The sequence below is a fragment of the Paenibacillus sp. cl123 genome, assembly GCF_900101595.1.
Classification (GTDB): Bacteria; Bacillota; Bacilli; order Paenibacillales; family NBRC-103111; genus Paenibacillus_G.
In genome coordinates, this window is the sequence record NZ_FMYY01000008.1 from 59,539 (window position 1) to 117,209 (window position 57,671).

Below are 57,671 nucleotides of genomic sequence, written 5' to 3' on the forward strand. Positions count from 1 at the left end.
TCGGTCCGCAAGGCCCGGCAGGTCCGGCAGGAGCGGATGGAGCAGTCGGTCCGCAAGGTCCGGCAGGAGCAAATGGAGCAGTTGGCCCCGCAGGTCCGCAAGGTCCGGCAGGCCCAGCAGGAGCCGACGGTGCAGTCGGTCCGCAAGGTTTGCCAGGTCCCGCAGGTCCGCAAGGCCCGGCAGGAGCCGATGGAGCGGCAGGACCGCAAGGTTTGCCAGGTCCTGCAGGCCCACAAGGCCCGGCAGGTCCACAAGGTCTGCAAGGTCCTCCAGGACCTGCAGGAGGCGGAAGCTCGTTGTCTGATGTTGGATTCTCGGCTAAGCTGCCTATGACGAACTTAACTACAGGAGCAACTCTCAGTGGCTGGAACGTTTCTAGTCCTTTTTATAGTGGAACAGGCTTTAACAATACAACCGGAAAATATACGGTTCCTGCAACAGGCCGCTACTCGATCAAAGCAACCGTGAATTACAGTACAACCGCTGCTATTACAATATCGCAAGGTGCTGGAGTAGATCCTGCTTTTGTTATTCGAAGCACCAATAACGGTGATATGATCACGGGCCAGCTTCCTGTCTTAAACGTGAATGTCGCACTCGTACTGACGTTGAGAACCATACTGGGCAGCGCTACCGTTACGTTGGACGGTGAGGTTGACCTGATGCAGGGCGACGTCATCGAATTGGTTTACGTTCCGGACGGCTTGACGATTCCGATCAATGTCGGCGGTAATTCAAACCAGGGAGTTGTTTGGTCCATACATCAAATGACAGAAGCACAAGGGAATAACATCCCATAAATCGCAGCCGAGCGAAGCCCGAGTGACAGCTTCGGACTTCGCTCGGCCGTATGGGATTTGCAACGCAACTCTAAGGGATAAAATCCAGGATTGGCGGAGGATGCTGTGATTAATAAACGTAAGATAATATGGGGGAGCGTTCTAGCCACGGGGCTCCTGCCCCTAAGCATCGCTCAATCAGCGTTATCCAATAACGAGCCGGGTGCCGTGATGGATTCCCGGCAAGCGATCGTGGTTCAGGCAGCACTTGTCAATGAGAATGTCTCCGATGTAGCGTCGGCTGTTTATGGAGAGGCGGATCCTCGCGAAGACGCGCTTCAAAATGAGCAGCCAGCAAATGTATCGGGTGTCGTCTATGGCACAGCCACACAAGTGTCGGCCGCTGTCTACAAACCGGCGTCCGTGACTCCGATGCTGCAAGCAGGAACTGCTCACAGCTTCGCTGTAGACTCTGCAGGCGGGCTATGGCAGTGGGGTCAGGGAGAAGCAAGCGATGCTTCCTATGCACTTGTCCGGATTGAAGGATTGGACCGCGTCATAGCAGTAGCCTCAAGAAACCATCAGCTGGCACTGCAAGAGGACGGAACTCTTTGGGCCTGGGGAAATAATGAGTTTGGCCAATTGGGTGACGGTTCGACCATTAATGCCGATTCTCCTGTACAGGTATCTTCCATATCGGATGTCGGTCAGGTAGCAGTGGGCTTTACTCACAGCGCAGCTCTGACAAACGATGGCACGGTGTGGACCTGGGGAAGCAGCTCCTCGGGCGAATTGGGAGACGGGACCTATCAAAGCCGGAGCGTACCGGTCCAAGTAGCTGGTATCACATCCGTTGTGAACATCGCAGCAGGAGCGGCCCATACGTTGGCTTTGAAGGAAGACGGGACGGTCTGGGCATGGGGGAGCAATGAGTTCGGACAGCTCGGCGACGGATCAGAAGTGAGTCGTTTGCAGCCGATACAGGTAGCCGGACTTCAGGATGTGGCTGCCATTTCCACGGGCATGTACCACAATCTGGCCGTAACCAAGGATGGAAAAGTATGGTCCTGGGGTCAGAACTTATATGGAGAGCTGGGGCATGGAGATAAAGCCAGCTTGGCAGTACCTCAACCGGTAGCCTCGCTATCCGATGTGATCGAAATCTCAGCTGGAGCGATGACAAGCATGGCGCTGCAGGCGGATGGAACGGTTTGGTCCTGGGGCGCTAACAGCTTCGGACAGCTGGGAATCGATTCTCAGCAGTCTTCAGCTGTGCCTGTACGCGTGAATCTTCCGGTAAAAGCCAGTCAAATAGCCGCCGGGTATTTCATTGGCGGCGCTATTGGAGCGGACGGTCTTTTCTATGGCTGGGGGTATAACCAATATGGCCAGCTTGACACGGAGAAGTCCAAAATCGCAATATCTCCTCTAATGTTGAAAGGGCTGCGCGCCTATTCAGAGAAAGCTGGCGAAGAAACCGACAACTAAAAATAAAGGGCATTTCCACCGGGTTCTACCCGATTGCGAAAATGCCCTTTTTAATGCCATGAAGCAAATAAGCAGATTCAGGTTATAAATATGAAAAATGAACGAACAAAGGCGGCCAAGCATGGCCGCCTTTGCTCGTTATTCGCTTCGGGCGGTTGTTTCCAGCCTATATCATTCCGGCACGGTGTAATTTCAGAAACGACGTTTAATATGATCGCGGTTAGGGCAACAATGCTAAGAGACAAACCGAGGTGATCCCAGCATATGAACGTTTTATCCCAGCTCTTCGGCAAAAAGCCCAAACGCGCTTCCAGCGTCCCTCCTCCGGGCGAGAAGAAGGAGCCCTTGGAGGCCCGCCTGCGCGACCTGCTTCATAAGGTACGGGCTACGACCGGTAACAGCCCCGACATCATAATTCGCGAGTTTGCCTTAACACAGGACAAGCCGGTGCAGGCGGCTATCATTTATACGGATGGCCTGGCCAATGTCTCCGATGTTATGGAAGCGCTCCTCATCGACATGAAGGAGGCTTGGGCTTGCACGCAGCAGGATACGAGCCGCTTGCCGGAGCTGCTGATCCAGTCGATCTTGAAAATAGGCGAGGCAGTGGAAATCTATGATTACTCCGAGCTATTTCAGGCTGTGCTGTCTGGAGATACCGTCGTCGTCGTCGACGGCTACGCGCAGGCCATTGCCGCAAGTACAAGGGAGTGGAAGGAACGGGGGATTTCGGAGCCATCCTCGCAGACGGTTATCCGGGGACCGCGCGATGGCTTTACCGAAACGCTGCGGACGAATACGGCGCTTGTTCGCAGAAAGATTAAAGACCCTTATCTATGGCTGGATATGTTTCAAATCGGGCGCGTGACGAAAACGGATGTGGCTTTGATGTATATCAAAGGCATTGCGAATGAGAAGGTTGTGAATGAAGCGCGGGAGAGGCTCCAGCGGATTTGCATCGATGCTATTCTGGAAAGCGGATATATCGAGGAGTTCATCCAGGATGAAACCTTCTCACCCTTTCCGACTGTGTACAATACGGAACGTCCGGATGTGGTAGCGGCCGGCCTGGTAGAAGGGCGCGTAGCCATTTTGGTAGACGGCACGCCCTTTGTGCTGCTTGCCCCGGCATTATTCACTCATTTTATTCAATCGGCCGAGGACTACTACCAGCGGGCGGACATCAGCACATTAATCCGCATACTCCGCTATATCGCTCTGTTTATTTCGATGCTCGCCCCTGCCGCTTATATCGCGGTTACGACGTTCCATCAGGAGATGATTCCAACATCCCTGCTGATCGGGCTTATGGCGCAGCGGGAAGGCATTCCGTTTCCGGCTTTTATTGAGGCGGTGCTGATGGAGCTTACCTTCGAAATATTAAGGGAGGCTGGCGTTCGAATGCCTAGGGCGATCGGTCAGGCGGTTTCGATCGTCGGGGCGCTGGTCATCGGGCAAGCGGCCGTCGATGCTGGGCTGGTTGGTCCCGCGATGGTCATCATCGTATCCATCACGGCGATTTCGAACTTTGTCATCCCTTCCTTCAGTATGGGAATTTCCTTACGAATGATCCGTTTCGCGCTGATGCTGCTTGCCGCCTCATTCGGACTGTTCGGCATTCTTGTGGGATTGATCGCTATGGTGCTGCACCTGTGCAGTCTGCGTTCCTTCGGCATTCCCTATATGGCGCCGTTCGCGCCGCACATCCAGGAGGACCAGAAGGATAATATATTCCGTCTTCCGCATTGGGCGCTCTTGACAAGACCAAGGCTGACGGGCCAGACCAATATCGTCCGGGGGCAAAGCGGCGCGGCGCCGAAGTCGGACGACCGAACGACTAACTAACTAACTTAAGGGTTGAGTCCCATGAGAAACACATTGATGAAGCTCGGTATACTTGTGCTTGCCATCTTGACTTTGACAGGCTGCTGGAACCGCAGAGAGCTTAACGAGCTTATGGTGGCTTCCGCTTTGGGGATTGATAAGCACGATAACGGCTATGAAGTTACCGTCCAGTTAATAAATCCTGCAGAGATCGCAGCGAAGCAGGGCGGAGGCGTCCGTGCGCCGGTCATCGCGCTTAAAGCCTCGGAGGGGAAGACGGTGTTTGAATCGATGCGCGAGCTTACGGCTACCGCTCCCCGTAAAATTTACTTGTCCCATATACGGATTCTTGTCGTCGGAGAAGAATTAGCCCGTCAAGGTATTGCTGAAATACTGGATATTCTTTCCAGGGACCATGAATTCAGAACCGATTTCTATATGATGGTCGCCAAGGACACGACGGCTCGGGAGGTGCTCAAGATATTAACGCCGTTAGACAAGATTCCGTCCAATAAACTGTTTACCTCACTGGAGACGACGGAGCAAAGCTGGGGAGCTACGGCCAGGGTTGACCTGCACGGGGTTATTTTTGATTTGGTCAGCAAAGGAAAGGATCCGGCCTTGTCGGCCATTCGAGTGATTGGCAATGCGGATACAGGAGAGTCGATGGCCAATCTGAATTTCGTTCAGCCTCCGGCTATCCAGCAATATAACGGGGTTGCCGTTTTCCGGGAGGATGCGCTTGCCGGCTGGTTCAATACCGCTGAAAGCAAAGGTTACAATTATATTCTCGGGAATATTCGAAGCACCATTGAAAGCGTCGCATGCCCGAATGGCGGATATGCAGGCATGGAAGTGATCCGAACCCAGCATAAGGTCAAGGGAGCGGTAGAGAATGGCCGTCCGGCCATTCATGTCAGCCTGCGGGTGGAGGGGAATATTTCGGAAATTGCCTGCGGTATCGATCTGGGCAATCCCCGCACCGTAACTTGGCTGGAGACGAAGGTTTCCGGACAAATCAAGGATAAGATGGAGTCCGCTGTGAAGAAAGCCAAGACATACCGGGCAGATGTATTCGGGTTCGGCAATGCGCTGCATCGTGCGAATCCGGATTTTTGGAGAAGCATCGAGCAGAACTGGATGGACTATTTTGTCGATCTTCCCGTTCAGCTTGAGGTCAAAGCTGAACTTCGCCGCACCGGTTCGGTGGTCGAGTCGTTTATTGAGAAGTGGAAGGAGTAGAAACAGGTGTGGAATATAGCCATCGTTCTCGTTGCGGCTCTGATTATCGCGGTGGAATGGCCTGTTTTACGCCAAGCGCGCACGAAAAGGGAGATAGCGGTCTTTATCGTGCTGCTTGGCTGCGGCACGGGGGGCAGCATCGCCCAGGCGATGCAAATAGAAATTCTGAATCCGCTTGACGTGATAGCCGTTATCTACAAGCCGATGAATGAGGCAATCTTTGCATTACTAAAATAAAGGCCGAAGGGAGGGGAGGATATGGTTGAACAGGGTAAAATCAGCATTCGCCAGTTTAAAATCCTGGTCATGCTGTTTAGTTTGGGCAGCGCCATCTTGATCGTTCCCTCGTCGCTTACCTCCGCCTCAAGGCAGGATGCCTGGATTTCCGCTATCTTGGGCGGAGGAATGGGGCTCCTGCTGCTGCTTATGTACAATCATTTGGCCAAGCGCCATCCGGAGAAATCTCTGGTGGAATACAGCGAGGCGATTCTTGGCAAGTGGCTCGGCAAAGCCGTCGGTCTTTTATTTGTCTCCTTTTTCTTTCTGCTTTCGTCGCTTGTCCTGAGAAATATCGGCGACTTCATTACGACGATCGTGATGCCTGAAACGCCGATTCAAGCTATCCATATTATGTTTACGCTTATCGTCATTGCGGGGGTACGGCTCGGTCTGGAAGTTATTGCAAGAGCATCTGAAGTTTTTACTCCTTGGGTTCTTTTCCTCATTTTTGTGCTGGTGGCCGTCATTGCGCCGGAGATGAAGCTGGATCGAATCGAACCGGTGCTGGAAGCGGGCTTCAAACCGCTTATTCGTGGAGGACTCAGCATATTGGGGATTCCTTACCTGGAGCTGGTTGTGTTTCTGATGGTACTCCCCTATGTCAATAAGAAGGAGAAAGCCGGCAAAGCCTTCATTGCCGGCGCTATGTTTGGAGGCGCTATCCTAGTGGCACTTACGGCCTTGTGCGTGCTCGTGCTTGGCTGGGATTTTACGTCCAGACATGCATTTCCAAGCTATACGCTGGCGAAAAAAATTCACATCGGCGAATTTCTTCAGCGCATCGAGGTACTGATGGCCGTCATTTGGTTCCTGACGATCTTTTTCAAGCTGGTGATCTGCTTCTATGCTTCTGCGCTGGGGCTAGCTCAAATTCTTAAAATTCAAAGCGCCCGTATTTTACTGCTGCCGCTCGGCATGAGCATGACCGTGCTTTCGTTAGTGGCTTACCCGAATATTGTGTACTTCCGGGCCTTTGCTTCGGAAGTTTGGTTTTCATATGCACTGACCTTCGGTCTGCTGCTGCCGCTGCTTCTGATCGGAGCAGACATGATCCGGCGGGCGATATCGAAGTGACAAGAGCTTGTAAAGAGCGGAGCTCCCGTTCAGCATATCGCTATCATGCCATGCGAAAAGCCCGGATCGCCGTTGCAGCGAGTCCGGGCTGTCAGCCGTCTCATCCGTTTTCTTTGACTTCGGAAGCCGATCCCTTCAGCAGCAGCTCCAGCGACTTCCGCACGAAGCCGCCTGTGGCATTCAGAGCCTCCTGGGCTTCCTGAGCGGTAGCCTCGCCGAGAATCATGACGATCGCCGTTTTGACATGGCCGCCTGACTCTTGATACGCCTGCTCGATCTGGCTGTCGGAGGCTTCGGTAGCCAGACGGATAATCCGCTTGGCCCGGTGAACCAGCTTCACGTTGGAGGGAAGCACATCGACCATGAGGTTGCCGTATACTTTACCCATCCGGATCATGGAGCTCGTGGTCAGCATGTTAAGTATCAGCTTCTGCGCCGTACCGGCTTTCATACGGGTGGAGCCCATCACGACCTCGGGACCGACAACTGCCTCCAGCAAGATGTCCGACAAAGGCGCCATGGGCGTCCCGGCATTGTTGCATAGCCCGATGACGCCGGCGCCTACAGCGCGGGCGCGCTTCATGGCTCCGAGCACATAGGGCGTTCGGCCACTGGCGGCGATGCCGACGATGACATCATCCGGACCGATCCGGTTAGCGTCAATATCGGCCATCCCGAGCTCCTCGCTGTCTTCCGCGCCTTCTACCGCATCCTTCACGGCCTGAAAGCCGCCGGCGATCAGCCCTTGAACCATCTCGGGCGGCGTGCCGTACGTGGGAGGGCATTCGGAAGCATCCAGAATCCCGATGCGCCCGCTCGAGCCCGCGCCGATGTAAAACAATCTGCCGCCCCGCTTGAAGGAAGCGACGATCAGATCGACCGCTTTGGCCAGCTCCGGGATCATCCCTTGGAGAATGTCGGCAACGAGCCGGTCCTCATTGTTGATTAATGCGAGAATCTGCTCGGTGGGCAGTTCGTCAATATGCTGCGTGCGCGGGTTTACTTGCTCTGTTGTCAATTCGCTTAACTGATGTATCTGCATGATGTTGCTCCTTTATGAAAAGTATTGGCCCGGATGGGGAGTATCATTCTGCCGGGCGGCGGGTTACAATTGCGGTATGCCCTATCCCCGGCTCAGCAGTCAGACGAGAGTCGGGCCGCCGCCAGCCTGGCTGCTCCATAAGCCGGTGGCTTGTCGGATAGCTGAAGCCGGAGATCCGGCAACGCTTCGGCCAGCCGGCTGCGAAAGATGGATTCAAACAAGGCGCTGTGCTTGAATATAGAGCCGCCAAGCCCTAAGCTGTCTTGTGCGAACCAGCGGTTTTTAAGCGCCAGCGCCTCTGCCTGCGCAGCAAGCTCCAGCGCGTTGCGCTTGACGATCCGCATAGCGGCGGGGTCTTCCTCACTGGCCGCCCCAATGGCGACGCGTGCAAACTCGGCGATATGCTGTTTATGAATCTGCGGTCCGTAGATATAGGCCTTCAGTTCAAGAAGCTCCGTCCAGCCACGGCTCTCGAGGACGGCCTTCGTCATGGACGTGGGAGGATCGATGCCGTCATAACTGCGCATAATGGCTTGCAGCGCGTCAAGTCCGATCCGGTAGCCGCTGCCGCCGTCTCCAAGCAGATGCCCCCAACCCCCGACACGATAGCGAGCGCCATCCGGCGTGCGGCCGAAAACAATAGAGCCTGTGCCCGCAATAGCCAGCATGCCGTATTCCCGGCCCAGTGCCGCCATCAAAGCGCTTTCCGCGTCATTTGTAACGCAAAGTTCGGTACAGATGCCTGCCTGCTCTAATATGGCCGTTATGGCCCGTGACACCTTCTCACGCTCTTCCGGTGTATCCACCCCGGACAATGCCAGGCACACCCCGAGCTGTCCGGAATAACGTGCGGCAGGGACGGCTGCGGTCTGAACGGAAGCGTCAGCTTCACGATCATGGCTGTTCTCCGGCATGCCTGCGCGAACGCTTGCGAGTGCTTCTATCAGATAGGAGCCTAACCGGGAGGAGGCAACCTCAAAGCCGACGGAGTGGGGATTGGTGGAGCCGCCGATGTACCGGCCGAGCTCATTCCCATCGGCATCTGCGACGTAGACGTCTGTTTTCGTTCCCCCGCCGTCCACGCCAATGAATAGCTTCACCTGAATTCACCTTCCTGCCATCGAATGTTAACTGTAATAGGATAGCTTGAGTATAAACGAAAAGGGTCGTCCATGTAAAACAAAATTTTATGTTAAAAAAATATATTGAAATTTAGTTTCAGTCATTTTATAATGAGACTCATCTGGAAGCGAATTCAAAAGGTCAGGGGCTGAGAGAAGTGAATGGCGGTCTTGTCCGCTTAAGAGAAGCGCTTAATGAACTGACACCATCCGAGAAGAAAGTCGGGGAGTATATCCTGGGCAATCCGAAGAAGGTTGTCGAGTTATCCGTCGCCCAGTTAGCCGATTACAGCGGAGCGAGCCAGGCAGCGATCGTCAGATTGTGCAAGTCGCTTGGCTTAAAGGGATTCCCGGATCTGAAGCTGAAAATCGCGGGCGATCTTCAGGAATCGGCCCAAGTCCCGGGCAAGCAAGGTTATCAAGAGATCAGCCAGCATGATTCGATTGCCACCCTGATCCAAAACGTATCTGCGAACAATATTCAGTCGATTCGCGACACGGTGAAAATTTTGGACGTCGAATCCGTCGAGCGTGCTGTTGACGCACTGAACCGGGCCGAGCGCATCTTTTTCTTCGGTCTTGGCGCATCGGGGTTGATCGCTCAGGATGCCCAGCAGAAATTTCTGCGCATCAACCGCATGTCCTTCACCTTTGCCGACCCTCATATGCAGCTTACGACTGCGGTGACGATGACGAGCAAGGACGTGGCGGTAGGCATCTCCTATTCGGGCGAAACCCGCGAGGTGATCGCCGTGCTGAAGGCGGCTTCCGAACGCGGAGCGACGACGATCAGCATCACGAAATACGGCAATACCGCTTTGCACGCCTATTCCCAGATTCCGCTGTGCATTTCCTCCACGGAGAACGAAATCCGCAGTGGCGCGACCGCTTCCCGCATTACGCAGCTGAATGTGATCGATATTTTGTATCTGGGGGTCGCAAGCCGCAATTACGAGCAGTCCGTCGAGTACCTGGAACGGAGCCGCGCGGCGATTCGCGAATTAGGCCATTAACGCTCGGTTTCTACTATTATATGATATAACTTAGGGGGATTTCGAATGAATCGTACGAAATGGTTATCCTTGATGGTTATTAGTGCACTGGCTCTCAGCGCTTGTTCGAACGGAGGCAGCAAGCCTGCCGAGAACGGCACAGCCGCTCCTGCGGGAGATGACAAGAAGCCGGATACTGTCAAAGTATGGACGTACCCGGTACACGGCACCTATGAAGACGACTTGAAGCTGCTGATCGCCGACTTTAACAAGACGAACCCGCATATCAAGATTGAATACGAAATGCTCTCCTGGGCGGAAGGCCCCAAAAAATTCGACGTTGCGCTGAACGCGGGCGACCCGCCGGATCTGTATTTCCACTCGGTAGCCGGACAATATGTCAATACGGGCCTGGCGCTTCAGCTGGACCAGTACCTGACTCCGGAAATAAAAAATGACTATGTGCCGGGCACGCTGGAGCTCGGACAAATCCAAGGCAAGCAATACGGTCTGCCGATTTACCAGTTCCAATGGGCATGGGGCGGCAACAAGCGTATTCTCGAGGAAGCCGGCATCGACTGGAAGAAGATTCAGGCGAACGGCTGGACCTGGTCCGAATTCAACGAAGCGGCTAAGAAAATGACGAAGAAGCTGGCCGATGGAACTCCGCAATACGGCCTTGTAACGGACGGAACAAGCCTGGACTTCATCCAAATGCTGTCCCGCAACGCCGGCATGCCGGATGTGCTGGACAAGGACGGCAAGTTCCAGTGGAATGACGACCGTATCCTCGATACGCTGAAGTTTATGCAAGCTCTGGTCAAAGACGGCATTATGCCGAAGGAAAGCGCGGCATTGGCGCCGGCCAAGCGGACGGAAATGTTCTACGCGGGCCAAGCCGGTATCATCAGCAAAGCGATCCCTTATTATGACGTTATGATTCAGAACCGCAATAAGGATATCGATGCCGGCAAGATCAAGGGCGAGAAAATCGAGTTTATTTTGCTGCCGGTGCCTCACCATGACAAACATCCGGCCAAAACGACGATGGGCGGAGAAGGTTATGTCGCCTTCAAGCAGAAGGCGGATAAAGGCGAGCAGCACGCCAAAAACACGTTCCTCGTCATGGAAGCGCTCAGCGGCGCGAAAGCAGGCAATTCGGCCAACGAGCTGTCCCTGCCATTCGTGAGAAAGTCGCAAGCGAAGGAATTCGAAGGCAAAGGCAAGGCGAATCCGGTGAACATTACGGCTGCCCAAACGATGGCGAAAAACATCGCGATGCCGGTCGAATTGAACCTGGATGTCGATAAAGCCGCGAAGATGAAGCAATTCAACGAGCAAGTCGTCAAGCCGAACTTCCAGGCCGTATTGGCCGGCGAGAAAACCGCCGAGCAGGCTGCGGAGGAATTCAAGAACAAAGGCAAGCAAATGTTTGGACAATAAGGAGCAGGCTTAACGGCCGGGCTTCAAAAAGCTTGTAGCGATGAAAGATGGAGAGTACAAACGGGAAGCCGTCCGATTGCGGCAGCGCAGCGATGGACAGCCCGAGAAGGGCGCGGGCTTCCCGGATGTACTTTCTTTGTATCCGCACGCACCTGCCACCACCACACGAATGCAGTTGGCCTTCAGGAAAGGAGAAACTCATGCAACAAACTTCAGCGGTCAAGCGCACGGGGGGAAGCGAACGGACGCCGCGCAGCGGGTTTTGGCGCGATTATGGCTGGGCATACCTGTTTATTGCCGTACCTGTGCTGCTGTTTCTGATTTTTACGTTATATCCCGTGATCTCGGCCTTCATCATGAGCTTCCAGGAATATGGCGTTTTGAGCTCCAAGTGGATCGGTACAGCCAACTATACGCGGCTGATGCAGGACGAGGTGTTCTGGAAAGCGATGAAGAACACGGCCGTCTTCACGATCGGCACCGTTCCGGTTAATATTATTATTACTTTCGTGCTTGCCTATCTGATCTTTCAGATGAAAAATAAATGGCAGACCTTCTTCAAAGCCGCGCTTTATTTGCCGTCCGTTGCATCGGGCGTTACGCTCTCGCTGGTTTGGCTGGCCATGTTCGACCCGACCTCCGGAGGGCTGTTCAACAAGGTGCTGGGCCTGATGGGGCTGGAGCCGGTCGTGTGGCTTGGACAATCGAGCACAGCGCTTTTCTCCCTGATGCTGATGACATACTTAAGCTCTCACGGCAGCGGAATTATTTTGTACCTCGCCGCGATGGGCGGCATTCCCAAGTCGCTCTACGAAGCCGCGGATATCGACCATGCCAGCGCGTGGAGACAGTTTACGAAGATTACTTGGCCGCTTCTGAAGCCGACAACCTTGTATTTGCTCGTGACCGGCGTCATCATGTCGTTCCAGGTGTTTATCAGCGTTTATCTGATGACACAGGGCGGACCTAACTTTGCGACAACAACGATCGCTTATTTGATCTACGATACCGCATTCGTGTACTACGAGTTCGGCCTGGCTTCAGCGCAATCCTTCGTATTGGCGGCGATGATCGTCATCATCTCCATCGTGCAATTCAAATACTTCTCGACGGATATCGAGTACTAGGGGGCGATGACAGATGACTAAAACAACCAAATCGTTCCTTATCGCTCTGGCCGTCATCGTGCTGTCGTTCTGGACATTTATGACCATCATTCCGCTGTATTGGATGTTTATCGGATCCTTCCAGGACTCCTCGGCTTCGGCTACCTTCCAGCCGCAGATGATCCCCGAGATCTGGTCCGTGGCTCCGTATGAGCGGTTTTTCGGCAAAACGATGGCTTGGCGGTGGCTGTTCAACTCGCTGTTCGTATCGGCCATTCTGACGGTTACGAACGTCTTCTTCGCTTCGCTCGCAGGTTACGCGTTCGCCAAGCTGAAATTCCCGGGCAGCAAGTCGATCTTCTGGATCTTGCTGGCGACGATGATGATCCCGGCGCAAGTGACTTTGATTCCGCTGTACATTCTTGTCATCAACACCTTTAATCTCGGCGACACGTACACGGCTATCATCCTGCCGTCCTTGGTAGGGGTGGGGAACATCTTCCTCATGAAGCAGTATATGTCCACATTGCCGACTTCACTCATTCACGCGGCCCGCATCGATGCATGCAGCGAGTTCGGGATCTTCTATAAGGTCATCCTGCCGATGGCCAAGCCAGGTTTGGCGGTGCTTGCCATCTTCACGTTCGTTGCGCATTGGAACGATTTCTTCTGGCCGCTGCTCGTGACCCGCAGCAATGAGATGAGAACGATACAAGTAGGTCTGGCCAGCTTCAAATTCGCCGAGTCGACGGACTTCGGAGCCATTATGGCCGGAGCCACGATCGGGGCGCTGCCTATGATCGTGCTGTTTTTCTCCTTGCAAAAGTACTTCCTGCAAGGTATCACCATTGGAGCCGTTAAGGGCTAGGAGGAGAAACGTATGGCTCGCGTAGTATTTGACAATGTCCGCAAGGAATATGAAGACAGTAAAAGAGGCAGCTTCACGGCGGTAGCCGGTTCGAGCTTTACGATAGAAGACAAGGAATTTGTCGTGTTCGTTGGCCCGTCCGGCTGCGGCAAAACAACCTCCTTGCGGATGATCGCAGGTCTTGAGAAGCAGACGAGCGGCGATATCTTCATCGGCGACCGTATCGTCAACAATCTGCATCCGAAGGACCGGGACATCGCCATGGTGTTCCAGGATTATGCGTTGTACCCGCATATGACGATTCGCGAGAATCTGTCGTTCGGGCTGAAAAACCTGAAGAAGCCTGCCGCGGAGATTGAGCAGAAGGTAAGGGCGGCTTCGGCCATTCTCGGGTTCGACGATATGCTCGATCGCAAGCCCCGCGAGCTGTCCGGCGGTCAGCGGCAGCGGGTGGCCGTCGGCCGCGCGATCGTGCGCGATCCGCAGGTGTTTCTGTTCGACGAGCCGCTGTCCAACCTGGACGCGAAGCTTCGCATTCAGATGCGCGTAGAGCTGTCGGAGCTGCACAAGCGGCTGGGCGCTACCATCGTATATGTGACGCATGATCAGGTGGAGGCGATGACGCTCGGCGAGCGGATTGTCGTGATGAATAAAGGCGTCATCCAGCAGATTGCTCCGCCTACCGAGCTGTACAACAAGCCGAGCAATATGTTCGTGGCGGGATTTATCGGATCTCCGGCTATGAACTTTATGGATGCGGTCGTGGACGGAGGCAAAATTACCATTGACGGCGGCCGGTCCTTCGTGCTGTCGGACCAAACAGCCAAAGCGCTGCGAGGCTATCAAGGCAAGCCGATCATACTGGGCATTCGTCCCGAGCATATTTTCGGAGAAGACTTCGCCCTTCACGTAGCGCATGATCACAAGATGATGGCCCCGGTGCAGGTGGTGGAAAACCTCGGCTCCGAAAATCTTGTGTACTTCCGCGTAGGCGAACGTACGGTAACGGCCAAGGTGCATCCGGAGACGACGGCGGCTGTCGGTCAGCTGAAGTCGTTCGTGCTTGATCTGAGCAAGGCGCATTATTTCGATCCGGCGACCGAGCAGCGCATCGTGTCCGAATAGCAGCCCGCACATCATCCATGAAAGAGAGGGATCGGGAAATGAAGAGTCTTGGCGCAATTCTGGTGCAGTCCGGCGGCCATGTTTACCGCGAGATGACGAAGGTGTTTATGTTCAGCGCCGTCTCGTCGCTGGTGCTGGCTCCGCTGCTCCTGTTTCTGCCGGCGGGTCTGGCGCTCGTGCTGCTTCCTTTGCTGTACGCGCCTCTCGTAGCCGGGGTATTCCACGCGATGCACCGTATGCTGGAGGGGGAGAGGGTGAAGCTGAAGGATATGCTGGCGGGTGCGGTGCGTTACTTTATCCCGTCGGTCTTGTTCGGCCTGCTTTGCTCGCTTTTCCTGATTATCCTTGTGTCGACCTGGTGGTATTACGGCCGATCGAACGGCATGTGGGGCTGGGCGCTTGCGATTTTCCAGACCTATTTTGTTCTCATGGTATTTGTCTCCCAGCTCTACACGCTCCCGCTGATCGTCCAAAAGCAGGAATCCTTTTTCCGCGCCGTCGGACGCAGTGTCAAGATGACTGTGCTGCGCCCGGGTTATTCGATCGGCGCCGCCTTCCAGCTCGTCTGCGTCACGATCGTTTTGGCTGCGACCGTGGTCGGATTTGCGGTGCTGTACGCCGGGATTGCAGCGATCTATGCGAATATGGTAACAAGAAACGTGCTTGCAGATGAGGAGGAAGAAGCTGCGCCAGCAGACGGGCGACAAGCATGGGGAGGTACGATGGGATGAGTGGGATGATGAGAAATCGGATCAAAGCAGGAGCTGATCGTGTGCAATCGCTGGAGGCGCAGCTCCGGGGTCGCCGGGTTGGTCTGCTGACTAACCCGACCGGCGTCGGAGGGAGCTTCCGCACGACGGTGGAGCTATGCGCGGAACTGCCGTCTGTACGGCTCTCCGCGCTTTTTGCATGCGAGCACGGCTTGCGGGGAGAGCGGCAGGCAGGCGTACGATTCGAGGATGAGCGCCATCCGGTGCTCGATATCCCGGTGTACAGCCTGTACGGCACGAGGAAGAAACCCGATGCCGGGATGCTGGCCGATGTGGACGCGGTGCTGTTCGACATTCAGGACACCGGCGTCCGGTTCTATACTTACTTATCTACGTTAACTTATATGATAGAAGCCTGTGCGGAGGCCGGCAGGCCGTTATTCGTGCTGGATCGTCCGCATCCGCTCGGCGGCGTCAAGGCTGAGGGTGGCTTGCTCCAGCCGGGATATGAATCGATGGTCGGCGCGGCCGCGGGCACGCCTTATGCGACGGGAATGACCATCGGGGAGTACGCCCTCTGGTTTAACGACCGTCTGCCTCGTCCCTGCGAGCTGACCGTGGTGCTGATGGACGGCTGGCAGCGCGGCATGACGTATGCGGATACCGGACTTCCGTGGATTTTGCCTTCGCCCAATGTGCCTACGATCGATACGGTTCGCGTATACGCCGGCACATGCCTGTTTGAGGGAACGAACCTTTCGGAAGGCCGGGGAACGACTCGTCCTTTTGAGCTGATAGGGGCTCCATGGATCGACGGAGAGCGGCTTGCGCGCCGTTTCGCCTCCTACGGACTTCCGGGCGCGCATGCGCATCCGATGTATTTCTCGCCATCGTTCTCGAAGCATCAGGGAGAGCTGTGCGGAGGCATTCAGCTGTTCGTGACCGATCCGGACTCGTTCGAGGCGGTACGGACCGGGCTTACGCTCGTCCGCTGCGTGCAGGAGCTGTACCCGAATGAATTCCAGTTTCTTCCGCCTGTACGCGAAGGCGGCCGGCAGTTTATCGAGCTGCTGACCGGAGACAGTCTTGTGCTGCGGACGCTGGGCGACGATGACGGTCTGGAGCGGATCATGGAACGGTACGACGAGGAAGCGCAGACGTGGATGCAGGAGCGGGAAGCTTATATCTTATACAAGTGAGGAGGAGGATTGGAGTGAACACGGAACCGCAAGTCTATGAGCAGGGCGGTGAGATGGCCGGCCGGTACGGAGAGGCTGCTGACCCGGCCGTTATTCTGCGAGGCATGAGCCTGGAGGAAAAGGTCGGCCAGCTGCTGCTCTGCGGCTTCGATGGCACGGAGCCTTCCGCCGATATCGAGCGGCTGATCCGCGAGCAGGCGATCGGCGGCGTTATTCTGTTCGCCCGCAACGTCACCGGCACAAAGCAGGCAGCGGCGTTGAACCGATCGCTGCAGGCGGCAGCGGCGGACGGCGGCAGGCTGCCACTGTGGATAGCCGTCGATCAGGAGGGCGGCATGGTCGCACGCTTCACCGATGGCCTAGCGCTGATGCCTGGCGCGATGGCCATCGCCGCCGGAGGAGATGCGTATTCGGCCTACGAGGCCGGTTATGTATGCGGCTGCGAGCTGGGGGCGCTGGGCGTCAATATGAATTTTGCCCCGGTGCTGGACGTAAACAACAATCCGTCCAATCCGGTCATCGGCGTCCGGTCCTTCGGGGAGGACCCGGAGCGAGTCGCCGAGTTTGGGGTCCGGCTTGTTCAGGGGCTGCAGGATGCCGGCATGGTCGCGACAGCCAAGCATTTCCCGGGTCACGGGGATACGGATACGGATTCGCATCTTGACTTGCCTGTCGTCCGGCATGCCAGAGAGCGGATCGAGCAGGTGGAGCTGGTCCCGTTCCGGAAGGTGATCGAGGCCGGCATCGACTCGGTGATGTCTGCCCATATCGTATTCCCGGCCTATGAACAGGAGAAGCTGCCGGCAACTTTGTCCCATGCGGTGCTGACGGGGCTGCTGCGCGAAGAACTCGGCTTCGAAGGCGTGATTATGACCGACTGCATGGAGATGAACGCGATCGCGGATCATTTCGGAACGGCGGAAGCGGCTGTGATGGCCGTAGAAGCCGGAGCCGATCTCGTGCTGATCAGCCATCGTCACGATCGTCAGCTGAGAGCGTGGGAGCTGCTGCTGCAGGCGGTGCGGGAAGGGAGGATAACGGAAGAGAGGATCGATGAATCCGTGCTTCGGCTGCTCCGGCTGAAAGCCAGACGGGGCGTGTTGATGGCCGTGGAGACCGGGGAAGAGAGCCGGGTGGCCGGCGAGGTTGGCAGCGAGAAGCATCTGGCCGCCGCCAAGCGGATCAGCGAAGCAAGCGTCACGATCGTGAAAAATGAAAGCGGCCTGCTGCCTCTTGCTCCCGGGCAGTCGATGTATGTGCTCTCTATGGAGCCGGCGGTGCGGACGCTGGCCGAGGAGCAAGCGCCGGAAGGGATATTCAGCTTGGGCCGCGCGCTGCGGGAGCTGGGGGCGAATGAGACGGAATGGCTCATCCCGTTCGGCCGGGCGGCCGAGCTTAAGGAGGAGCTGGTTCGCGCCTGCATGTATGCCGAGCGTGTGATCGTCGCGACATACAATGCTTATCTCGAAGCCGATCAAGTGGAGCTGGTTGAAGCGCTGCAGCGCTTCGGCAAAGACCCGATCGTTGTGGCGCTGCGCAGCCCATACGATCTGCTCGCTTTCCCGGAGGTCGCGACGTTCGTCGCGGTCTACGAGAGCCGCCCGCTGGCCATGCGCAGCGCAGCGGCTGCCCTGCTGGGGCTGAACCCCGCTGAAGGCAAGCTGCCCGTGTCGCTGGGCGAGCGCTATCCGGCCGGAACCGGAAGAGGTCTGCGATGATCGGCTGGCTGCGCGATGTGCTGGAGAAGGAGGATCGCCTGGTCGTGGGGCTGATGTCCGGCACCTCGCTGGACGGGATTGACGCGGCCGTGGTCCGGATCGCGGGCAGCGGACTTGCCTCCAGGGCGGAGCTGGTCCATTTCCACAGCGTGCCGTATACCGATGAACTGCGGGAGCGGCTGAAGCGGCTCTGCAGCCCTGACAGCTCCTCCGTGCCGGATATATGCGCGATGAATTTCTACATCGCAGAGCGCTTCGCCGAGGCGGCGGGAGCGGCGGCGGCGGGAGCGGGCCTGACGCTCGACGATATCGATCTGATCAGCTCGCACGGGCAGACGATCTGGCATATTCCGGTGGCTGCGGACCCAACCGCCGATCCGTTCGGAGTCAGATCGACGCTGCAGATCGGCGATCTGTCGGTGATCGCCAAGCTGACCGGCCGTCCTGTTGCGGGCGACTTCCGCACGGCCGATATGGCCGTAGGCGGACAGGGCGCCCCGCTTACGCCGTATGGCGATCTGATCCTGTTCCGCGACGAGCGCATCGGCCGGATTGTGCAAAATATAGGCGGCATCGGCAACTGCGCCGTGCTTCCGTGCGCGGCGAAGCCTTATGAAGTGAGCGCCTTCGATACGGGCCCCGGCAATATGCTGATCGATCAGGCGGTATGGGAGCTGTCGGGCGGCCGGATGTCTTATGATGCGGACGGCGCTTGGGGAGCGGCCGGACAGCCGCATGAGGCGCTGCTGGAGGAGATGATGAGCCATCCGTACTTCGCGCTGCAGCCGGTGAAGACGACGGGCCGCGAGATGTTCGGGAAGGCTTACGCCGAGCAGTGGCTGTCCAGCATGCGAGGGGCTGGGCTGCCTGCGGAAGACATCGTGGCCACCTTCACGGCGTTCACAGCTCGCAGCATCGCACAGAGCTATACCGATTTCGTGCTGCCCCGGCATGCCGTCGGCGAGGTTGTGATCAGCGGCGGCGGCGCTCATAACCGGACGCTGCTGCGGATGCTTGCGGAGCTGCTGCCGCAGCAGCAGGTGCGGACGGCGGCTTCGCTCGGTGTCTCCGACGACGCCAAGGAGGCGATCTGCTTCGCGATCTTCGGGAACAATCTGCTGCATGGCGAGCCGAACAACCTGCCGTCCGCGACGGGAGCATCCCGGGAGACCGTGATGGGCAAGCTGGCCCTGCCGTAGGCAGCGGCGCGGGGCGATGAGCCTGATCCGGAGCGGCGTACTATGACGGATAGATGACGTTTGGATGGAATTAGCCTGACAGAACCCGGAGCGTTCGGTCAGGCTTCTTTTGCGTTTCAGCGTGCATCCTTTACGCAAACGAAAGCAGGGGAATTTTACCTGACTCGTATAGAATGAATAAACGATCGAAAAGGAGAAGGGGCAGAAGGAAGGGATGCGCAGCAGTCGAGCGTAGTATTGACGGAAGCCAACGCCCCAAAGCGCACGAAATCGCTCGGATGCAATTTGTAACGAGGCTCAGCGACCCAAACTGCACGAAATCAGTCGGATGCAATTTGCATCGGAACTCAGCGACCGTAAACACACGGAACTCGCCGAATTTCATTTCTAACGGAACTGTACGCCCTTATAGAGCAAAACGGTCCATTTTTCGCTCCGTTTGCGTCAGTAAGGGCCCCTGAGTTCCGTTTACAGTTCTGGGCGCGCCATCCGTCTCTCGTCTGTCTATACGTAAGGATGCCGAAAAAGTTGGTTATTCTGCTGAGCGCTCGGCTTCAGTGCCCTTGCGCTTGCAGCGCCGGGAGCTTCTTCAGGCTTAAAAATCACGGAGAGCTTTTCCCCAGCGTGGTAAGGAGTCCGTCCATACTGACCCTGTTTTTCTCACGGCGGTAAGCGTCCAGCTTTTCTTCTCCCTTGTTGACGGACCATTGCTTGAGCGTGTCCCGATCGGCTTCATAGGAGAAGTAAGGGACACTGAACCCGCAAGAGGTTTTAACCTCGTGTATCGCGGCGGTTATGATCTGGCGCGCTCCGGGCAGCGGCTGGAAGAGGGGGATCAGACGGTCCCATTCCGGCGTGTCCGGCAGCACGACCTGGCCCGAGCCGTAGAGCCGGAGAATCATGGGCGCTCCTTCGAAGGCCATGAACATGAAGGTGATTCGGCCGTTTTCTTCCAGATGGGCGCTCGTTTCGTTGCCGCTGCCCGTCATGTCAAGATAGGCCACCTGCGAGGACGATAAAATACGGAAGGAATCATAACCCTTGGGCGACAGATTCACATGCCCTTCGACTGCTGTAGGAGCGCTGCCGACGAAAAAAATATGCTGTTTGCGGATAAAGGCTTCATGCTCAGGGAGCATGTTCGGATAAGATTTGCCCATAAGGCACCTCCAAATAGATGGATATTAGCGCATTATAATCCAAATCGGCAGCTCGTGGAAGGGATAGATTTGTCTTTAGCCGCGCGCTTCCACTACAATAAATCTGAGTTTCGGCAATTAACGGAGGGAGGCATTGTCTTCATGCAGATATCGGAAAAAGAATTGCTCTCAAATCGGCTGCTGGCATGGATCGTGGAGCAGGCGTCTCCCGAAGCGGCGGTACAAGCCGTTCATCGACTGAAAGGAGGGATATCTTCGCTTGTGCACGCTGTCACCCTTCGGGAGGGAGAGCGAACTGCCGAATGGGTGCTGCGCAGGTTCGACAACGCGGAGTGGCTGCGCCAGGAGCCTGACCTGCCGAGGCATGAAGCTCACAGCTTGCGCTTGGCTGCAGAGGCAGCAGTGCCGACGCCGCAGGTGATTGCATGGGATGAGACCGGCAGCATGACCGGCATGCCTGCGCTGCTGATGACCAAACTGAAGGGGGACGTCGTCCTGCTGCCCGAAAGTATGGCAAGCTGGATCGCGGGGCTTGCCGAAGCGCTGGCGAAAATTCATCAGGTGCGGGCCGATGAGTTCGCATGGGCCTACTTCACCTATCAGCAGCTTGAGACCCTGGAGGCGCCCGGCTGGACGAACCGGCCTGACGTATGGCGCGCTGTCGTGGATCAAGTGCGAGGACCTCGTCCGGCGTATCGCGAATGCTTCATTCACCGTGACTATCACCCGAACAATGTGCTTTGGGAAGAAGGACGGGTAAGCGGGGTTGTGGATTGGGTAAATGCCTGCCGAGGGCCGGCGGGAGTGGATGTCGGTCATTGCCGGGTCAATCTGGCGCAGCTTCACGGGCTGGAGGCGGCGGATGCCTTTCTGTCGGCCTACAGCATGTACGCAGGCGAAGCTTTTCAGTATGACCCGTATTGGGATCTCGTTTCTTTGACGGATATTCTCTTCGGACCTCCTTCGGTATATGAGGGATGGACGGAGCTCGGAGTAACCGGGCTGACGGACCGGCTCATAATGGAACGTCTGGACGACTATGCGGCCAGCTTGATCGAGCGATGCGGAAGAGGCAGCTTGCGCTAGAAGTCGGGTGAAAAGAATGCGGGAGAGCCGCTAGGGGCTTGAAGCAGCGAGCGGAAACATCGATCGCGATCGGCCGCAGGTTGCGCGCATTCATCGGAATTACAGGGAAACCGATCCGAACGACGACGCCGCGGAACATGCGCCAAAAAACATGCGGCAGTCCGCACGAAGCGGAACTGCCGCATGTCTGCTATTAAACCGGCTGTCCGGATACGGCCTGGCAGAACCGCTTCAGACCTTCCTCTACGATCGATCTCGGACAAGCGAGGTTGATGCGAAGCCAGCCTTCGCCCTCGGTGCCGAATACGGAGCCTTCGCTGAAGGCGACCTTGGCTTTGACAAACATCAGCTCCTTCAGGCCCTTCACATCGAGCCCGAGGTCCCGGCAGTCCAGCCAGAGCAAGTAGGTGCCTCCCGGCACAAGCGGCTTCACCTGCGGAAGCTGCTCCTTCAGGTAGGCGATGGCAAAGTCGAGATTGCCTTTGACGTAAGCCATCATCTCATCGAGCCATTCCTCGCCTTCATTATAAGCCGCCTGCACCGCGTCCTGGGCAAAGTGGTTCGCCATATGCAGGCTAAGCGACTTGAGGCGCTGTTCCAGCTTGCGCTTGACCGCCGGGTTGGACGCGACGATAAACGAGGTATGCAGCCCGGGCAAATTAAACGTCTTGGTCGCCGCCAGGCAGGTGATCGTTCGGTCGGCAAGCTCAGGCGACAGGGAAGCGAACGGAATATGCTTATGACCGGGGAAGGTCAGATCGGCGTGGATCTCGTCAGAGACAACGGTGACGCCATACTGCAGGCACAGCGCGCCCAAGCGCAGCAGCTCCTCGCGCTCCCAGACGCGGCCGCCGGGATTATGCGGGCTGCACAGCAGCAGCAGCTTGGCGCCGCCTTGAAACAAAGTTTCGAGCTGGTCATAGTCCATCTCGAAGCGGCCGTCACGGATCACCAGCGGGTTTTTGGCAACTACCCGGCCATTGGTACGGATCACGTCATAGAACGGATAATAGACCGGCGATTGCAGCACGACCTGGCTGCCCGGCTCGCTGAACAGCTCCACAGCCAGGCTGAGCGAAGTTACGATGCTGGGAGAGTCCGTTATCCAGCCCGGGCTGATTTCCCAATCGTGACGGCGGCTGTACCATTTCACGATCGAGTCGTAGTAGCTGTCCGTATGTATGGCGTAGCCGTACACGCCCAGCTGAGCCCGCTGGATCAGCACGTCGCGGACGGCGGGTGGGCAGTGGAAGTCCATATCCGCGACCCAGAGAGGAAGCACATCGGCAGCCCCGAACAGCTTCTCTCCTTGGTCCCATTTGTAGGAACGCGTATTGCGGCGGTCGATCAATTCGTCAAAATTGTATTTCAATGATGTCACCTTCTATAGTAGATTTAGCTGCTATTATATCATCAATAATGCCCGATTGCGATGAAAGTCCGGAACCGGCGGGGTTCCGGCAGCGCTGCTAATATACCCGGTGAATGACATCCTCAAATTCGGGTTCCTCCATATGAATATCGTCGATCTCTCCCCAGGCGCTCAGCTCGCGCAGCATATCCATAGCCGTCGCTTCCTGACGGTTGCCCTCGATGACGACCCCGTGGTCGGTCCGCTCGGTCACGCGGAAACTTGACCCTGCATCGCCCCCCGAAAGCTCGGGTACCGTGAAGCCGCCCCGGAAGGTCACGCGGATGACGGTCGGCAGCCCGATAAGCCCGCGCAGGTCGGCGATCGTGCCGTCGTAGGCCAGCCGGCCGTGGTTGATAACCATGACCCGGTCGCATAACTGCTCGATATCGTCCATATCATGGGTCGTTAGAAGGACGGTTTTGCCGAAATCGCGGTTCAGCGTCTTCAGGAACTGCCGGATATTGCGCTTGGCTGTAACATCGAGGCCGATCGTCGGCTCATCCAGGAACAGCAGATCGGGATCGTGCAGCATCGCTGCCGCCAGATCGGCGCGCATCCGCTGGCCGAGAGACAGCTTGCGGACGGGCGTCTGCCAAAATTCCTCCAGGTCCAGCAGCTCCGCCAGCTGTCCGAGCCTTCGCCGCTTGTCGCCGGGCTCGACCTTGTACATCTCGGCAAGAATGTCGAAGGAGTCCTTGACCGGCAAATCCCACCACAGCTGGCTGCGCTGACCGAATACGACACCTAGCCGTCGAACTACCTTGCGCCGGCTGCGGTGAGGATTATCCCCTCCGATCAGGACAGTTCCTTGAGACGGATGGAGGATGCCGGTCAGCATCTTGATCGTCGTTGATTTTCCGGCTCCGTTGGGGCCGATATAGCCGACAAATTCACCCTTGCCGATGGCGAAGCTGATATCGCGGACAGCCTCCTTAATCCGGTATTCGCGCGAAAACAGCGTGCGCAGGCCGGCAAACCTGCCCTCCCGGGTTACGGGTGTTTTGAAGGTTTTGCCGATATGGCTAACTTGAATGATGGCTTCCTTGCCTTCCGGCTTACTGGTTGTATGGATCATTGTTTTCGCTCCTCTCTAACTGCCTGTACTTTGGTACTTGGTTAAGCCGTAGCGCCAGAACTGCAGGCTGGCAGCCAGACAGAGGAGCGCCGCCGCGCCGATGACAGCCAGCAGCCAGCCTCCGTATTCGCCCCGCAGAATGAAAAGCGCAGGGGCATAACTGACCAGGCCGACGGGGATGACGAACAACAGCATGGACTTCATCCAGCCGGGGTAAAGGACAAGCGGATATTGGGCAGCCGTGCGGGCCGCGTCCTCCGTAATGTTTTGCAGCTCAGTAATCCGCGTCATCCAGAATCCGACCGTGGCGGTCGCCAGGCCGATCGCGAACAAGATGACCGAGCCGGTGCCGATGGACAGCAGCGTATAAGGAATCGCGGTCCAGCCGATCTGGCCGCTTTGCAGCATGCCGTTCAGCGCCCAGCCAAGCACAAACCCTCCTTGGACAAATTCGCCGGGCAGCAGCCGGAAGTTTTGCGTGAACAGCGCAAAGAGAATAGGCACGGGACGGGTAAGCAGCTGGTCCAGCTCGCCTCCGACCAAATATTTCTCGAGATTATGCACTTCATTGGCGAAGGTGCGGTACAAAGCTTTGGAAAGGGTCATCACCGCAAATAAATAGCCAACCTCGTACAGACTCCAGCCGCGCATCGCACCGAATTTGTTCATGACAATGGCGAGCATAAGGAATTCGGCGATCTGGATCAGAGCGGCGAGCAGGCTGCCGAGTACAAAGTTGAGCTTGTACTGCATGCGGCTGCGAATGCTGGCCCGGATAAGCAGGACATACAAGCGGGCCGTTGAGGTGATGGAGGAGAGCTTCCCATGCTTGGCGGACTCCGGATGCTCTAGGTGCTTTGATTGCTCTGCATACTTTAATTGCTCTGCATGCTTTGACTGCTCCGCATGCTCCGATTGCTTCACGTGCTTCATCCCCCTTGCACCTCCAGCTTCCGCCTCAGCAGCATGGTAACGCTCAGGCATACGGCAGTCAGGAAGACGCACCAGAGCAAGGAGCCAAGCAGCAGCGAGCCGTCTTCGAATCCGAGATAAATGCGGGTGGGGACGTAGAGCAAATACGGATAAGGAGAGCACCAGCTGATCGTCTGCAGCCAGCCGGGCAGCCATTCGACCGGAATAAAGAAGCCGGCGAGCAGCATCATCATGGCGTGATTGCCCCAATAGAGCCAGTTCGATTCGGTCGTCCACAAAGCGGTCGCCCCGATCAGATAATTGATGCAGATGGATACGTACGCGGAACAGGCCAAGCCGAGAGCGGTGAGGGCGAGGCGGGAAGCATCGGCAGGAATCTGAAGCGAGAAGACGATCACATACAGGGCGTAGATAGGAATGGATTTGTACACAAACTGGTAAGCGATCTGGCCCCATTCCCGGCTCATCAGGTGAGTGAACAGATGAACGGGTCGCATGAGATCCAGCGAGATGTGGCCGGTTCGGACCGATTGGGGAATACCGAGGCCGTTCGTGATGAATCCGGTAATCCAGAGGGAGGCTTGCGTGAACGCGATGTAGCTGATCATGCCTTGCACGCCATAGTCGCCGAGCGAGCGGTTTTCACCTATGCCTATCCAGATGCAGGCATACATGTAGCCGAATATCGCGCTGGCTATGTTGTGCACCATGTGCGCCCCGCGGTATTGCAGGTTGCGGGAGTAGGCCTTGACGGCCAAAACGTAGTAAAGCATTGTACACCTCCGATAAGTTTGTAGACGGGGCTAATCCGCCAACTTCAGTCAAGGCGAAACGCGAGAGAGACGTTCACCATCATAACAAAATAAGGGAGCGGGCGCAATCGGTATTTTTTCTGCCCAAAACCGTTTAGCTCTAGCCCGGGTTGTGGTAAAATACGTGAAGAGCAGTGACATGAACGTGAGCAAATGTGGTTTCAGGAGCGTGCAGGCTTATATAGTTGCATTGCCAACTAAGATAATAGGAAGTGAATTGCTTCATGAACTCTCAGAGGCTGTTGCTCGACTACGTCAAGTCCAAGTGGCATCATTACGCGCTTGCGGTCGCGCTCATCGCGGCGGCCAACATCATTCAATCGTATTACCCGAAGCTGCTTGGCGATTTCACGGATCACCTGCAGCGGGGCGAGCTGACGCCTCCCCTGATCGTGAATTACAGCCTCAAGCTGCTTGCGGTCGGCGTGTTGTTCGGCCTGCTGGCCGGAACCGGGCAGTATGTGGTCATGCGCGCGGGCCGGTATTTCGAGTTTGTCACGCGCCGCAAGCTGTTCGAGCATTTTACCCGCTTGAGCGAAAGCTTTTATTCCAAGCATGGGGTCGGCAAAATGCTGAGCTACGTCATGAACGACGTCACCGCGATCCGCGAGTCGATCTCGATGGGCATTAACCAGACGACCAACGCCGTGATTTTGCTGATCGCAGCCGTAGCCATGATGGTGGCCAGCTCGATCCCGCTGTATCTGATCGCCGTATGCGTCGCGCCGCTGCTGATCATTCCGTTCCTCGTCGTCCGCTTCGGTCCCGTGATCCGCAAAAGATCCCTGACCGTGCAGGAGTCGCTGAGCAAAATGACGGAATCGGCCGAGGAGCAGTTCGGCGGCATCCGCGTAACGAAGAAGTTCGCGGCCGAATCGATCATGATCCGCCGCTTTGGAGAAACGGTGGACCGAATTCGGGATAACCAGCTGAGGCTTGTGCGCGTTTCCTCCTTGTTCCAAGCCTTGATCCCATTCCTGGGCGCGCTTTCACTTGTCGTTACGCTTGCTTTTGGCGGGTACTTGACGATCAAGGGAAATATTACGCTCGGGAGCTTTGTCGCGCTTACCCTGTACATCCGGATGATGGTCAATCCGCTGCAGCAGATCGGCAATGTGATCAATACGATGCAGCGCTCGAGAGCGTCGCTGGAGCGGCTTGGCGATCTGTTGAGGCGAAGCCCGGATATACTGGAGCTGGAAGGGGCACGCGAGCTGGATCTTGACCGCTCGGCGATTCGGATCAGCCGGCTGACCTTCAGCTATCCCGATTCGGAGCGGCCTTCCTTGATCGACGTGGATCTGACGGTGGAGCCGGGGCAAACGGTCGGCATCATCGGCAAAACAGGCAGCGGCAAAACGACGCTCGCCAAGCTGCTGCTGCGCGTTTATGATCCTCCTGCAGGCACGGTAAAGATCGGCGGCGTCGATATTAGGGAGCTGACGCTGGAGAGCCTGCGCAGCCAGATCGCTTATGTGCCCCAGGAGGGCTTTTTGTTCAGCACGACAATCCGCGACAATATTGCGTTTTACCGGCGGGATTCCGGCATCGACCAGGTCGAGCGGGCAGCCAAGCAAGCTCAGATCTACAGCAATATCCTTGACTTCCCCGACCGGTTCGACACGAAGCTGGGCGAGCGGGGCGTCACCTTGTCCGGCGGCCAGCGGCAGCGTACGAGTCTCGCCCGGGGGCTGATCAAAAACTCGCCGATCCTGCTGCTGGACGACAGCGTAAGCGCCGTTGACGCCGTCACCGAGAAAGCGATCATCGAGACGATCCGCAAGGAGCGGGCCGGACGGACGACCATCCTGATCGCTCATCGAATCAGTGCGCTCAAGCATGCCGATATCATCATCGTGATGGATGAGGGCAGAATCGTACAGCGGGGCACCCATGCCCAGCTGATCGCTCAGCCGGGGATCTACGCGATGCTGCACGCCATTCAGGAGGAGGGGAATCAGTATGCCGAAGGATAAAACTTCTAAAGAAGCTCCGACCAAGTACAGATCAGCCTTCCGCGTGCTGTTCTCCTACGCGAAGCCGCATCGCCGAACCTTTGCGTTGATGATCGTCTGTACGCTGCTGGCGATCGCAGCTGATCTGTTTCAGCCGTATCTGGTCAAAATTGCGATCGACGACCATCTGATGGCCGGGGATACGAATTACGTAACGCTTGTGATCATCTGTGCAATCTATCTCGGACTTTCGCTGACCGGGCTGCTGTTCACCTACCTGCAAAATAATTTGCTGCAGTATGCCGGTCAGAGCATCGTCGCCCGCATCCGCAAGGAGCTGTTCGAGCATATTACGAAGCAGTCGATGTCTTATTTCGACCGCATGCCAAGCGGCAGCCTGATCACGCATGTATCGAGCGACACGGAGACGATCAACCAGTTTTTCAATCAGGTGCTGCTGAGCTTGATCCGGGACGGCCTTACGCTTGTATTTATCATCGTGCTGATGTTCCAGCTGGACGTGGAGCTGACGCTGTACTGTCTCATTTTGCTGCCTATCATTGCCGCGATCGCGATCTCCTTCCGCTCGTATATGCGCAAGACGTATCAGATGACGCGTGCCAATCTGTCGCGGCTCGTCGCGTTCGTCGCCGAGAATCTGGCCGGGATGAATCTGATCCAGGCTTTCCATCAGGAGAAGGAGCAGCAAAGTCAATTTACGGATAAAAACCACACGTACTATCGGTCCAACCTGCGGGAAATCCGTACGAATGTGTTGTTCAACCGGTCCTTCGATATTTTGGGCAACTTGTCCGTGGCGTTCGTGACCTGGCTCGGAGGCATTGCCGTCTTCGACAAGCAGCTGGAATTCGGGGTGTTGTACGCGTTTATCACGTACATCCGCATGTTCTTCCAGCCGATCAATACGATTACCCAGCAGTGGAATACGCTGCAGTCGACTACCGTATCGGTCAGCCGGATCTGGGGGATATTCTCCGTTCAGCCTGAAGTAACCGATGCGGCCGCTCCCAAGCAGATTGCTCCCGAGACGGTCCGCGGCAAAATCGACTTCAACCGGGTGACTTTCTCGTATGTGGAGAATCAGCCCGTTATCCGCGACATCGACCTGCATATCGCTCCGGGCTCGCTGATCGGCATCGTCGGCACGACCGGCGCGGGCAAAAGCTCGCTGATCGGGCTGCTCTGCCGGTTCTACGACGTGCAGAAGGGCAGCATCAAAATCGACGGCACGGATATTCGCGACATTCCGCAGAACACCCTGCACCGGATCGTCGGTCTCGTGCAGCAGGAGCCTTACCTGTATTCGGGCTCGATCATCGATAATGTCCGGTTGTTCGACGAATCGATCTCGCGCGAAGACGTGATCCGCGCCTGTAAATTCGTCGGAGCCGACGCGGTGATCGCCAGGATGAAGGACGGCTACGACACCCGGCTCTCCGAGCGGGGGAGCGGGCTGTCGGCAGGCGAGCGGCAGATGATCTCCTTCGCCCGGATTATCGTATTCCAGCCGAAAGTGCTTATTCTCGACGAAGCGACGGCCAATCTCGATTCCTATACCGAGCAGCTGATCCAGTCCGCGCTTGCTGTCGTTTCGCAGGGGCGCACGACGCTCGTCATCGCGCACCGGCTGTCGACGATTATGCAGGCCGATCGGATACTGGTGATGCGCAGCGGCGAAATTGTCGAGCAGGGCGATCATGGCGAGCTGCTGGAGCTGCACGGCTATTATGAGCAGCTGTATAAGCATTCGCAAGGAAATATGAGGGGAGCAGGCTGAAGATATGGACATTAGAAAGCTGAAACCGGACGAACGGCCGCCGATGGAGCTGCTGCTGCTGGCCGATCCTTCGGAGGAGCTGGTGGAGGAATATATCTCGAGAGGCCGGTCCTATGTGATGGAGCGGGATGGGGAGGCCATCGGCGTTTACGTGCTGCTGCCGACCCGTCCGGGTACGGCCGAGCTGGTGAATGTTGCGGTGGCCGAATCGTTCCAGGGACAAGGCCACGGCAAAACGCTTGTCCTCCATGCGATTGGCCAAGCGAAGGCTCTCGGCTACAAGACCATCGAGGTGGGCACAGGGAGCACCGGACTCTCGCAGCTGGCGTTATACCAGAAGTGCGGTTTCCGGACGACTTGGATCGACCGGGACTTTTTCACCCGCCATTATAAGGAAAATATATACGAAAACGGGCTTCAGGTTATCGATATGGTGAGAATGTCGCTGGATTTGTAATTATATCGGAAAATTCGGAATAACTTCTTGCGCAATTACCGCCGCTCGGTTATGATGATCGTTGTATCCTTAGCGGATGTCCACAACTGAATAACGGGAAACAGGTGCTTCCCGGAGATGAATCAGTCTCCGGATAAGCTTAATAGGGAAGTTCGGTGCAAAGCCGACGCGGTCCCGCCACTGTAACAGAAGAGTCGCAGCACACATGTCACTGGTTGCAAGAGCAGCCGGGAAGACTGCTGACGATGTTGACGCTGATAGCCAGGAGACCTGCCTGTTTCGACGACACTGCATTACCTACGGGAGATAGGGAGGTGTTAGACGGCACAAACCACGAGCAATAGCGATGGCGTCTTTCCCCTTGACTTCTTTAGGGGGAGAGACGCCTTTTTTGTTTGGGTATCGACGGGGAACGGGCATACAGCCGGGAGATTCAATCACAATGGGGAGGTCATTATCGACTATGAGCAATCAAATACGGACAGGCAGCCTGGGTTATCCGCGTATCGGAGAACAGCGGGAGTGGAAAAAAGCCTTGGAAGCATTCTGGGCGGGAAAGACGGACGAGCAGACGCTGACAGCGGAGATGGAGGCGATCCGTCTCGGCCAGCTGCGCCGTCAGCAGGAGAAGGGGCTCGATTTCATACCGGTTAACGACTTTACTTACTATGACCATATGCTGGATATGGCCGTTATGTTCGGCATCGTTCCAGCCCGCTACGGTCATTCAGGGGGACCGGTTTCACTGGCAACGTATTTCGCTATGGCGCGGGGCAGCGCTCAGGCGGTTGCCAGCGAGATGACCAAATGGTTCAACACCAACTACCACTATATCGTGCCGGAAGTAGGCGATCTCCAGCCTTACCTGGCCGAGAACAAGCCGCTGGCCGCCTACCGGTTCGCCAAGCAACGAGCCGGCATCGAAGGGCGTCCGGTCATCGTCGGGCCGTATACTTTCCTTAAGCTGTCCAAGGGCTTCGCCGCATCCAGGCTGGCGGAGAAGGCGGACCAATTCCTGCCGCTCTATGTTCAACTGCTGCAGGAGCTCGAACAGGAGGGCGTGCAGTGGGTGCAGATCGATGAGCCGGCGCTTGTCAAGGATATGAAGGCCGAGGAACTGGAGCTCGTCGAGCGCATCTATGCCGGGCTGCGCGCTCAAGTGCCGGGACTGCGCATCCTGCTGCAAACCTACTTCGAAGCGGTCGATCATTTCGACCGCGTGACCGCCTTGCCGGTGGATGCCATTGGCCTGGACTTTGTCCACGACCGGGGCAGGCACCTGGAGGCGCTGGAGCGCCATGGCTGGCCGCAGGACAAGCAGCTCGCTGCCGGCATCATCGACGGGCGCAATGTATGGCGCTCCGATCTGGACGCCAAGCTAGAGCTGATCGACCGGCTGTCCGCTTATGTTCCTGCGGACCGTCTGATTGTCCAGCCGTCCTCCAGCCTGCTCCATGTGCCGGTGACCGTGGACCGGGAGGACAAGCTCCAGCCTGAGATCAAGGACGCGCTTGCCTTCGCCGACCAGAAGCTGGACGAGCTGGCTTTGCTGGCGAGAGCGCAACGCGAGGGCCGCGAGGCGGCAGCCGGCGAGCTGGCTGCCGCCCGCGACGCGCTGTCCCGCTTCCGTGCCCTCCCCGAGCGGAACAGGGCGGATGTAGCCGAGCGTCTGGCGGGCATCGATCAAGCGGCCGACACGCGCAGCCAGCCGTTCGCCGAGCGGTTCAAGGCGCAGCAGGAGAAATGGCGGCTTCCGCTGCTGCCGACCACGACGATCGGCAGCTTCCCGCAGACGAAGGAAGTGCGCCAAGCCCGCCAGCAGTGGCGCAAGGGCAGCTTGGACGATGCCGCCTACGAGGCATTCGTCAACCAGGAGATCGAAAGCTGCATCCGGCTGCAGGAAGAAATCGGCATTGACGTGCTGGTGCACGGCGAATTCGAGCGTACGGATATGGTCGAATTTTTCGGCGAGAAGCTGGCCGGATTTTTCTTCACCGCCAATGGCTGGGTGCAATCGTACGGCTCCCGCTGCGTGAAGCCGCCGGTGATCTATGCTGACGTGGCTTTCGTGGAACCGATGACGGTCCGGGAAAGCGCCTATGCGCAGTCGTTGACGTCACGGCCGGTCAAAGGAATGCTGACCGGGCCGGTTACCATTCTGAACTGGTCCTTCGTCCGCGACGATATGAGCCGCGAGCAGGTGACGAATCAGATCGCGCTTGCGCTCCGTCACGAGGTGGAAGCGCTGCAGAGCGCCGGCATCGAGATGATTCAGGTGGACGAGCCTGCCGTCCGCGAAGGCTTGCCGCTGAAAGGCAGCGACCATGAGCATTACTTGAACTGGGCGGTCCGCTCGTTCCGCATCGCAACCTCCACGGTGCGCGATACGACGCAAATCCACACGCACATGTGCTATTGCGAGTTCCATGATATGATCGATTCGATCCGGGCGATGGATGCCGATGTCATCTCGATCGAAACGTCGCGCAGCCACGGCGAGCTGATCGAAAGCTTCGAGCTGCAGGGCTACGACCACGGCATCGGCCTGGGCGTGTACGATATCCACAGCCCGCGCGTACCGGATGTCAAGGAAATGACGGATATGATCGACCGCGCCCTGCATGCGCTGGACGCCCGGCTGTTCTGGATCAATCCGGACTGCGGCCTCAAGACGCGCGGCTGGCCGGAGACGGAGCAGTCGCTGCGCAACATGGTGCAGGCCGCTCTGACCGCCCGCGAGCAGCTTCAGTCGGTGCAGGCGAAGTAAGCTCTTTTCCTCGGGGGAATCCGGCTGCAAAGGCTGCCGCTACCGCTGTTTCAACTCCCTGTCGGCGCTTCGGTATGGACAAGGGGGCCATTTCTCCCCGGGACCGAAAGCAAGAGCCATAGGTGGAGATCATCAAGGACCTGGCCGATTTTGCCGACAGCTTCACAGAAGCTGTTGACAAACGGTCAGGTCTTTTTTGTGGCATATATGGCTTTACAGCAGCAGATAACACGTGTTAATATTCGTCGCATAGGGCAAAAAAGCGGAGCAGGCTGTTTTCTCGCGACTGGATGCCGAAGACGGTTGCCCGCGAAAGGAGACATCATGAAGAAGACCTGGTTTTATCGGCTGCTGTTCTCCTATTTTCCGATTTTTTTCAGCCTGACCTCGATCCTCGTTCTCGTTACCTTCCTGCTTCTGAGCGAGATGTCCCAGCGGGAGACGGCCAACGGGAATCAGCAGCTCGTCCGCCATCTGATGCAGCTGATCGACTATTCATTAAAAGAAACGGACAGCGCGCTCATCAAGGAGCTGGAAACCGACGAGAAGCTGAGGGGTTTCTTTCAAGGAGAGGGCGCAATCTCTTATTTCGATACCTATGAAATATCCAAACGGATTCATCAGATGGGGGGACCCGACAGCCTGATCGATTCGATCTATTTGTACCGTTATGCGGATAACATGGTGCTGAGCACGAACACGTTCATGCCGCTCGAACGGTTCGGAGACCGGGAGTTTGCGGCCGGACGGGCGGACAGGGGGATGCTCTACGAGCTGTCGGGGCCGCGTACGTATATGGAATTTCAGGATCAGGAGCGTTACCCGGCATCCGTCGTCTCGATGGTGCGCAAATATCCGCTGCTGCAGGGCGGGCAAGGGCTGGTTGTCGTCAATATCAGCTTGGCCAAAATCGGCAAGCGGCTCGAAGAGCTGACCGGTCCGGGCAGCTTCGTCGAGATTCGCGATGCCGGCGGCGCTGTCATCGCGGGGCCAGGGGGAACCGGCGAGAAATTGCCGGGGTCGACGTTATCCCGGCTCAGCTCGGATTATACGGGCTGGTCGTATACAGGCGGCGTGCATGACGATAATGTGTTCAAGTATGTGTCTCTGTTCTCCTATGTATGGATCGCGGCCAGCCTGATTGTGGTAATCGTCGGCACGGTATGGATGACCTATGTCACCCGCAGGAATTACAAACCGATCGAGGAAATTATGGACCGGATTCAGCTGTATTCGCAGAGCCGCAGCTCCAAGCTGTCCCGCAAGGGGCAGGATGAATTCAAATTCATCGAGCAGGCGCTGGACAGTTTGATCGACCAGTCGAATACGTATCAGAAAATGCATGAGGAAGATTCCATTTACCGCCGCCGGCATTTTTTTACGGAGCTGCTGGAAGGGAACCGGGCGATCGACCGGGAGGAATGGGAGCGGGAAACGAAGCGTTTCGATCAGCCGGGCGCATTCCGCACGCTAGCCGTTGCCATCTATGAAATCGACAAGTATCCGGCCGTGCAGTCCAGCTATTCGCAGCGGGATTTGTATTTGCTGAAATTCGTGCTGAACAGCGTGGTCAAGGAGCTGGCCGAAACCCATCGGGTCACGGTCTGGACAGAATGGACGGCCCAGCATCAGCTGACCGCTTTGTATCAGAACGCCCGCGAGGCGGACGAGGCGGAGGATGCGCTGCTAAGAGTCACCGGCGAGGCGCAGGCTTGGGTGAAGGACAATTTGGAGTTTACGGTAACGGTCGGACTCGGTTCCGCTGTAGACGATACGCTTCAGGTGCCGGAGACGTACGTGCAGGCCCGGCAGGCGTTGGATTTCAAGGCCAGCGCAGGACCGAACCGGGTCATTTCCTACCGGGATGCGCAGTCCGGCAACGGCGAGCTTTACCGGCAGCTTCCGCTGATCCGCAGCTTTGCCCGGGCATTCCGGACGGGGGATGAAAATTGGCGGGAGATGTTCCAGTCGGTGTTCCGGGAAGTGCGCGTCCAGCGTCTGCCCAGGGAGGAGCTGGTGCAGGTGCTGGGCACGTTCATCGATCATTTGTACCGCGAGATGGTGGAGCTTCCGCCTGATATGCAGGACGTATGGAAGAACGAGATCGTCGGAAAGCTGAATGAGCTGAGGGATACGTTCGACTGGAGCGGGGAGATGGAAAGCCGGTTCGCCGCCATATTGGAGGAGTTCAGCGGCAGGCTGCGGGAGCAGCAGGAAAGCCGCAGCCACTACAAGCTGATCTGCGAGGTGAAAGACTATATCGACCGCGAGTACGCGAACCCGGACCTTTCACTGAACCAGTTGTGCGAGAAGTTCGGGATGAACGGCAAATATGTAAGCCGTCTGTTTAAGGAAACGTTTGGCGAGAAGCTGGTCGATTATCTGGTCGGCGTCCGGATAGCCCAAAGCCGACGGCTGCTGGAGGAAACCTCCTTGTCGCTTAAGCAGATCGCCGCCGAGGTTGGTTATCTCCACGATATTTCGTATATCCGGGCCTTTAAGAAGGTCATGGGCACAACGCCGGGCGATTACCGCAAAAGCTATGAGAAAAGCGTCCTTTGACGGCCGGGTACGGGGGGCGCTTTCCCTATGTACCGTAACGCGACGGTTCGATTCGACTGACTAGTCCACATACGATAAAAGGCTCCCGTTCTCCTTGCTGCGGCGGGCCTTTTTGCCATTTGGTCCATGGCTGAATTCCGGTTAGCCGGGTCGTTTTGGCCAATCGGTTAGTTGAGCGAAACATGTAAATTGCTCGAAATCGAAGGCCTGCGGTATAGTGCAATCAGGACGGCGGGCTGTACAACGATCACGATAAACGAGGGGAGCTTAATCGAAATGAGCATGAACAAGAAAAGGCAGCGCAGCATTCTAAAAGCAGGCATGACGGCGCTTGCGCTGACTGGAGTCATCGTCGCAGGCTGCAGCGCGGAGCCCAAAACTCCGGACGCTGCCGGGTCCAAGCCGCAGGGGCAAGGAGAGAAAGCGCAAACGCCGGAAGCGCGGGGCAGCATCACCGTTTCCATGTATGAGCGCAACAATATACCGCCGGAGGAAGGGAACTGGGACAAAAACCGCTGGACAGAGTGGGTCAACAAGCAGGGACCGGTTGATGTGAAATATATTACGGTGCCCCGCTGGGAATCGCTGCAGAAGTTCAACGCCCTGTTCGCGACTAACTCGGCGCCCGACCTGATTCTGGAGTACGATACCGGTTACCGCAACCAATGGTACGCGCAGAAGCTGCTTATGCCGCTTGATGAGGTCATCGAGCAGCACAGCACCACGTACAAAGAGCTGATGAAGCAGTTCCCGCAGCTGAAGAAGCTGGGCACGAAAGATGACGGCAAGCTTTATGAGATCGGCAAGGTTACGCCGCTGAATGCGAACCACCGGATTTATATCCGCGAGGATTGGCTGCAGAAGCTCAACCTGCCGATGCCGGCGACGACGGAGGAGCTGCTGCAGACAGCGAAGGCGTTCGCATCTCAGGACCCGGACGGCAATGGCAAGGCTGACACGTTCGGCTTGAATCTGAGCGGCAACGGGGTTTCGATCCTGCAGCACATGTTCGGATTCGGCGAGGTTCAGTGGCGCTTCGAGGGCGACAAGTTTATTCACGAGTGGGACCGTCTGAAAGCTGCGACGGCGTTCCAGAAGCAATTGTTCGATGCGGGCGCAGTCGACAAAGATTTTCTTGCAGACAAAAACGGCGAGAAAGCGAAGCAGGACTTCATGTCAGGCAAGCTTGGCATGTATCTGCATCAGGAGCTGACTGACAAGGATTACGACGCGCTGAAGAAAAATGATGCGAAGGCGAAGCTGGCTATGCTGCCTCTGCCCAAGTCCGAATTCGGACAGTTTAGTCCGGTTGTGAGCAGCCCGATCCAGATGGTCGGAGCGATCAACGCGGGAGCGAAAAATCCGAAGGCCGTTATGCAGTATATTGACTTCATGATTAAGCCGGAGACGGCGCGTACGCTGGAGAACGGCCAGGAGGGCGTCCACTGGAGCAAAAATGAAGCAGGCTGCCCGAAGCCGATCGACGTCGAAAAAAATAAAAAGGAAATATCGTATACCGCTGATATGCGGATGATGTCGTCGTTGCTCCTGCTGGGCAAATGCTCGTTCCTGGAGCAGCGCGCCGGCGATACGGACACGCAAAAAACGCTGCGCCAGTTGGCGCTGGACGCCAATCAGGCCTATGTCAGCAAGGATCGTCCGATTCCGACGCTGAAGCCTGAATATTTGCCGGTGCTGCCTCAGGACCTGGCGCTTATCGTGAAAAATACCGAACAGCAGATAAAGGATGCATGGATGAAGGCTGTTGTGAGCGGGGCCGGCTATACGGCGGATCAGGCGGAGAAGGATACGAAAAGCATCTGGGAGAAGTCCGGCGGGCTGCGCGTCGATGAATTTTACGCCAAATGGTATGAGGCAAATAAAGCGAACGCCTTTCTGCTGAAGGACCTGTACCAGTTCGGGGAAGATGCGGTGAAGCTGTACGGCAATAAATAAAGGCCAGTGATAGGGACAGGTCCGGTCGGCTGGGGCGAACGGACCTGTTGCCGTTCAAATCTTAGAGAATATGCGCTCAGGGCGGAGAGGAGAAGGAGAGACCTTATGAAAATACATGAAACGGCAGCCAACGATTTCAAGGAAAACATCCTGGTCCTTCGGACGCGCAGCCGCAGCCGGTTTCGCCGCAATGTGCCGCTGTTGCTGATGTTTATTCCCGTCATTGTTTTCTTCGTGCTGTTCCGCTATGTGCCGATGCTGGGCAATGTCATCGCCTTCAAGCATTACAATTTGATGCAGGGCATATGGGGAAGCCCTTGGGCGGGGCTGGACTATTTCCGGATGATGTTTTCCAATCCGCAGTCGCTCGACATTATTCGCAATACCTTCGTGCTGAGCCTGCTCAAGATCGTGATCGGATTCCCGTTCCCGATCCTGATCGCGGTCATGCTGAACGAGGTTCGCCGGTCATGGTTCAAGCGCTCGGTGCAGACGCTGCTGTATTTGCCCCATTTTTTCTCCTGGGTCATCGTCGGCGGCATCGCCGTTACGCTGTTCGGCTCGCAGGCAGGTGCGGTGAATGCGGTTATCGCGTATTTCGGCGGGGAGCCGGTCCGCTTTCTGTATCAGACGGGCTCCTGGCTGGCGATTTTTTTCGGCTCGGGCATCTGGAAGGAAGCGGGCTTCTCGGCCATTATTTACTTGGCGGCGATCAGCTCGATCGATCCTTCGCTGTATGAAGCGGCCAGCATCGATGGCGCAAGCAAGATCAAGCAGGTCGGTTACGTCACCTTGCCGGGCATTCTCCCGGTGATGACGCTGATGCTCATCCTGTCCATGGGCAGCGTGATGGAAGTTGGCTTCGATCAGGTGTACAACCTGCAGAACGCGGTCGTGTCCGACGTGTCGAGCGTCATCAGCACCTATATTTATACGGTCGGGATTCAAGGCGGGATGTACAGCATGACGACCGCGATGGGGCTGTTCGAGGCCGTTATCGGCCTTGTGCTGGTTATCGGCGCCAATCGTCTCGCCAAGCTGTTCGACCAGTCGCTATGGTAAAGGAGGCGAACGTTTATGAAGCTTTCGCGCAGTGAGAAATGGTTCTATGCCGTCAATGATACGCTTTTGTTTATCGCAGGCGTAAGCTGCCTCATTCCTTTGCTGAATCTGGCGTCGATTTCGCTCAGCGAATACGAAGCCGTCGCAGCGGGAAGGGTCGGGATATGGCCAGTCGGTTTTTCGCTCGAATCCTACAGGATGCTGATCGAAGGCACGCCGATTATGCGCACATTCCGCAACAGCCTGGTCATTACCGGCTTCGGAATCGTGTTCAGCATGCTGTTTACGATTCTGGCCGCTTACCCGCTGTCCAAAGGGCATTTCTATGCGCGCCGGTTTTTCACCCTGGCCATCGTGTTCACGATGCTGTTCGGCATCCAGGCGATTCCGGCCTTCCTCGTCAACCGCGGACTCGGTATCGTCGACACGTATTGGGCGCTGTGGCTGCCGGGCTTGGTCAGCGCCTACAATATGCTCGTGCTGAAAGCGTTTTTCGAGCAAATTCCGGAAGAGATGAATGAAGCTGCCCAGATCGACGGGTGCAGCGAGTGGCGGCTGCTGTGGCAGATTGTGCTGCCGCTGTCCATGCCGGTGCTGGCGACGCTGACGCTGTTCTATGGCGTCGGGTATTGGAACTCGTTCCAAAGCGTGTTGATTAATATCAACGACTCATCCAAATTCAATCTGGCCGTCCTGGTCCAAAATATGGTGGCCAACCAGTCGCTGCTGCAGAATCTGAACAATGTCCAGCCGCAGGAGGCCGAGGAGATGCTGACGCCGGAATCCATCCGGTCCGCAGGCATTATAGTCATGCTGCTGCCTTTGCTGGCGGTGTATCCGTTCCTGCAGAAATATTTTGTCAAGGGCGTGCTGATCGGGGCAGTGAAGGGGTGAGCGTCGAGGAGGGTCTGAGCGGCTCGTTCGGGTAAGCCGACCTGGAGCAGCGGCCCGTCTGCGGGCTGCCCAAGGGCTGGAAAGGAGGTGAGGGGCTCCGCCAAGCGGCGGAATCACGAAACAAATCGAATCATCGGCCCCGACAAATGCTCGAGAGGAGAGTGTCATTGATGTGGAAAAAAATGCATCGCACGGCGGCCAGACTGCTCGTCGGCTCGCTGCTCGCCGGACTGCTGCCGCTTCAGGCCGTCCCGGCTCTGGCCGCAGATACGCAGCCGCCGGGAACTCCGGCTAACCTGGAATCGGTCTGGCGGACAGAAGCGTCCGCGCAGCTGACCTGGTCGGTCCCGGCGGACGATACCGGTGTGACCGGCTATGACGTTTACCGGGACGGGGCGCTGGAGGCAAGCGTCAGCGGAGCTCCGCTGTACCGGGCGGAGGGACTGAACCCCGGGACGGATTACGTTTTCACCGTGAGGGCCAAGGATGCGGCCGGTAACGTGTCGGCCCCCAGCACGCCGGTCACCGTGAATCTGGATGAGCTGGACCGGGGACTCTGGACGGTCAGCGCTTCGCATAATAGCGGAAGCGCTGCACGGATGGCGATCGACGCGCTGCCGTCCTCCCGCTGGACCAGCGGCGCGAATCAGGCGTCCGGCATGTGGTTTCAGATCGATACCGGACCCGGAGCGAAGTCGTACCACAAGCTGGTCATCGACGCGACCGGCTACAGCGGCGATTACGCCCGCGGATATTCGGTAGCCGTATCCGAGGATGGGGAAAACTGGAGCAGCCCGATCGCTTCCGGCAACGGCAGCGTACTGATCCAGGCCGATTTTGCCGAGCAGACGGCCCGTTATCTGCGCATTACGCTGACCAAGGGAGTCGGTAATTATTGGTCGATTCAAAACTTAAAGCTGTTCGGTTCCCATACGGATGACCTCGAAGCGCCGGCTGCGCCGGGTGGCCCTGCCGCAGCTTCCGTAACGGATACGGAGGCATCGCTGACCTGGAGCCCCAGCGCCGACAATGTAGCTGTGCTCGGGTATGAGGTGTACGCCGGCGCCGAATATGCCGGCTTCACCCGCCAGCCGGCGTTAACGCTGAAAGGGCTGGCTCCCCGGACCGCCTACACGTATCAGATAAGGGCTGTCGATATGGCTGGGCATAAGTCGTCCTACAGCGAGCCGGTCGCTTTCACCACACAAGGCGCGCTGGAACGCGCATTGTGGTCGATCACCGCTTCGCATGGCGCAGCCAGCGTTTATTCGGCCATTGATGGCAGCGCTTCCACGAGATGGTCGAGCGGTGCGGCGCAGGCGGCGGGCATGTGGCTGCAGCTCGACACGGGCCCGGGAGGCAAAGCCTATAACAAGCTGCTGCTGAATGCGACAGGGTCCAATGGCGATTACCCGCGCGAGTTTCAGTTGACCGTTTCGGAGGATGGCGAGAGCTGGAGCGCCCCGATCGGGACCTTTACCGGAACTTCGGCTATGGTCCAGGCCGTTTTCCCGGAGCAGACGGCGCGCTTCGTCCGCCTGACGCTGACGAAAGGGGTCGGCAGCTACTGGTCGGTCCATGAGCTGAACCTATACGGACTGCCGGAGCCGGATGAGAACCCGCCGACGACGCCGGGAAACCTCACCGTTAAAAAAGTTCTGGATACCCAGTTCGACGCGTCGTGGGACGCTTCCACGGACGATATCGGCGTAGCGGGCTACAACATCTACCTCGATTCGGTCAAGGTCGTCTCCACGACTCCGGCCGTTCGCGCCCACCGCTTCACCGGCCTGACCCCTAATACGGCTTATTCGCTTGTTGTGAAGGCAAGGGACGTATACGGCAACGAATCCGCTCCTGCGGCTCTGACAGTCACAACCCAGCCGGTCATGGAGCTGCCGCTGATCGCGAAATACGAGATGGAGCCGCAGGCTTCGGACCCTGCCGCGATCTGGAGCACGCACCGTCCGGAGCAGCCGGAGAAGGCCGGTTCTTTCCAAGCGCCGGCCGCTTACGCGCCGGGCCGTCCAGGCAGCGGGCAGGCGCTTGTGCTGAGCGGGAGCGATCAGGCGACGATCACCCAGCCGGGCCGGCTGAACCGCATATCGTCCGCTTTTACGATATCGGCCTGGATCAAGCCGGATGATCTGAACGGCTACCAGCCCATCGCCTCCAAGCGGGATGCCAACTGGAAAGGTACGACCTTTTATCTTGGCCTTCAGGGCAACAAGCTTTATTTCGGCTCCGACTATGGCGAGAAATGGTACAACTGGTCATTCGCAGCTCCGGAGCTGGCGGCGGGCCAGTGGTCCCACGTGGCCGCCGTCTTCGAGAAATACGAAGGGGCATGGCTTTATGTAAACGGCAAGCTGGTCGGCCAGGTGCCGGCGGGCAGCGTATTTACGGATCTGCTGCCCAATGAGCTGCCGGTTATGCTGGGAACGGAATGGCACTTCGACAACACCACCCGCACGATGGTCAAGTACGGCTACCGGGGAGCGGTCGATTCGCTGCGGATGTATGCCGCGCCGCTCACGCAAGCCCAGATTCAAGCGGATATGAACAATACGATTATGACGCGTCCCGCAGCCGACAGCGACTTCACCGCTCCGACCAAATACACCACGCTGCGGCTGGTTCGCTTCGATACGCCGACGGGGCTGTTTACGAAGGGCAGCGCCAAGATTCATCAGAACGCCGCCCGTCGAGAGGGACCGGACGCGGTCGATTGGCCGCGGGTTCAGCTGCATATTCCGCAGGATAATGGCGCCGGGACGGTTCGGACCGTCGAGCCGTTCGCATCCGGCCCGGAATATAAAACGGAGCTGCTGCTTCAGCAGCCGCCCGCCAACATGTCCATCGTGCAGCAGCCGTATGACAATGTGCTGTCGCCCGGCAATCACTGGCTCCGGGGAGTTGCCTGGCGCTGGGGGCAGACGAATGTGTATACGACGGACCGGACCGCGCGCAGCTGGACATGGGATTACGAGCTGTGGACCTTTCCCGTCAAAATTGCCGGCGCTTCCGCCGGCGCGGTCCGCAGCGTTATCCTGAAAAACGACGGCCAAGAAATCTATAACAGCGGGACGCGGACGCTGGATTCCCTGACCCTGCTCCTGCCGCAAAATGAAAGCGGCAAGCCTTACGAGCTATGGGTGGACGGCCGGGGGCCGGTGCGATTCGATGCGGGTCTGGCGCCGATCGTTCCCGGAGATCCGAAGGATATTCCGCTGCAGATCGATCTAACGGTACCGGGGCCGGGCCCGGCGATTACGGTAACCGGCATGGACGGTCCCGAGACGTTCCCGCATGAGGCGGCATGGAACGCCGATGTGCAGGCGCTGTCCGGAGCGAAGCCGCCGGCGCCGGCTTTTGAGCCTGACCCTTCCGCTGCCGCTCCGATCTCGCGGCATGTCGGAACGGCGGTGCCGCGCTCGCCGGAGTCGGTCAACTTCGTCTATTTGCCCCACGGGATGAGCTCGGGCAGTTACTATCACTCCGAGCACAGCGAGATTGCCCGGCAATATGCAAGCGTCGGCACTGTGGATCAATATGCCGATTACGTAGCGGATACCGGCTATGACCGGGTATATGAATTCAGTACGTTTGCGGACCCGGCAGCTGCCGGCAGTCACGAGCATATGGCCCAAGCGCTGGCGGAAAGGGGCGTGCAGCTCGGGCTCATTCCCCGGACGGACTGGGATGTGATTAGTACGTCAAGCCAGAATTTGCCGTTCTACAGCTCTTATATCGCCGACTATCACGCTCCGCTGTACCGGGAGCTCCAGCTCGGCCTTCAGCGGCTGAGCCGCTACCCCAATGTGGCGGGAATCAGCCTGGGCGCGGATAACGCCGCCTACGCCCAATACTGGGACTGGGCGCCGCCGCATCCGAACCGGCCGTGGGGCCGGGCGTTCGCGCCCTTCCAGACCGGGGCCGGCGAGCCGCTGACGACGCCGATCGCGCCAAGCCTGCAGGGACAATATTCGCTGAAAACACATGAATATTGGGCGGGCAGCGTGAGACCGTTCCTTGACTACATCGGGCGGTACAACGAGACGTTCAGGGAGTACGGATATTTTGCGCGAGCCGCTGCCGAGGTAAACGCCGCCTACACGACGACAACCGGATCGTACGGAAGCTCGCCCGGAGTTGGCGGACGGGGCGGCTGGCTGTGGGCGACTATTCCCGGCAAGGAGATGCACGAGCAGCTGCCTGTCCAGACGGCTTACGACTGGAATGAGCTGAATGCCTCCAAGCCGCTCCATGCGGTGTCGCTGATCGACAAGCTGCGGAGCTATGCGCCGAATAAGCCGACCTGGGCGATTCAGGACGATTTTTCTCTCTTCTTCGGCAAGGCCGACCGCGAGAAGACGTACGCGATGACCTTGACGCGGGGCATCCAGGCGATCGGCACCAATGTGCTTCCCAACGACCGGGGGCCGCTCGCCCATCCGCAGATGATCGGCGAACAGAAAGAGCTGTACGCCTGGATTCACAAGTACGGCGGGGCGTACGCGCTGACGGAGCCGACCCCTTCGATCGGCATCATGTATGTGAACGATCAGGCGCTGCTGCGGGGAATTGTCGGAGGCGAAAGCCCGTCGGAGGAGCAGCTGCTGCAGGGCTCCCATGAGGGCAAAGTTTCGGAGGCGCTGTTCCTGACGCATGCGGCCGGCTGGCCGTCCAAGATCATCACGCCGGAGGAATTGAAGCGAGGGCTGCCCTCCTCGATCAAGGCGATTCTGTTAGTCGGTCTGAACGAATTCGATGCAAGCTGGCACTGGTATGACGGGCTCGTGTCGGAGCTGCAAAGCTTCGTCGATCAGGGAGGACGTATCCTGAAGGACAGCGAATCCGTATCTCCCGTGGCTTCCGCCGAGACGGGGATGCAGGTGGCGTCTTATGTGATCCAGAGCAATACGGATCAGACGAACCTGCTCTTAAGCCGCAATACGGCCAATATCGCCAAGCTGCGGACAGCGATGGCCGGCGTGCCGAAGCCAGCGGCTTACTCGGACAGCAGCACGGTATGGGCCGTGCCGACCCGGGCCGGCGACACGGAGTACGTTACCGTGCTAAATGAACGGCATGATGCGGCGGCAGGTGAAAGCCAGCATTTGCTCGGCCAGACCGCGGCGCTGCAGTGGAATACGGCAAGGCCGATCTACGATGTCCGGCAGGGCCGCAAGCTGACGCCAGCCGAGGCTGCGCAGGTCGACCTGCAGACGAACGGCTTCCAATGGTATGCCCTCCCGCCGGCCGAGGTGACGGCTCCGGGGCTGACGGTAACGGAGGCGGAGTCCGGCTTCTACGAGGCGTTCGCGACGATCCGCAATCCGGAGGCGATGGCCGGCATCCCGCTTGAACTGACGGTCACCCATACGGTTAGCGGAGACTCGGCAACCGTGTATACGGCGACTGGCTTGAGCGCCAAGCTGCCCTTGCACAAACAGGACGCTCCCGGCATTTACACCGTGAAGGCGAAGGAGCTGCTCAGCGGCTTGGAAACAACCGTCGAAGTCAACGTTTTGTCCGCAGCCGCCGATCCTGAGCCTGCGGTCCGGCTGCACAAGCCGGAGCATATCCGGGCATTCGCCGCTCGCTCCGAGGTGCCGCTGACGATCGCGCTGACAGCGGCGCAGCAAGCCGATCCTGCCATCTCCGCTCAGGCGGAGCGGCTGGTGCAGCATTTTGCGCAGCAGGGACGGGACGTAGCGCTCGGGCTCGCGGAGCCAGGCGGGGTGGTGAAGAGCTTGCAGACCTATAAGTCCATGACCTCCTATCCGCAGTGGCTGACGTTGGACTCGGATCTGGTGCTGCTGGGCACTTCCTCCACCAACGTGCTGCTCCTTGATCAAGCCCGGGGTTATCTGCTGCCGGAGCATGGAACGGGGATCACGGCAGGCCATGCTGCGGTCAGTCTGGCGAATTCTCCCTTTGTTGGGGAACGTCATGCGCTGAATATCGTAGCGGCCGACGCGGGCGGCGTGACAGCCGCCGTAGACGCCCTGCTTGGACTTGCGCCGCCTGGGCCCGGCATCGTTAAGCTGGCCGGCGTAACGCGGGCAACGCCAACGTCCGTCGCCTTGTCCTGGGCCGCCGATCCGGAGGCTGCGGAGTACCGGGTAGAGCGGCGCAGCGGAGGAAGCTCCGCTTGGCAGACCGCTGCGGCTTCCGTAGCGGGGACGGCTTATACGGACGAGGGACTTGCTCCCGGCGTGTTCTATACGTACCGGATCACAGCCGTCAACGGGTCCGGTCAAGGCCCGGCCGGCGATCCGCTTTACGTCGTAACTCCCGGCGGTGCTGCATCTGCCGATACGGCGCCGCCAACGGCACCCGGGGAGCTGTCCGTACTCGGGCGGACGGCAAACAGCGTCAGTCTCGGCTGGACCGCCTCCAGCGACAATATCGGAGTGGCCGGCTACGACGTTTACCAGGGCGCGCTCAGGCTGAATGAGCAGACGGTGACGGGGGTCACCTACACGGTATACGGACTGCTTCCGGCTACGTCGTATACCTTTACGGTAAAAGCGAGGGATGCGGCGGGCAATGAATCGCCAAGCTCCATGTCCGTCACGGCAGCGACCTATGCCGAGCCGGGGGGAGCGCCCTACAAGCTGGAGCGGACAGGGTGGACGGCTTCAGCCTCCCACCAGCCCGCCAAAGCTGCGAACGCTGTGGACGGCAAACCGTCCACCCGCTGGGACACGGGGGTTCATCAAGTCAGCGGACAATGGTTTCAGCTCGACCTCGGCGGCTTGCGCACATTCAATGGCCTCGAAGCGGATACTGCCGGCAGTGCCTATGACTATCCGCGCAGCTATGAAGTTTATGTCTCGGCAGACGGCGTGAATTGGGGGACGCCTGCCGCCGCCGGCGCAGGCAAAGCGCTGCTGACTGTCCGGTTTCCTGCACAGACGGCCCGTTACGTCAAACTGGTGCAGACCGGCGCAGCGGGCAATTTCTGGTCGATCCACGAGCTGAACCTTTTGGAGTTTCCGCCGTTGTGAAGCCGCTTGTCCGGCTGTGCATGATGACGCGGTCAGCTGTTTATCCCTGTGCAAGTTTCGAAAGGAGTTCCCGCCCGGCGGGAGCTCCTTTTCGCCATTCCGCCGGGCACGCTGCCGAATCGGCTCGGGGCTGCCCACATTGCGCACTTCCGGAGTCGACTGCAGGTCCATTTAAGGTATAATGAGAACAGACCGCGGAGCTTCGCTGGTTATTTTCTTCATGATCGGGAATGGACACAAAGGAGATTGCAATGAAACAGCGTAAAAGGAAGACGGAAAAGTCGGTTAAACGAGCGGTCGGGCGTCTGCTGCGTCTGCTGGCGCTTGCAGGGTTAATGGGATGTACGACGTTTCTGGTCGTTAATGAATATGTGCTTCAATCAGGCGATGCCTATATTTTGCCGAAAGACGAGCTGCCGCAGGTTGAAGCCGCGATCGTGCTCGGCGCATCGGTTTACTCCAATGGGAAGGTTTCGGATATTCTTCGGGACCGGCTCGACACGGCCTATGACTTGTATGTGTCGGGGCTTGCAAGCCGCATCATCGTCAGCGGGGATCACGCCAGCGATGATTATGATGAAGTGAATGCGATGAAAAATTACTTGATGAAGAAAGGAGTGAGGGACGCGCACATCTTCATGGATCATGCCGGCTTTAATACTTATGACAGCATGTACCGGGCTCAGGCCGTATTTCAAGCGCAGAACCTGATTATCGTCACCCAGGATTATCATCTGAAAAGAGCCATTTATGTAGCCCGTGCGCTCGGAATTGAGGCGGTCGGGGCCGCTTCCGACAAGCAGGCTTACCGCGATATCCGCAAATACGAAGCCAGGGAGGTGCTTGCCAGAGTGAAGGATTTCCTCAATGTTCACTTCATGAAGCCGCCCCCGGCGCAGCTCGGGGAGCCGATTCCCCTCAGCTCGGACGGCAGGCTGACCAATGACAAATAACCGGATATTCATGCATAGCTGGTTGAAATGGATTTTACTGGTGCTCTATCCGCTGCAATCATGTATACTTATTTCGATTATGTGACTGGAGGATGAGTGGATGGAAACCTTGAACAGGCCGATGGGGATCGGCGCGATCCTAGACAAAAGCTTTCAGTTGTACCGCAGTCATTTTACCGTTGCTTTTTTATTGCTGCTGCTGTTTGCGGGACCTTTTTACATCATTCAAAATGTGCTGTTTTATAATCTTTCGACGTTGTCGTTTTTCCCGGAGAGCGGAACTTCCATCGCCGATTCCTTCGAGCTGTTTTTGAATGGAGGCGCGGCCAGCGCGGAAGAGGCAAGTCCCGGCCTGCTGCTGTTTACCTTTCTCGTGATGCCGCTTTACCTTTTGCTGCTGGTGCCGGTATTGATGTCCTCCCAGCTTTTGCTGGTCAAAACGGCGCTGCAGGGCGGGGAAGTCCGCTTCGGCGAAGTGCTGCGCGGGGCGTTCGTGCGCTACGGCAGACAGGTCGGCAATACGCTGCTGTACGGGCTGATCATATTCGGACTTATGTTTGTCATCTGGATAGCGCTTGTCCTGGCGCTTGTCCTCATCGGCTCGTTGACGGTGGGACTTGGGGCCGGTTTTCTGGCGCTAGGCGGCGACCCGTTCGGGGGAAGCATCGCATTTATCGTGATCGTGGCTGTCGTATACATACTGACTGGATTTGCGATTTCAGCCTGCTCAAGCTATTTCATAATCCGCTTCGGCTTCTACCTGCCGATCGTGACGCTGGAAGATGAAGGCGAGGCGATCCGGGGCAGCTGGCGGCTGACGCGGGGAAGCTTCTGGCGCATCTTTGCCGTATTTTTTATTCTGACTGTCATTTATACGGTGTTTTCTCTCGGAGTTTATGCCTTGCTGATCGCCGTCTTCAAAATGTCTCTGATCGGACAATTGATCAACACCGTCCTTATTCTGCTGATCGCCCCGCTGTACACCATCCCGTACGGCGTGATTTACTTCGACCTTCGCGTGCGCCATGAAGGCGCTGATCTGGAGCGGTATATGCAGACAACGGCTGTCCCGCAACAGGCGTGGGGTACGGGCGGAGCCGGGTATGCAGACGCTTCGGCAGCTCCGGAAGATGCTTCAGCAGGGCGTATGCCGGCAGGGGAACGGGCGGAGCAAGCGGCAGCCTCCTCTCCCGCCTCGGAGCCGACGAAGCCGCAGGGGGCCGTACCGAGCGATGACTGATGCCGGGCTGCAAGCCGACAAAGAAAAGCTGCAGGAGATTCTCTCCCGCGACGAGTATGCGGCTTACGAGCGCGGCGGAGCGAACCCGGTGATGGATTGGCTGGAGCGGCTTTGGCAGGGCCTGCTTGATCTGTTTCCCGATATGGACCTGCCCCCGGGGACGCCGAAGCTGCTCGCCTACGGGCTGCTGGGCTTATTATTGATCGCGCTCGCTTCGGTTATCGTCTGGCTGGTCCGCAGCATGATCCTGATGCGCCGGAGCCGCCGGCCGAGCGTCTTCCGCTCTGCGGCCGAGCTGGGCATGTCGTCGGCCGCTCATCTGGAAGAGGCGCGGCGATGCGCTGACGAAGGGGCATACCCGGAAGCTGTGCGCCGGGCCTTCCTGGGGCTGCTGCTGCTGCTGGACGAGCAGGGATGGATTCGCGCCGAGAAGTGGAAGACGAACCGCGAATACGCAAACGAGCTGTCGGAGCGGGCGCCTGGGCTCGCGGAGCCGTTTCGGGAAGGGGCCGCTTTCTTCGAGCGCGTCGTCTATGGCGGAGCCTCCGCGTCTGCCGCCGATTATGACCGCATGCGCAAGCTCGCCGAGGCGGCAAGGGAAGGAGGCGATCGCTCTGCTGAAGCGAAATAAGCGGCAGCTGGCGCTGCTGCTCAGTATCATCGCGTTTCTGAGCGTCGGCTATTTCCTTGTCCGGCCCAAGCTGCCTGATTATACGCCTTACGTCTCCTCCTCGCCGGCGGCGGACGGAACCAAGGGACTGTATACGCTGCTGGAGGAAAAAGGCGAGCCGGTCGGGGCGTGGCGCAAGCCTTGGAGATCGCTGCCGGACACGCAGGGACATACGCTGGTCGTCATCCAGCCGTCGTTCCTGACCGAGCAGGACCGCACGGCTGCGCTGCGGTGGGTTGAGCGCGGCAATGATCTGCTGCTGTTCCACAGCTCGCCGCCGCCGTGGGCGCCATTCGAGTTCCTCGAAGCGAACAGCGCCGTGGCCGATGAGCCGGCCGTTCCTATCGCGGATCTGCAGCGTCCGGAGCGGGCTTCATGGACGGCCGCTGTCAGATCCGGCATGCGCATCGAGGCGGGCGAGGGTATCGAGCCCCTTCTGCAGGATAAGCAAGGCTTTATCGCCGCCCGCTCCTCGCATGGGAGCGGGACGGTCACCATGCTGCTCGTGCCCGAGTGGCTGGAGAACGGCTCGCTGCTGAGCCAATCGCATTTTGAGCTGCTGTGGCCTTATTTGCCCCGGGACCGCGAGGCGATCTGGTTCGATGAGTATCACCATGGGCTGCAGGACAAGCCGGGACTGCTGGCCGTGTATCCCGGGTGGCTGCTGGCGGTGCTGGCCCAGCTCGCGGCGGCGGCCCTGCTGTGGCTGTGGCTGAAGGCCGTCCGCTTCGGACCCGCGTACACGCCCCGGGCCTGGACGGTCAGACGCGGGGACGAAACGCTGCTCGCAGCCGCCGGCTGGTATGAGCGCCAAGAGCTGGCGCGGGATGCCCTGATGCATCAGGAGGCGTATATCCGCAGCCTGCTGCGGGAGAAATGGGGCGTCAGAACGGATGCGACGGACAGCCAGGCGCTTGGCGCGGCCAAGCTCCACGGAAACAAGGAGGACGCGGAGCTATTGGCCGGACTGCTGGCAGCGTTCCACAGCGCCCGCAGCTCCGCTGTCTATAGGTCGAAGCAGCTGGTCCAGGACAGCCGCAGGGCTGATGAATTGATACGCAGACTGGAGAGGAAGTGAGCCGATTGCAACAGCTATTGCAGCAGATGGACCGGATCGTAATCGGACAGCAGCATCATATTCGCCTGCTGCTGACCGCATTTTTGGCAGGAGGGCATGTGCTGCTGGAAGGCGTGCCGGGACTGGGCAAAACGAAGCTGGTCCGCACGCTGGCCGATTCGGTCGACGGCACGTTCAGCCGGGTGCAGTTCACCCCGGATATGATGCCGAGCGATATTACCGGCAGCGTGGTGCTGAATATGAAGACCGGCGAATTCGAGACGATCCGCGGTCCGGTATTTACCCATATTTTGCTGGCCGACGAGATCAACCGGACGCCGCCGAAAACGCAGTCCGCGCTGCTGGAGGCGATGGAAGAGCGTCAGGTGACGATTCAGGGCAAGACCTATCGGCTGCCCGATCCTTTCTTCGTCGTTGCGACGCAGAACCCGGTCGAATATGAGGGCACCTATCCGCTGCCCGAAGCCCAGCTCGACCGGTTCCTATTCAAGCTGAGCATCACCTATCCGCCCCAGGATGCGGAGCTTGCGATGCTGAAGGCGCATGCTCCTTATTTCGCCGCAGCGGGCGGCGAAGAGGGGGCGCCTGCCGTGTTCCCGCTGGAGCGGCTCAAGGAGCTTCGCGTGTCGCTCGTCGATGTGGTTGTGCAGGATTCCCTGCTGGATTACATCACGGCGCTGGTTCGTCGTACCCGGGAAGACAAGCGGGTTCTGCTCGGGGCAAGTCCGCGTGCCGGTATCGCGCTCATGATGGCGGCCAAGGCATGGGCGCTGCTGGACGGCCGAAGCTTCGTGACGCCGGACGATATCAAAACCGTAGCGGTGCCGGCGCTGAGACATCGGCTGCTGCTGACGCCGCAGGTCGAATTGGAGGGAGAGACGAGTGACCACTTCATCCGGGAAACGCTGGGGGAGATTCCGGTACCTCGCTGAGCGGCTGGAGCGGCGGCTGATCGTGCCCACTCCCCGGCTTGCGGCGGCGGCGGGGCTTGGAGCGCTGCTGGTCGCGGCCGGTTATGCGGCCGGCGCAGGCGCAGCCGCGCTGGCCGCGGTCAATCTCGCGCTGGCGGCCGCGTCGGTGCTGGATTTGTCTCTGCTGCCCAGACGGGGCAGCATCCGGGTGAGCCGGACCTTGCCGGGCCGGGCGGATGTCGGCAGCCCTTTCGAAGTGAAGCTGACGGTGACGGCGCCGCGAGCCCTCTCGTCCGGTCTGCTGCTGCAGGCGGCTGACGATGTGCCCGGGACGTTCCGCCTGCATGAGCGTCAGACACTGCGGACGTACTGGGAGGGCAAGGAAACGTCCCTTACTTATACCGCAGCCGGACAGGAGCGGGGAACGTATGCGTTCCGGCGCATCTGGATTCGCTTCAGCGGCAGACTGGGGCTTTGGTCCAAGCAGATGAACGTGCGAATGGAGCAGAGCATCCGGATCTATCCCGATATGTCGGCGGTCCGGGGCGTTTTGTCGGCGGCCCAGCGGGATCTGATTCTTGACGGACGCCGGGTGTACAAGCGGGAGCGAACGGGCTCGGAGTTTCATGCGATTCGTGAATATACGCCGGATGACGATCCGAGGCTGATCAATTGGAGAGCGTCCGCGCGCGCCAGAAGCTTGATGACGAACCAGTTTCGACCCGAGAGGGGCAAGGTCGTCACGATCATGCTGGACTGCGGACGGAGGATGGGCGTGGAGCTTGCGGGACGCACCAAGCTGGACGCCGCGCTGGAGGCGGCCCTGGCGCTTGCTGCCGTTGCGCTCAAGCAGGGGGATAAAGTCGCTCTGCTGGCGTTCTCCAGCAGGATTAAGGCTTATGTGCCGCCAGGGGCAGGGCTTGCTCATCTGCAGACGCTGACGGAAGCCGTGTTCGATCTGGAGAGCGAGTTTGTCGAAGCGAGCTATCTGACGGCGCTGCAGCATCTGATGCGCGTGCAGAGCAAGCGAGGGCTGACCCTTTTGTTCTCGGATCTGGACAATGCGATGTTCGACGAACAGCTGCAGCCGCTATTGCAACGGCTGCGCAGACAGCATCATGTGCTGCTGCTCGGCCTGCGCGATGAAGTGCTGTATGGCTGGACCGTTATCGGTACGGCCGGCAGGCGCGAGGCGTACGTCAAGAGCCTCGCGCACAAGTTTGCCTTGGACCGGCGCGAGCTTGCGGCCCGGCTGGCCGCATCCGGCATCGAGGTCGTGGATGTGCCGGTCTCCGAACTGGCGTGGACGGCGGTTAACCGGTACTTGGCCGTGAAAGCGGATGATTTGGTCTAGCGTCGCTAAGCCCGTCTTCTCCCGGCAAGCTCCGTCTCCGCTGGGCAGCGTAGCCATATGCGATATAGGCGGCGAGCGCAAGCAGCGTCAGGCCGGCGAATGCGTACTTCAGCTCCAGCGACAGGTCGGAAGGCGTAATATAGCCCTCGATGATGCCCGCGATGACGAACAGCGGGATCGTGCCGATGAGCAGCAGGGCGGACTCCTTCACCGAGCGCAGAAACCTGTATTTGCGCGTGAAGCTGCCCGGCACGATCATCCGGTAGCCCATGTACAGCCCGGCCCCGCCTGCGATGAAGATAGCCGTCAGCTCGACGATGCCGTGGGGCAGGATATAGGCCCAGAAAACATAGCTGCGTCCGGATTGCCAGAACAACGCAGCCAGCGCGCCGATGAGCAGCCCGTTATAGACAAGCACGTACACGGTAAGCACGCCGAAAGTGATCCCGCTGACGAATGCCAGCACGGCAACGCGAATATTATTGGTCATGATGGTGGAAGACATGACGGCGCTTTGCACCGAATCATGATTTTCGCCTGTCCGCATAGGGTCCACATTCTCAGCTATGGAGGCAGGCAGCACGGCATACAGGTTCAGCGGGTCCTGCCATACCGCAGCGAAGCCGGACGCGCCGCCCGCCAGAAATAGCAGCAGCGCCGCCGCAATAAACCATCTGCGCTCCAGTACATACCCGGTAAAATGATGCTTGAAATAGTCGCCGACACGGCTGACCGATCTCCGCTCGGCGGCGTGAACCGCGTGATGGGCGCGGCTGACCAGCTGGTTCAGGAAGACTCCGGCATCATCTTCCGCATAATAGGTTTGCGCGAATGCGAGATGGACCGAAGCCTGCTTGTACAAGGCGGTCAGCCGGTCGATATCGGCGGCCTGCACCTCGCGCTTGCGCCGTTCGAACTTCTCAAGCAGCCGTTCGAGCTCCGACCAGACCGGCTTATGCTCGCGAATAAAACGTTGTATTTCCATCCAGGGCAGAAGCCTCCTTCCCTACCTATGATCCATACTACCACATTATTTGGAAAAAGAAGCAGGTGAGTTTCCGATGAATGATTCGTTCAACCGCGCAGCGGATATCGTAACCCCCGAGCATGTCAGGCTTCAATTCCGCACAGCCGGCCTCGGCAGCCGAACGGCCGCCCAGCTTATCGATGTGCTGCTGCTAAGCTTGCTGTTCGGTGCGGCCGCTCTGCTCATCGGCCTGGCGTTTGCGGCCTCCGGCGCCGGTATGGCCAGCGTGCTGGGCGAATACGCCGTCGCCTTTCTGGTCTTGCTCGGTTTTGCATTGATCGGAGGATATTTCGTGCTGACGGAAGTATATATGAGCGGCCAATCTTACGGCAAGCGTTGGATGGGCCTGCGCGTCGTACAGGAGAACGGTCAGCCTGTGACCTTTCTATCCTCGGTCATCCGCAATTTTTTCCGGCTGATCGATTTCCTGCCGTCTTTTTATTTCCTGGGGGCGATCTGGATGTTTCTGCATCCGCAGGATAAGCGGCTGGGCGATCTGGCGGCCGGCACGCTCGTCGTCCGCGACCTGCGCGCCGATCAGCTGGCCCAGCGCCAGCGGACGGAGAAATGGCTGCGCCAGTGGAAGCAGCCGCGTCTGCAGCTGGAGCTCGCCGAAGCCGAGCGGCGCAGAGTCGACAGGGAGGACTGGCTGCTGCTGGCTTCGTTCGTAGAGAGGCTGCCAACGCTTGGTCCCATGAAGCGGGATGAGCTGGCCTGGCAGATCGCTCAGAGGCTGGCGGCCAAGCTGGAGCTTGATCCGCAGCTGTATGCACGGGGGCCCGTAGCTTTCCTGATTGCCTTATATGAGCAGCTTTCCGAGGAATGGACGTTATAGGAAAATGGTTTTGCCTCATAGCAGGGCGCGAGTTCCATGGAGGAACGGCGCCCTGTTATTTGGCCTCTCGTGCAGGTTTTTCCAAACTTGGGATTGTTGAACCTAATAGGGTCTGCTACACTAGGAGTCAAATCCTGGGGGAGGGCGAATATGTTCAGAAGCTGGAATAATCTGAGAGTCAAGTTTGTCATCGGCTTTCTAGTGGTTCTTACGCCGCTGCTTGTATTCGTCTTCTACAACAATTTGTATGCGATGGAGGTTGTCCGCGACCAGGTATCCAAGGCGTATATCGATCAGCTGGAGAAACGGGTCAATCAGCATAATCTGGTCATGAAGATGACCAACTCCTATATTTACTCGGTGCCTGACAGGGACCCGGACATTACGGCGCTGTACTTCACGGCTCCCGGCAGCAATGAATACGCTCTCATCCGCCAGCGGATCATTAACAAGTTCGGGATAGATATGGATTTTTACACCATAATCGACTCTCTGTTTCTGTACACGGCTGCCGGGGACGAGTTTATTTTCATGAGCAAAAGCAGCTATAACGAACGGCTCGACCTGCTCGGCCGTCTGCTGCCGGACATTCTTCAGGCCGAGGAAAGCGAGGTTCAGCCGGAGTGGCGAATCGTAGATTCGGCGACCGACAAAGCCATGATGAAGGTCGTCACAATTAATCCGGATCTGTACATGGGCGCCTGGATCAAGTTCAATGACCTGCTCGAGCCGATCAAGGCCATCGGCGACGAGCATCTGGCAGGCAGTGTGATCGTCGATAAACAAGGCTTTCCGCTATCGGGCACGACGCTCTCGCCGGGGCAGCTGGAAACGGTCCGCGCCCATCAGGGCGGGAGCGGGCAGCCTTATCAGACGGTTCGCGATCCGGACGACGGGCAGAAATATTTGCTGATCAGCGTGAAGTTCGAGCTGGCGGATGTCTATTATACGCTGCTGATCAAAGAGGAGGCGCTGCTGCAAAATCTGCCTTTCTTCCAGCGGGCGGTCTTCCTGATTCCTGCCGCCGCCGCCGTTATTCTGCTGTTTGCTCTGCTGTTCATCCGCAACATCCTCTTCACCCCCATGAATGTCATGATGCAGGGGATGAGGCGAGTGATGAAGGGGGATCTGGAGGTGCGGCTCAGGCATAAGTCCTCGACCGAGTTCGACTTTCTCATCCGCACCTTCAATGACATGGTCGCCCAGATCCAGCATCTGAAAATCGATGTATACGAGGAGCAATTGCGAACCAAGGAGGCCGAATACAAGCATCTTCAAGTACAGATTAATCCGCACTTTTACTTGAATTCCCTGAATATTATTTATAGCCTCTCCGCCTTGAACAAACAGGAGCTCGTGCAGGAGATGGCCGAGCATCTGGCCGAATATTTCCGGTTCGCCATCCGGACGAACCGCAGCTTTGTTCAGCTGCATGAGGAGCTGGCCCACATCGATCATTATATGGAAATCCAGAAGCTTCGCTTTCCGAGGAAGCTCACCTTCTCCGTCTCGCTGCCGGACGATTGCCGCAGCAGCATGATCCCTCCGCTTACGATCCAGCCTTTCGTAGAGAACTGTGTGGTACACGGGTTCAAGGACCGCAAGCGCGTGCTGGCTGTGGAAGTCCGCATTACCCCAGACGAGCGGATGCAAGACACGATATGCATCCGGATTCAGGACAACGGTCCGGGCTTTCCGTCTTCTCTGCTCGAGATGCTGCGCCATGAGCAGGAGGATGCGGACTATGGAGATAAGCATCTCGGGATATGGAATGTGCGGCATCGCCTGAAAATGAAGTTTGGGGAACGCGCATCCATTCAGTTCGGCAACCGCGAGGGGGACCAAGGGGCTGTCGTTACGATCCGGCTGCCCAAGCAAATTTACGAGGAAGAAACAGGAGGGCACCATCATGTTCAAGCTGCTGATCGTAGATGATGAAGAATATGCCGTACAAGCGCTTTGCGAGAAGGTCGCATGGGCGAAGGCGGGGATAGAGGAAGTATTCACCGCATACGATGCCGAGGAAGCCAGGGAGATTTTGAGTCAAACCGCTGTCGATGTGATCGTCTGCGATATTGAGATGCCGGGAGAGAACGGCCTGGGCTTGCTTCAGAGCATCCGGGAGCAGAGTGCGGATACCGAGGTGATCTTCCTGACCGGGCACGCCAGCTTCAGCTACGCACAGCTGGCTCTGCAGCTTGGAAGCTTCAGCTATCTGCTCAAGCCGGTGAAATACGACCAGCTGCTGGAGGTGGTGCGGGAAGCGCTGGCCAAGCTCAGCCAAGCCAGGGAGCTGAAGCAGCAGCATGAAACGTATTCCAAATACTACGGGCTGTGGCAATCGCAGAAGCCGCTGCTCGTCGAGCGTTTCTGGCAGGATGTGCTTGCTCAGCGCATCGCTCCTTCGCCGGCGAAAATCGCTGAGCTGATGGAGACCTACAGCATCGAGTTTAAGCCGGGCAGTCTGCTGATGCCCATCATGATCAGCATCGAGCGGTGGAGCAAGGAATTCAGCATACGGGATGAAGAGATCGTGGAATACGCGCTGCGCAATGCCGCCTCCGAGATCATCCAGAGCGGCAGGCCGGGCATTGTCCTGCAGGACGGCCACGGCATCAATCTCGTGCTGCTCTACGCGCTGCAGGACAGGCCGGTTGAGCGGGAAGAGCTGATGCAGCAGTGCAGACAATATATGGAGGCATGCTCCAAGTACTTCTACTGCCAGGTGTCCTGTTATTTGGCCGACCCGACGCCGATCGGAGATTTGACCAAAGTCTATTACGAGCTTCTCAACATGGAGCGCAACAACATCCGAAGTCCCGGATCGGTGATCTGGAACGAGCCAGGGGTCCGCAGCACGGGAACCGCTATGCCGATTCCCTGGTTTTCGGAGCTGGCTGTTTTTTTCGAGACAGGGAAAAAGGAGGAGTTTGTCCGCAGGCTCCAGGACATGTTCGCTATGCTGCGCGAGCAGCCCTTACTGACGGTCGAAACGCTCGGCGCTTTCTACCATGCGCTGTTGAACCTTGTCTACAACGTCTTCCACAGGCAGGGTCTCTCGGTGCAGCATCTGTTTTCGGCCAAGGAATTCAGCGACGAAGCCTATGCCACCAAAAATCTGGAGCATCTGGAGGCTTGGGCGCTCAAGGTGTCCACAGTGGGGATGGACCGGTTATATCCGCCGCAGTCGGACAAGCTGTCCGTGATGGAGCAGATTTATGCGTATGTGAAGGAGCATCTGGCCGACGATATGACGCGGGAGGACATTGCGTCGTTCGTGAATTTCAATCCCGCTTATTTGTCCCGTCTGTTCAAGAAAGAAAGCGGCATTTCCTTGTTCGATTATATTCTCCAGGAGAGGGTCGAGAAAGCGAAGCAGCTGCTTGCGGATACGGGCCTGAAGATCAGTGAAATCGCGGAGATGACGGGGTACGGGAACTTTTCCCA

Annotated in this window: 43 protein-coding genes and 1 riboswitch (1 of these 44 running past the window's edge); of the genes, 35 read left to right on the forward strand and 8 right to left on the reverse strand. The window is 57.9% G+C overall.

Annotated features, from left to right (window positions below; all coding sequences use genetic code 11):
• The 7 genes from BLR08_RS31430 to BLR08_RS15255 form a co-directional block, all read left to right on the forward strand.
• Nucleotides 1–333: hypothetical protein (locus BLR08_RS31430; protein ID WP_218131575.1), on the forward strand; the 333-nt coding region annotated here is incomplete at its 5' end.
• Nucleotides 297–800 (forward strand): hypothetical protein, encoded by a 504-nt coding sequence (locus BLR08_RS31730; RefSeq protein ID WP_083537263.1) that lies wholly within the window; start codon nucleotides 297–299, stop codon nucleotides 798–800. The genes BLR08_RS31430 and BLR08_RS31730, both read left to right, overlap by 37 nt.
• A gap of 210 nt (nucleotides 801–1,010) precedes the next feature.
• A complete protein-coding gene (locus BLR08_RS15235; RefSeq protein WP_072332341.1) occupies nucleotides 1,011–2,267 on the forward strand; it encodes an RCC1 domain-containing protein in 1,257 nt (418 codons plus the stop codon).
• Nucleotides 2,268–2,531: 264 nt separating this feature from the next.
• A complete protein-coding gene (locus BLR08_RS15240; RefSeq protein WP_072332338.1) occupies nucleotides 2,532–4,112 on the forward strand; it encodes a spore germination protein in 1,581 nt (526 codons plus the stop codon).
• Nucleotides 4,113–4,133: 21 nt separating this feature from the next.
• Nucleotides 4,134–5,333: a Ger(x)C family spore germination protein gene (locus BLR08_RS15245; protein WP_072332335.1), complete on the forward strand. Its 1,200-nt coding sequence runs from the start codon at nucleotides 4,134–4,136 to the stop codon at nucleotides 5,331–5,333.
• Between the two features lie 6 nt (nucleotides 5,334–5,339).
• Nucleotides 5,340–5,570 carry a hypothetical protein gene (locus BLR08_RS15250; RefSeq protein WP_072332331.1) on the forward strand — a complete coding sequence of 77 codons (231 nt, stop codon included), beginning with the start codon at nucleotides 5,340–5,342 and terminating at the stop codon, nucleotides 5,568–5,570.
• A 21-nt stretch (nucleotides 5,571–5,591) separates the two neighbouring features.
• The gene (locus tag BLR08_RS15255) at nucleotides 5,592–6,686 is read left to right on the forward strand and encodes a GerAB/ArcD/ProY family transporter (RefSeq protein ID WP_072332328.1); all 1,095 of its coding nucleotides are present in this window, start codon (nucleotides 5,592–5,594) and stop codon (nucleotides 6,684–6,686) included.
• 100 nt (nucleotides 6,687–6,786) lie between these two features.
• Here BLR08_RS15255 and murQ read toward each other — a convergent pair whose 3' ends face one another.
• Together murQ and BLR08_RS15265 are read right to left on the reverse strand one after the other, a co-directional pair.
• On the reverse strand, nucleotides 6,787–7,728 hold the full coding sequence (murQ, locus tag BLR08_RS15260; RefSeq protein ID WP_072332326.1) for an N-acetylmuramic acid 6-phosphate etherase: 942 nt from the start codon (nucleotides 7,726–7,728) through the stop codon (nucleotides 6,787–6,789).
• A 92-nt stretch (nucleotides 7,729–7,820) separates the two neighbouring features.
• A complete protein-coding gene (locus BLR08_RS15265; protein WP_072332323.1) occupies nucleotides 7,821–8,828 on the reverse strand; it encodes a BadF/BadG/BcrA/BcrD ATPase family protein in 1,008 nt (335 codons plus the stop codon).
• A 179-nt stretch (nucleotides 8,829–9,007) separates the two neighbouring features.
• Between BLR08_RS15265 and BLR08_RS15270 the strand changes: the two genes are divergently transcribed.
• The 9 genes from BLR08_RS15270 to BLR08_RS15310 all read left to right on the forward strand — a co-directional run bounded on the left by BLR08_RS15270 (nucleotide 9,008) and on the right by BLR08_RS15310 (nucleotide 19,209).
• A complete protein-coding gene (locus BLR08_RS15270; protein WP_072332320.1) occupies nucleotides 9,008–9,862 on the forward strand; it encodes a MurR/RpiR family transcriptional regulator in 855 nt (284 codons plus the stop codon).
• 45 nt (nucleotides 9,863–9,907) lie between these two features.
• Nucleotides 9,908–11,284 (forward strand): ABC transporter substrate-binding protein, encoded by a 1,377-nt coding sequence (locus BLR08_RS15275; protein WP_072332317.1) that lies wholly within the window; start codon nucleotides 9,908–9,910, stop codon nucleotides 11,282–11,284.
• A gap of 200 nt (nucleotides 11,285–11,484) precedes the next feature.
• On the forward strand, nucleotides 11,485–12,411 hold the full coding sequence (locus BLR08_RS15280) for a carbohydrate ABC transporter permease (RefSeq protein WP_072332314.1): 927 nt from the start codon (nucleotides 11,485–11,487) through the stop codon (nucleotides 12,409–12,411).
• A 79-nt stretch (nucleotides 12,412–12,490) separates the two neighbouring features.
• The gene (locus BLR08_RS15285) at nucleotides 12,491–13,258 is read left to right on the forward strand and encodes a carbohydrate ABC transporter permease (RefSeq protein WP_371117370.1); all 768 of its coding nucleotides are present in this window, start codon (nucleotides 12,491–12,493) and stop codon (nucleotides 13,256–13,258) included.
• A 12-nt stretch (nucleotides 13,259–13,270) separates the two neighbouring features.
• The gene (locus BLR08_RS15290) at nucleotides 13,271–14,383 is read left to right on the forward strand and encodes an ABC transporter ATP-binding protein (protein WP_072332308.1); all 1,113 of its coding nucleotides are present in this window, start codon (nucleotides 13,271–13,273) and stop codon (nucleotides 14,381–14,383) included.
• A gap of 38 nt (nucleotides 14,384–14,421) precedes the next feature.
• Nucleotides 14,422–15,114: a hypothetical protein gene (locus BLR08_RS15295; RefSeq protein ID WP_072332303.1), complete on the forward strand. Its 693-nt coding sequence runs from the start codon at nucleotides 14,422–14,424 to the stop codon at nucleotides 15,112–15,114.
• Nucleotides 15,111–16,292 (forward strand): exo-beta-N-acetylmuramidase NamZ family protein, encoded by a 1,182-nt coding sequence (locus BLR08_RS15300; RefSeq protein WP_256257679.1) that lies wholly within the window; start codon nucleotides 15,111–15,113, stop codon nucleotides 16,290–16,292. The genes BLR08_RS15295 and BLR08_RS15300 overlap by 4 nt, the downstream gene beginning before the upstream one ends.
• 14 nt (nucleotides 16,293–16,306) lie before the next feature.
• Nucleotides 16,307–18,010: a beta-N-acetylhexosaminidase gene (gene nagZ, locus BLR08_RS15305; protein WP_371117342.1), complete on the forward strand. Its 1,704-nt coding sequence runs from the start codon at nucleotides 16,307–16,309 to the stop codon at nucleotides 18,008–18,010.
• A complete protein-coding gene (locus BLR08_RS15310) occupies nucleotides 18,007–19,209 on the forward strand; it encodes an anhydro-N-acetylmuramic acid kinase (RefSeq protein WP_072332300.1) in 1,203 nt (400 codons plus the stop codon). The genes nagZ and BLR08_RS15310 overlap by 4 nt, the downstream gene beginning before the upstream one ends.
• A 602-nt stretch (nucleotides 19,210–19,811) precedes the next feature.
• On the opposite strand, the gene BLR08_RS15315 is transcribed toward BLR08_RS15310, so the two are convergent.
• The gene (locus BLR08_RS15315) at nucleotides 19,812–20,369 is read right to left on the reverse strand and encodes a pyridoxamine 5'-phosphate oxidase family protein (RefSeq protein ID WP_072332297.1); all 558 of its coding nucleotides are present in this window, start codon (nucleotides 20,367–20,369) and stop codon (nucleotides 19,812–19,814) included.
• 141 nt (nucleotides 20,370–20,510) lie between these two features.
• On the opposite strand from BLR08_RS15315, the gene BLR08_RS15320 reads away from it, so the two are divergent.
• Nucleotides 20,511–21,455: a phosphotransferase family protein gene (locus tag BLR08_RS15320; RefSeq protein WP_072332294.1), complete on the forward strand. Its 945-nt coding sequence runs from the start codon at nucleotides 20,511–20,513 to the stop codon at nucleotides 21,453–21,455.
• Nucleotides 21,456–21,648: 193 nt separating this feature from the next.
• Here the strand turns inward: BLR08_RS15320 and BLR08_RS15325 are convergent, their stop codons facing one another.
• The 4 genes from BLR08_RS15325 to BLR08_RS15340 all read right to left on the reverse strand — a co-directional run bounded on the left by BLR08_RS15325 (nucleotide 21,649) and on the right by BLR08_RS15340 (nucleotide 25,650).
• Nucleotides 21,649–22,827, reverse strand: coding sequence for a MalY/PatB family protein (locus BLR08_RS15325; protein WP_072332291.1), 1,179 nt, complete (start codon nucleotides 22,825–22,827; stop codon nucleotides 21,649–21,651).
• A gap of 97 nt (nucleotides 22,828–22,924) precedes the next feature.
• Nucleotides 22,925–23,905 (reverse strand): ABC transporter ATP-binding protein, encoded by a 981-nt coding sequence (locus tag BLR08_RS15330; protein ID WP_072332502.1) that lies wholly within the window; start codon nucleotides 23,903–23,905, stop codon nucleotides 22,925–22,927.
• A 54-nt stretch (nucleotides 23,906–23,959) separates the two neighbouring features.
• Nucleotides 23,960–24,697: an ABC transporter permease gene (locus BLR08_RS15335; protein WP_256257684.1), complete on the reverse strand. Its 738-nt coding sequence runs from the start codon at nucleotides 24,695–24,697 to the stop codon at nucleotides 23,960–23,962.
• A 176-nt stretch (nucleotides 24,698–24,873) separates the two neighbouring features.
• Nucleotides 24,874–25,650: an ABC transporter permease gene (locus tag BLR08_RS15340; RefSeq protein WP_072332288.1), complete on the reverse strand. Its 777-nt coding sequence runs from the start codon at nucleotides 25,648–25,650 to the stop codon at nucleotides 24,874–24,876.
• A 263-nt stretch (nucleotides 25,651–25,913) separates the two neighbouring features.
• Between BLR08_RS15340 and BLR08_RS15345 the strand changes: the two genes are divergently transcribed.
• The 15 genes from BLR08_RS15345 to BLR08_RS15410 all read left to right on the forward strand — a co-directional run bounded on the left by BLR08_RS15345 (nucleotide 25,914) and on the right by BLR08_RS15410 (nucleotide 52,362).
• The gene (locus BLR08_RS15345; RefSeq protein WP_072332284.1) at nucleotides 25,914–27,665 is read left to right on the forward strand and encodes an ABC transporter ATP-binding protein; all 1,752 of its coding nucleotides are present in this window, start codon (nucleotides 25,914–25,916) and stop codon (nucleotides 27,663–27,665) included.
• Nucleotides 27,652–29,442, forward strand: coding sequence for an ABC transporter ATP-binding protein (locus tag BLR08_RS15350; RefSeq protein WP_072332279.1), 1,791 nt, complete (start codon nucleotides 27,652–27,654; stop codon nucleotides 29,440–29,442). Before BLR08_RS15345 ends, BLR08_RS15350 begins: the two co-directional genes overlap by 14 nt.
• 4 nt (nucleotides 29,443–29,446) lie before the next feature.
• Nucleotides 29,447–29,899, forward strand: a complete 453-nt coding sequence (locus tag BLR08_RS15355) for a GNAT family N-acetyltransferase (protein ID WP_072332276.1) — start codon at nucleotides 29,447–29,449, stop codon at nucleotides 29,897–29,899.
• Between the two features lie 85 nt (nucleotides 29,900–29,984).
• Nucleotides 29,985–30,192: riboswitch (cobalamin riboswitch) on the forward strand.
• Between the two features lie 170 nt (nucleotides 30,193–30,362).
• Complete coding sequence (metE, locus tag BLR08_RS15360; protein WP_072332273.1) at nucleotides 30,363–32,666, forward strand: 5-methyltetrahydropteroyltriglutamate--homocysteine S-methyltransferase; 2,304 nt, start codon at nucleotides 30,363–30,365, stop codon at nucleotides 32,664–32,666.
• A gap of 324 nt (nucleotides 32,667–32,990) precedes the next feature.
• Nucleotides 32,991–35,228, forward strand: a complete 2,238-nt coding sequence (locus tag BLR08_RS15365) for a helix-turn-helix domain-containing protein (RefSeq protein WP_072332271.1) — start codon at nucleotides 32,991–32,993, stop codon at nucleotides 35,226–35,228.
• A 276-nt stretch (nucleotides 35,229–35,504) separates the two neighbouring features.
• Nucleotides 35,505–37,184 (forward strand): extracellular solute-binding protein, encoded by a 1,680-nt coding sequence (locus tag BLR08_RS15370; RefSeq protein ID WP_256257678.1) that lies wholly within the window; start codon nucleotides 35,505–35,507, stop codon nucleotides 37,182–37,184.
• 105 nt (nucleotides 37,185–37,289) lie between these two features.
• A complete protein-coding gene (locus tag BLR08_RS15375; protein WP_072332268.1) occupies nucleotides 37,290–38,246 on the forward strand; it encodes an ABC transporter permease in 957 nt (318 codons plus the stop codon).
• A gap of 15 nt (nucleotides 38,247–38,261) precedes the next feature.
• Nucleotides 38,262–39,140 (forward strand): carbohydrate ABC transporter permease, encoded by an 879-nt coding sequence (locus BLR08_RS15380; RefSeq protein WP_072332265.1) that lies wholly within the window; start codon nucleotides 38,262–38,264, stop codon nucleotides 39,138–39,140.
• Nucleotides 39,141–39,310: 170 nt separating this feature from the next.
• Complete coding sequence (locus BLR08_RS15385) at nucleotides 39,311–46,156, forward strand: fibronectin type III domain-containing protein (RefSeq protein ID WP_072332262.1); 6,846 nt, start codon at nucleotides 39,311–39,313, stop codon at nucleotides 46,154–46,156.
• 251 nt (nucleotides 46,157–46,407) lie between these two features.
• The gene (locus BLR08_RS15390) at nucleotides 46,408–47,109 is read left to right on the forward strand and encodes a SanA/YdcF family protein (protein WP_072332259.1); all 702 of its coding nucleotides are present in this window, start codon (nucleotides 46,408–46,410) and stop codon (nucleotides 47,107–47,109) included.
• Between the two features lie 100 nt (nucleotides 47,110–47,209).
• Nucleotides 47,210–48,349: a DUF7847 domain-containing protein gene (locus BLR08_RS30695; protein ID WP_072332256.1), complete on the forward strand. Its 1,140-nt coding sequence runs from the start codon at nucleotides 47,210–47,212 to the stop codon at nucleotides 48,347–48,349.
• Nucleotides 48,342–48,980, forward strand: coding sequence for a DUF4129 domain-containing protein (locus BLR08_RS15395; protein ID WP_072332253.1), 639 nt, complete (start codon nucleotides 48,342–48,344; stop codon nucleotides 48,978–48,980). The genes BLR08_RS30695 and BLR08_RS15395 overlap by 8 nt, the downstream gene beginning before the upstream one ends.
• Nucleotides 48,883–50,097: a DUF4350 domain-containing protein gene (locus tag BLR08_RS15400; protein WP_083537251.1), complete on the forward strand. Its 1,215-nt coding sequence runs from the start codon at nucleotides 48,883–48,885 to the stop codon at nucleotides 50,095–50,097. Before BLR08_RS15395 ends, BLR08_RS15400 begins: the two co-directional genes overlap by 98 nt.
• 5 nt (nucleotides 50,098–50,102) lie before the next feature.
• Nucleotides 50,103–51,029, forward strand: a complete 927-nt coding sequence (locus tag BLR08_RS15405; protein WP_072332250.1) for an AAA family ATPase — start codon at nucleotides 50,103–50,105, stop codon at nucleotides 51,027–51,029.
• Nucleotides 50,980–52,362, forward strand: a complete 1,383-nt coding sequence (locus BLR08_RS15410) for a DUF58 domain-containing protein (RefSeq protein ID WP_072332247.1) — start codon at nucleotides 50,980–50,982, stop codon at nucleotides 52,360–52,362. Before BLR08_RS15405 ends, BLR08_RS15410 begins: the two co-directional genes overlap by 50 nt.
• Here BLR08_RS15410 and BLR08_RS15415 read toward each other — a convergent pair.
• Nucleotides 52,322–53,347, reverse strand: a complete 1,026-nt coding sequence (locus BLR08_RS15415; protein ID WP_072332244.1) for a stage II sporulation protein M — start codon at nucleotides 53,345–53,347, stop codon at nucleotides 52,322–52,324. The genes BLR08_RS15410 and BLR08_RS15415 overlap by 41 nt on opposite strands.
• 76 nt (nucleotides 53,348–53,423) lie before the next feature.
• Here BLR08_RS15415 and BLR08_RS15420 point away from each other — a divergent pair, with 76 nt between their 5' ends.
• The 3 genes from BLR08_RS15420 to BLR08_RS15435 all read left to right on the forward strand — a co-directional run.
• Complete coding sequence (locus tag BLR08_RS15420; RefSeq protein WP_072332241.1) at nucleotides 53,424–54,224, forward strand: RDD family protein; 801 nt, start codon at nucleotides 53,424–53,426, stop codon at nucleotides 54,222–54,224.
• Nucleotides 54,225–54,374: 150 nt separating this feature from the next.
• Nucleotides 54,375–56,159: a sensor histidine kinase gene (locus BLR08_RS30700; RefSeq protein ID WP_072332238.1), complete on the forward strand. Its 1,785-nt coding sequence runs from the start codon at nucleotides 54,375–54,377 to the stop codon at nucleotides 56,157–56,159.
• Nucleotides 56,134–57,671: the 5' portion of a response regulator gene (locus BLR08_RS15435; protein ID WP_072332235.1), read on the forward strand. 76 nt of this gene lie beyond the right edge of the window; 1,538 of the gene's 1,614 nt are visible here — the first part of the coding sequence; its start codon is at nucleotides 56,134–56,136; its stop codon lies off the right edge, out of view. Before BLR08_RS30700 ends, BLR08_RS15435 begins: the two co-directional genes overlap by 26 nt.

Coding starts and splice junctions, on each gene's coding strand:
- BLR08_RS15235 (WP_072332341.1), top strand. CDS start 1,011: ATGGATTCCCGGCAAGCGATCGTGGTTCAGGCAGCACTTGTCAATGAG.
- BLR08_RS15240 (WP_072332338.1), top strand. CDS start 2,532: ATGAACGTTTTATCCCAGCTCTTCGGCAAAAAGCCCAAACGCGCTTCC.
- BLR08_RS15245 (WP_072332335.1), top strand. CDS start 4,134: ATGAGAAACACATTGATGAAGCTCGGTATACTTGTGCTTGCCATCTTG.
- BLR08_RS15255 (WP_072332328.1), top strand. CDS start 5,592: ATGGTTGAACAGGGTAAAATCAGCATTCGCCAGTTTAAAATCCTGGTC.
- murQ (WP_072332326.1), bottom strand. CDS start 7,728: ATGCAGATACATCAGTTAAGCGAATTGACAACAGAGCAAGTAAACCCG.
- BLR08_RS15275 (WP_072332317.1), top strand. CDS start 9,908: ATGAATCGTACGAAATGGTTATCCTTGATGGTTATTAGTGCACTGGCT.
- BLR08_RS15280 (WP_072332314.1), top strand. CDS start 11,485: ATGCAACAAACTTCAGCGGTCAAGCGCACGGGGGGAAGCGAACGGACG.
- BLR08_RS15285 (WP_371117370.1), top strand. CDS start 12,491: ATGACCATCATTCCGCTGTATTGGATGTTTATCGGATCCTTCCAGGAC.
- BLR08_RS15290 (WP_072332308.1), top strand. CDS start 13,271: ATGGCTCGCGTAGTATTTGACAATGTCCGCAAGGAATATGAAGACAGT.
- BLR08_RS15295 (WP_072332303.1), top strand. CDS start 14,422: ATGAAGAGTCTTGGCGCAATTCTGGTGCAGTCCGGCGGCCATGTTTAC.
- BLR08_RS15300 (WP_256257679.1), top strand. CDS start 15,111: ATGAGTGGGATGATGAGAAATCGGATCAAAGCAGGAGCTGATCGTGTG.
- BLR08_RS15310 (WP_072332300.1), top strand. CDS start 18,007: ATGATCGGCTGGCTGCGCGATGTGCTGGAGAAGGAGGATCGCCTGGTC.
- BLR08_RS15315 (WP_072332297.1), bottom strand. CDS start 20,369: ATGGGCAAATCTTATCCGAACATGCTCCCTGAGCATGAAGCCTTTATC.
- BLR08_RS15320 (WP_072332294.1), top strand. CDS start 20,511: ATGCAGATATCGGAAAAAGAATTGCTCTCAAATCGGCTGCTGGCATGG.
- BLR08_RS15335 (WP_256257684.1), bottom strand. CDS start 24,697: ATGCAGTACAAGCTCAACTTTGTACTCGGCAGCCTGCTCGCCGCTCTG.
- BLR08_RS15340 (WP_072332288.1), bottom strand. CDS start 25,650: ATGCTTTACTACGTTTTGGCCGTCAAGGCCTACTCCCGCAACCTGCAA.
- BLR08_RS15345 (WP_072332284.1), top strand. CDS start 25,914: ATGAACTCTCAGAGGCTGTTGCTCGACTACGTCAAGTCCAAGTGGCAT.
- BLR08_RS15350 (WP_072332279.1), top strand. CDS start 27,652: ATGCCGAAGGATAAAACTTCTAAAGAAGCTCCGACCAAGTACAGATCA.
- BLR08_RS15355 (WP_072332276.1), top strand. CDS start 29,447: ATGGACATTAGAAAGCTGAAACCGGACGAACGGCCGCCGATGGAGCTG.
- metE (WP_072332273.1), top strand. CDS start 30,363: ATGAGCAATCAAATACGGACAGGCAGCCTGGGTTATCCGCGTATCGGA.
- BLR08_RS15365 (WP_072332271.1), top strand. CDS start 32,991: ATGAAGAAGACCTGGTTTTATCGGCTGCTGTTCTCCTATTTTCCGATT.
- BLR08_RS15370 (WP_256257678.1), top strand. CDS start 35,505: ATGAGCATGAACAAGAAAAGGCAGCGCAGCATTCTAAAAGCAGGCATG.
- BLR08_RS15375 (WP_072332268.1), top strand. CDS start 37,290: ATGAAAATACATGAAACGGCAGCCAACGATTTCAAGGAAAACATCCTG.
- BLR08_RS15380 (WP_072332265.1), top strand. CDS start 38,262: ATGAAGCTTTCGCGCAGTGAGAAATGGTTCTATGCCGTCAATGATACG.
- BLR08_RS15385 (WP_072332262.1), top strand. CDS start 39,311: ATGTGGAAAAAAATGCATCGCACGGCGGCCAGACTGCTCGTCGGCTCG.
- BLR08_RS15390 (WP_072332259.1), top strand. CDS start 46,408: ATGAAACAGCGTAAAAGGAAGACGGAAAAGTCGGTTAAACGAGCGGTC.
- BLR08_RS30695 (WP_072332256.1), top strand. CDS start 47,210: ATGGAAACCTTGAACAGGCCGATGGGGATCGGCGCGATCCTAGACAAA.
- BLR08_RS15395 (WP_072332253.1), top strand. CDS start 48,342: ATGACTGATGCCGGGCTGCAAGCCGACAAAGAAAAGCTGCAGGAGATT.
- BLR08_RS15400 (WP_083537251.1), top strand. CDS start 48,883: ATGGCGGAGCCTCCGCGTCTGCCGCCGATTATGACCGCATGCGCAAGC.
- BLR08_RS15415 (WP_072332244.1), bottom strand. CDS start 53,347: ATGGAAATACAACGTTTTATTCGCGAGCATAAGCCGGTCTGGTCGGAG.
- BLR08_RS15420 (WP_072332241.1), top strand. CDS start 53,424: ATGAATGATTCGTTCAACCGCGCAGCGGATATCGTAACCCCCGAGCAT.
- BLR08_RS30700 (WP_072332238.1), top strand. CDS start 54,375: ATGTTCAGAAGCTGGAATAATCTGAGAGTCAAGTTTGTCATCGGCTTT.